This is a genomic window from Achromobacter sp. 01N37 (genome assembly GCF_056399725.1).
On record NZ_JBFTRX010000010.1, the window covers coordinates 113,361 to 170,819 of the forward strand.

General features: G+C 63.4%; 50 protein-coding genes and 1 pseudogene (2 of these 51 running past the window's edge). 24 read left to right on the plus strand and 27 right to left on the minus strand.

Going from position 1 to position 57,459, the window contains the following annotated elements; genetic code table 11:
- Together AC1DSJ_RS20625 and AC1DSJ_RS20630 are read left to right on the plus strand one after the other, a co-directional pair.
- A protein-coding gene (locus AC1DSJ_RS20625) for an efflux RND transporter permease subunit (protein WP_441372030.1) crosses the window boundary here: on the plus strand, positions 1-1,876 show its 3' portion. 1,232 nt of this gene lie to the left of the window's left edge; 1,876 of the gene's 3,108 nt are visible here — the last part of the coding sequence; its start codon lies beyond the left edge, outside the window; the stop codon is at positions 1,874-1,876.
- Positions 1,877-2,120: 244 nt separating this feature from the next.
- Entirely contained in the window at positions 2,121-5,261 is a 3,141-nt protein-coding gene (locus AC1DSJ_RS20630; RefSeq protein WP_441372031.1) for a CheR family methyltransferase, read from the plus strand.
- Here the strand turns inward: AC1DSJ_RS20630 and AC1DSJ_RS20635 are convergent.
- A complete protein-coding gene (locus tag AC1DSJ_RS20635; protein ID WP_342065682.1) occupies positions 5,246-6,178 on the minus strand; it encodes a LysR family transcriptional regulator in 933 nt (310 codons plus the stop codon). The genes AC1DSJ_RS20630 and AC1DSJ_RS20635 overlap by 16 nt on opposite strands.
- Positions 6,179-6,290: 112 nt before the next feature.
- On the opposite strand from AC1DSJ_RS20635, the gene AC1DSJ_RS20640 reads away from it, so the two are divergent.
- On the plus strand, positions 6,291-7,709 hold the full coding sequence (locus AC1DSJ_RS20640) for a M20 family metallopeptidase (protein WP_054427974.1): 1,419 nt from the start codon (positions 6,291-6,293) through the stop codon (positions 7,707-7,709).
- 42 nt (positions 7,710-7,751) lie between these two features.
- On the plus strand, positions 7,752-8,732 hold the full coding sequence (locus AC1DSJ_RS20645) for a Bug family tripartite tricarboxylate transporter substrate binding protein (RefSeq protein WP_175168548.1): 981 nt from the start codon (positions 7,752-7,754) through the stop codon (positions 8,730-8,732).
- Between the two features lie 52 nt (positions 8,733-8,784).
- On the opposite strand, the gene AC1DSJ_RS20650 is transcribed toward AC1DSJ_RS20645, so the two are convergent.
- From AC1DSJ_RS20650 to AC1DSJ_RS20670, 5 genes are all read right to left on the minus strand, one after another.
- Positions 8,785-11,241, minus strand: coding sequence for a TonB-dependent siderophore receptor (locus AC1DSJ_RS20650; RefSeq protein WP_441372032.1), 2,457 nt, complete (start codon positions 11,239-11,241; stop codon positions 8,785-8,787).
- Positions 11,242-11,340: 99 nt separating this feature from the next.
- Positions 11,341-12,306, minus strand: a complete 966-nt coding sequence (locus AC1DSJ_RS20655) for a FecR domain-containing protein (RefSeq protein WP_441372033.1) — start codon at positions 12,304-12,306, stop codon at positions 11,341-11,343.
- A 6-nt stretch (positions 12,307-12,312) separates the two neighbouring features.
- The gene (locus tag AC1DSJ_RS20660; protein WP_054428058.1) at positions 12,313-12,840 is read right to left on the minus strand and encodes a sigma-70 family RNA polymerase sigma factor; all 528 of its coding nucleotides are present in this window, start codon (positions 12,838-12,840) and stop codon (positions 12,313-12,315) included.
- Between the two features lie 202 nt (positions 12,841-13,042).
- Entirely contained in the window at positions 13,043-15,445 is a 2,403-nt protein-coding gene (locus AC1DSJ_RS20665) for a catalase (protein WP_054427978.1), read from the minus strand.
- 9 nt (positions 15,446-15,454) lie between these two features.
- Positions 15,455-16,069, minus strand: a complete 615-nt coding sequence (locus AC1DSJ_RS20670; protein ID WP_054427979.1) for a ferritin family protein — start codon at positions 16,067-16,069, stop codon at positions 15,455-15,457.
- A 261-nt stretch (positions 16,070-16,330) separates the two neighbouring features.
- Here AC1DSJ_RS20670 and AC1DSJ_RS20675 point away from each other — a divergent pair, with 261 nt between their 5' ends.
- The 5 genes and pseudogenes from AC1DSJ_RS20675 (at position 16,331) to AC1DSJ_RS20695 (ending at position 21,186) form a co-directional block, all read left to right on the plus strand.
- Entirely contained in the window at positions 16,331-17,941 is a 1,611-nt protein-coding gene (locus tag AC1DSJ_RS20675) for a PepSY-associated TM helix domain-containing protein (RefSeq protein WP_082387321.1), read from the plus strand.
- Positions 17,938-18,288, plus strand: coding sequence for a DUF3325 domain-containing protein (locus AC1DSJ_RS20680; protein ID WP_054427981.1), 351 nt, complete (start codon positions 17,938-17,940; stop codon positions 18,286-18,288). The genes AC1DSJ_RS20675 and AC1DSJ_RS20680 overlap by 4 nt, the downstream gene beginning before the upstream one ends.
- 179 nt (positions 18,289-18,467) lie before the next feature.
- Positions 18,468-20,186: pseudogene (locus AC1DSJ_RS20685) on the plus strand (ribonucleoside triphosphate reductase); the annotation flags it as partial.
- Positions 20,187-20,234: 48 nt separating this feature from the next.
- Entirely contained in the window at positions 20,235-20,420 is a 186-nt protein-coding gene (nrdD, locus tag AC1DSJ_RS20690; protein ID WP_054427983.1) for an anaerobic ribonucleoside-triphosphate reductase, read from the plus strand.
- A complete protein-coding gene (locus tag AC1DSJ_RS20695; protein ID WP_441372034.1) occupies positions 20,386-21,186 on the plus strand; it encodes an anaerobic ribonucleoside-triphosphate reductase activating protein in 801 nt (266 codons plus the stop codon). The genes nrdD and AC1DSJ_RS20695 overlap by 35 nt, the downstream gene beginning before the upstream one ends.
- A 68-nt stretch (positions 21,187-21,254) precedes the next feature.
- On the opposite strand, the gene AC1DSJ_RS20700 is transcribed toward AC1DSJ_RS20695, so the two are convergent.
- Positions 21,255-22,682, minus strand: coding sequence for an aminotransferase-like domain-containing protein (locus AC1DSJ_RS20700; RefSeq protein ID WP_441372035.1), 1,428 nt, complete (start codon positions 22,680-22,682; stop codon positions 21,255-21,257).
- A 154-nt stretch (positions 22,683-22,836) separates the two neighbouring features.
- On the opposite strand from AC1DSJ_RS20700, the gene AC1DSJ_RS20705 reads away from it, so the two are divergent.
- The 3 genes from AC1DSJ_RS20705 (at position 22,837) to AC1DSJ_RS20715 (ending at position 26,092) form a co-directional block, all read left to right on the plus strand.
- Positions 22,837-24,123, plus strand: coding sequence for a hydroxymethylglutaryl-CoA reductase, degradative (locus AC1DSJ_RS20705; protein WP_054428060.1), 1,287 nt, complete (start codon positions 22,837-22,839; stop codon positions 24,121-24,123).
- 92 nt (positions 24,124-24,215) lie between these two features.
- A complete protein-coding gene (locus tag AC1DSJ_RS20710; protein ID WP_441372036.1) occupies positions 24,216-24,707 on the plus strand; it encodes a hypothetical protein in 492 nt (163 codons plus the stop codon).
- A complete protein-coding gene (locus tag AC1DSJ_RS20715; protein WP_054427986.1) occupies positions 24,704-26,092 on the plus strand; it encodes a tripartite tricarboxylate transporter permease in 1,389 nt (462 codons plus the stop codon). The genes AC1DSJ_RS20710 and AC1DSJ_RS20715 overlap by 4 nt, the downstream gene beginning before the upstream one ends.
- A 151-nt stretch (positions 26,093-26,243) precedes the next feature.
- On the opposite strand, the gene AC1DSJ_RS20720 is transcribed toward AC1DSJ_RS20715, so the two are convergent.
- From AC1DSJ_RS20720 to AC1DSJ_RS20730, 3 genes are read right to left on the minus strand one after another with little or no spacing between them, the layout of a single operon-like run.
- Positions 26,244-27,230 carry a Bug family tripartite tricarboxylate transporter substrate binding protein gene (locus tag AC1DSJ_RS20720; RefSeq protein ID WP_054427987.1) on the minus strand — a complete coding sequence of 329 codons (987 nt, stop codon included), beginning with the start codon at positions 27,228-27,230 and terminating at the stop codon, positions 26,244-26,246.
- Entirely contained in the window at positions 27,227-28,432 is a 1,206-nt protein-coding gene (locus AC1DSJ_RS20725) for a CaiB/BaiF CoA transferase family protein (RefSeq protein ID WP_427946557.1), read from the minus strand. The genes AC1DSJ_RS20720 and AC1DSJ_RS20725 overlap by 4 nt, the downstream gene beginning before the upstream one ends.
- Positions 28,433-28,471: 39 nt before the next feature.
- Positions 28,472-29,410, minus strand: coding sequence for a hydroxymethylglutaryl-CoA lyase (locus tag AC1DSJ_RS20730; RefSeq protein ID WP_441372037.1), 939 nt, complete (start codon positions 29,408-29,410; stop codon positions 28,472-28,474).
- 178 nt (positions 29,411-29,588) lie between these two features.
- Between AC1DSJ_RS20730 and AC1DSJ_RS20735 the strand changes: the two genes are divergently transcribed.
- Together AC1DSJ_RS20735 and AC1DSJ_RS20740 are read left to right on the plus strand one after the other, a co-directional pair.
- Entirely contained in the window at positions 29,589-30,317 is a 729-nt protein-coding gene (locus AC1DSJ_RS20735; RefSeq protein WP_054427990.1) for an IclR family transcriptional regulator, read from the plus strand.
- 99 nt (positions 30,318-30,416) lie between these two features.
- Positions 30,417-31,574 carry an NAD(P)H-dependent flavin oxidoreductase gene (locus AC1DSJ_RS20740; protein WP_342065691.1) on the plus strand — a complete coding sequence of 386 codons (1,158 nt, stop codon included), beginning with the start codon at positions 30,417-30,419 and terminating at the stop codon, positions 31,572-31,574.
- Between the two features lie 64 nt (positions 31,575-31,638).
- On the opposite strand, the gene AC1DSJ_RS20745 is transcribed toward AC1DSJ_RS20740, so the two are convergent.
- Positions 31,639-33,111: a sensor histidine kinase gene (locus tag AC1DSJ_RS20745; protein WP_441372038.1), complete on the minus strand. Its 1,473-nt coding sequence runs from the start codon at positions 33,109-33,111 to the stop codon at positions 31,639-31,641.
- Positions 33,108-33,836: a response regulator transcription factor gene (locus AC1DSJ_RS20750; protein ID WP_054427993.1), complete on the minus strand. Its 729-nt coding sequence runs from the start codon at positions 33,834-33,836 to the stop codon at positions 33,108-33,110. The genes AC1DSJ_RS20745 and AC1DSJ_RS20750 overlap by 4 nt, the downstream gene beginning before the upstream one ends.
- A gap of 148 nt (positions 33,837-33,984) precedes the next feature.
- Between AC1DSJ_RS20750 and AC1DSJ_RS20755 the strand changes: the two genes are divergently transcribed.
- The 5 genes from AC1DSJ_RS20755 to msrA all read left to right on the plus strand — a co-directional run bounded on the left by AC1DSJ_RS20755 (position 33,985) and on the right by msrA (position 37,121).
- Positions 33,985-34,617 (plus strand): cytochrome b/b6 domain-containing protein, encoded by a 633-nt coding sequence (locus AC1DSJ_RS20755; RefSeq protein ID WP_476760382.1) that lies wholly within the window; start codon positions 33,985-33,987, stop codon positions 34,615-34,617.
- Positions 34,618-34,627: 10 nt separating this feature from the next.
- Positions 34,628-35,419, plus strand: a complete 792-nt coding sequence (locus AC1DSJ_RS20760) for a molybdopterin-binding protein (RefSeq protein WP_441372039.1) — start codon at positions 34,628-34,630, stop codon at positions 35,417-35,419.
- Between the two features lie 41 nt (positions 35,420-35,460).
- On the plus strand, positions 35,461-35,802 hold the full coding sequence (locus AC1DSJ_RS20765) for a pentapeptide MXKDX repeat protein (protein WP_441372040.1): 342 nt from the start codon (positions 35,461-35,463) through the stop codon (positions 35,800-35,802).
- Positions 35,803-35,898: 96 nt separating this feature from the next.
- Complete coding sequence (gene msrB, locus AC1DSJ_RS20770) at positions 35,899-36,399, plus strand: peptide-methionine (R)-S-oxide reductase MsrB (protein ID WP_441372041.1); 501 nt, start codon at positions 35,899-35,901, stop codon at positions 36,397-36,399.
- Between the two features lie 32 nt (positions 36,400-36,431).
- Complete coding sequence (gene msrA / locus AC1DSJ_RS20775) at positions 36,432-37,121, plus strand: peptide-methionine (S)-S-oxide reductase MsrA (RefSeq protein WP_441372042.1); 690 nt, start codon at positions 36,432-36,434, stop codon at positions 37,119-37,121.
- Between the two features lie 69 nt (positions 37,122-37,190).
- On the opposite strand, the gene AC1DSJ_RS20780 is transcribed toward msrA, so the two are convergent.
- Positions 37,191-38,402, minus strand: a complete 1,212-nt coding sequence (locus tag AC1DSJ_RS20780) for a diguanylate phosphodiesterase (RefSeq protein ID WP_441372043.1) — start codon at positions 38,400-38,402, stop codon at positions 37,191-37,193.
- Positions 38,403-38,617: 215 nt separating this feature from the next.
- Between AC1DSJ_RS20780 and AC1DSJ_RS20785 the strand changes: the two genes are divergently transcribed.
- On the plus strand, positions 38,618-39,076 hold the full coding sequence (locus AC1DSJ_RS20785; protein ID WP_441372083.1) for a DUF2165 family protein: 459 nt from the start codon (positions 38,618-38,620) through the stop codon (positions 39,074-39,076).
- 81 nt (positions 39,077-39,157) lie between these two features.
- The gene (locus AC1DSJ_RS20790) at positions 39,158-39,523 is read left to right on the plus strand and encodes a VOC family protein (RefSeq protein ID WP_054428000.1); all 366 of its coding nucleotides are present in this window, start codon (positions 39,158-39,160) and stop codon (positions 39,521-39,523) included.
- Between the two features lie 63 nt (positions 39,524-39,586).
- Here the strand turns inward: AC1DSJ_RS20790 and AC1DSJ_RS20795 are convergent, their stop codons facing one another.
- The 4 genes from AC1DSJ_RS20795 to AC1DSJ_RS20810 are packed head-to-tail and all read right to left on the minus strand — an operon-like array spanning position 39,587 to position 43,012.
- A complete protein-coding gene (locus tag AC1DSJ_RS20795; protein ID WP_441372044.1) occupies positions 39,587-40,195 on the minus strand; it encodes a PqiC family protein in 609 nt (202 codons plus the stop codon).
- Positions 40,192-41,856, minus strand: a complete 1,665-nt coding sequence (locus AC1DSJ_RS20800) for a PqiB family protein (protein ID WP_441372045.1) — start codon at positions 41,854-41,856, stop codon at positions 40,192-40,194. Before AC1DSJ_RS20800 ends, AC1DSJ_RS20795 begins: the two co-directional genes overlap by 4 nt.
- Positions 41,853-42,488 (minus strand): paraquat-inducible protein A, encoded by a 636-nt coding sequence (locus tag AC1DSJ_RS20805; protein ID WP_342065700.1) that lies wholly within the window; start codon positions 42,486-42,488, stop codon positions 41,853-41,855. Before AC1DSJ_RS20805 ends, AC1DSJ_RS20800 begins: the two co-directional genes overlap by 4 nt.
- Complete coding sequence (locus AC1DSJ_RS20810) at positions 42,485-43,012, minus strand: paraquat-inducible protein A (RefSeq protein WP_441372046.1); 528 nt, start codon at positions 43,010-43,012, stop codon at positions 42,485-42,487. Before AC1DSJ_RS20810 ends, AC1DSJ_RS20805 begins: the two co-directional genes overlap by 4 nt.
- A gap of 69 nt (positions 43,013-43,081) precedes the next feature.
- Here AC1DSJ_RS20810 and AC1DSJ_RS20815 point away from each other — a divergent pair, with 69 nt between their 5' ends.
- Complete coding sequence (locus AC1DSJ_RS20815; protein ID WP_441372047.1) at positions 43,082-43,237, plus strand: hypothetical protein; 156 nt, start codon at positions 43,082-43,084, stop codon at positions 43,235-43,237.
- Between the two features lie 15 nt (positions 43,238-43,252).
- Here the strand turns inward: AC1DSJ_RS20815 and AC1DSJ_RS20820 are convergent, their stop codons facing one another.
- The 7 genes from AC1DSJ_RS20820 to AC1DSJ_RS20850 all read right to left on the minus strand — a co-directional run bounded on the left by AC1DSJ_RS20820 (position 43,253) and on the right by AC1DSJ_RS20850 (position 49,795).
- A complete protein-coding gene (locus AC1DSJ_RS20820) occupies positions 43,253-43,774 on the minus strand; it encodes a lipid-binding SYLF domain-containing protein (RefSeq protein ID WP_175168528.1) in 522 nt (173 codons plus the stop codon).
- Between the two features lie 193 nt (positions 43,775-43,967).
- On the minus strand, positions 43,968-44,882 hold the full coding sequence (locus AC1DSJ_RS20825; protein ID WP_441372048.1) for an SMP-30/gluconolactonase/LRE family protein: 915 nt from the start codon (positions 44,880-44,882) through the stop codon (positions 43,968-43,970).
- A 57-nt stretch (positions 44,883-44,939) separates the two neighbouring features.
- The gene (locus AC1DSJ_RS20830; RefSeq protein ID WP_441372049.1) at positions 44,940-45,773 is read right to left on the minus strand and encodes an NAD-dependent epimerase/dehydratase family protein; all 834 of its coding nucleotides are present in this window, start codon (positions 45,771-45,773) and stop codon (positions 44,940-44,942) included.
- A 38-nt stretch (positions 45,774-45,811) separates the two neighbouring features.
- Positions 45,812-46,804 (minus strand): TRAP transporter substrate-binding protein, encoded by a 993-nt coding sequence (locus AC1DSJ_RS20835; protein WP_476760383.1) that lies wholly within the window; start codon positions 46,802-46,804, stop codon positions 45,812-45,814.
- Between the two features lie 72 nt (positions 46,805-46,876).
- A complete protein-coding gene (locus AC1DSJ_RS20840; protein ID WP_342065705.1) occupies positions 46,877-48,148 on the minus strand; it encodes a TRAP transporter large permease in 1,272 nt (423 codons plus the stop codon).
- Positions 48,145-48,735, minus strand: coding sequence for a TRAP transporter small permease (locus AC1DSJ_RS20845; RefSeq protein WP_054428010.1), 591 nt, complete (start codon positions 48,733-48,735; stop codon positions 48,145-48,147). The genes AC1DSJ_RS20840 and AC1DSJ_RS20845 overlap by 4 nt, the downstream gene beginning before the upstream one ends.
- 124 nt (positions 48,736-48,859) lie before the next feature.
- On the minus strand, positions 48,860-49,795 hold the full coding sequence (locus AC1DSJ_RS20850) for a 3-hydroxyacyl-CoA dehydrogenase family protein (RefSeq protein WP_441372050.1): 936 nt from the start codon (positions 49,793-49,795) through the stop codon (positions 48,860-48,862).
- A 143-nt stretch (positions 49,796-49,938) separates the two neighbouring features.
- Between AC1DSJ_RS20850 and AC1DSJ_RS20855 the strand changes: the two genes are divergently transcribed.
- Positions 49,939-50,832, plus strand: a complete 894-nt coding sequence (locus tag AC1DSJ_RS20855) for a LysR family transcriptional regulator (RefSeq protein WP_054428012.1) — start codon at positions 49,939-49,941, stop codon at positions 50,830-50,832.
- Positions 50,833-50,978: 146 nt separating this feature from the next.
- Here the strand turns inward: AC1DSJ_RS20855 and AC1DSJ_RS20860 are convergent, their stop codons facing one another.
- Positions 50,979-52,409 (minus strand): MltF family protein, encoded by a 1,431-nt coding sequence (locus tag AC1DSJ_RS20860; protein ID WP_175168522.1) that lies wholly within the window; start codon positions 52,407-52,409, stop codon positions 50,979-50,981.
- 298 nt (positions 52,410-52,707) lie between these two features.
- Complete coding sequence (locus tag AC1DSJ_RS20865) at positions 52,708-54,267, minus strand: sensor domain-containing diguanylate cyclase (RefSeq protein ID WP_441372051.1); 1,560 nt, start codon at positions 54,265-54,267, stop codon at positions 52,708-52,710.
- A gap of 420 nt (positions 54,268-54,687) precedes the next feature.
- Between AC1DSJ_RS20865 and AC1DSJ_RS20870 the strand changes: the two genes are divergently transcribed.
- Positions 54,688-55,080, plus strand: a complete 393-nt coding sequence (locus tag AC1DSJ_RS20870; RefSeq protein ID WP_054428017.1) for a PRC-barrel domain-containing protein — start codon at positions 54,688-54,690, stop codon at positions 55,078-55,080.
- 13 nt (positions 55,081-55,093) lie between these two features.
- Here AC1DSJ_RS20870 and AC1DSJ_RS20875 read toward each other — a convergent pair whose 3' ends face one another.
- Positions 55,094-57,459, minus strand: the 3' portion of a protein-coding gene (locus AC1DSJ_RS20875; RefSeq protein ID WP_441372052.1) for an efflux RND transporter permease subunit. It continues 688 nt past the right edge of the window; 2,366 of the gene's 3,054 nt are visible here — the last part of the coding sequence; the start codon falls outside the window, past its right edge; the stop codon is at positions 55,094-55,096.

Below are 57,459 nucleotides of genomic sequence, written 5' to 3' on the forward strand. Positions count from 1 at the left end.
CATCGAACGTGGCCTGTCTCCCCGCCAGGCAGCCCTGCGCGGCGTGCGCGAAGTGGGCTTCACGCTGGTCGCCATGACGCTGGCGCTAAGCGTCGTGTTCGTGTCCATCCTGTTCATGGGCGGCCTGGTCGAACGGCTGTTCCGCGAATTTTCGATCACGCTGGTGGCCGCCACGGTGATTTCGCTGGTGGTCTCGGTGGCGATCATTCCCGCGCTCTGCGCCCGCTGGCTCAAACCGGGGGGGCATCCGGCCACGCCTGCGACGGGCGCCGGCCCATCGCCTCACCTGCCCCGCCCTTCCCGCATGCAGGCCGCCTTCGGCCGCGCGCATGCTTGGTACGGCAAGTCCCTCACGCGCGTGCTGGGCCATGCGCGCCTGACCTTGTTGCTGCTGGCTGGCGTCGTTGGCTTGAACGTCTACCTATATATAGAAGCGCCCAAGGGCTTCCTGCCGGTGCAAGACACCGGGCAGCTGATGGGTTTCGTACGCGGCGATGACGGTTTCTCTTTCCAGGTCATGCAGCCCAAGATTGATCAATACCGCCAACTGGTGCTGAAACACCCGGCCGTGCAAGACGTCATCGGCTACAACGGAGGCGGCCTGGGGATCAGCAATTCACTGTTCCTGATCCGGCTCAAGCCCGTGGCCGAACGCGGTGAATCATCCACCGCCGTCATCAACTGGCTGCGCACGAATGCGCCCGCCGTGCCGGGCGGCATGTTCTTTTTGAACGTAGACCAGGACTTGCGCATGCCCGGCGGGTTCGGCAATTCCGGCGACCACGAACTGGCCATCATGGCCAGCGACGTGCCGGCGCTGCGGCAATGGTCGCGCAAGATTTCCAAGGCCATGCAAGACATTCCCGAACTGCGCGATGTGGACGCCGAAGGCGACGGCGCCACGCAGCAGGTCGTGATCAACATCGACCGCAGCGCGGCGCAACGGCTGGGGGTGGACATGAACACGATCAGCAGCGTGCTCAGCAACTCATTCAGCCAGCGCCAGGTCGCCACGTTGTACGACGCCATGAACCAGTACCGCGTGGTGCTGGAGCTGGACCCCCGCTACACGGAAGACCCCGAGGTGCTGGAACAGGTGTACGTCGTGGCTGCCGACGGCACACGCGTGCCGCTGACCGCATTCGCCACGTATGACAACGGGCTGGTCAATGACCGCGTCTTCCACGACGGGCTGTTCGCCGCCGTGGGGGTGGGTTTCTCGCTGGCGCCGGGCGTGTCGCTGGAGCAAGGGTTGGCCGCCATCGACGCCACCCTGGCCAAGCTGATGGTGCCCTCGACGATCCAGACGCGGCTGGGCGGCGACGCCCGCAACTTCCAGCAAAGCCTGCAAGACCAGCCCTGGCTGATCCTGGCGGTACTGGTCGCCATCTATCTGGTGCTGGGCATCTTGTATGAAAGCCCGCTGCATCCCCTGACGATTTTGTCGACATTGCCCTCGGCGGGCGTCGGCGCGCTGCTGGCGTTGCGCCTTGCCAACATCGAGTTCACCCTGATTGCGCTGCTAGGCCTGTTCCTGCTTGTCGGCATCGTCATGAAGAACGCCATTTTGATGATTGACTTTGCGCTCAGCCTGGAACGGCGTGAAGGGCTGACGCCCGAACAGGCGATTCACCGCGCCGCGATGCTGCGCCTGCGCCCCATTGTGATGACCAATTTGGCGGGACTTCTAGGCGCTTTGCCTCTGGTATTGGGCATGGGCGAAGGGTCCGAGCTGCGACGCCCGCTGGGCATCGCCATCGTCGGCGGATTAATGATCAGCCAGTTCCTGACGCTCTATACGACACCCATTGTTTATTTGGGGCTGGAGCGATTACGGCTGAAATGGCGCGGCGCACGCAACGGTGCAACCGCATAAACCGCGGCCCATTCCGATAGGCTGATCGCACTAGGTCAGCCGCACGCAACCTGCGCCCCAATTTACGGAGCAGCCATGGTAATGTCGCTGCGTGTATTCCGACATTGAACGCAATAAAAAGGAATATGCACGCGCCGCGCTGTCAGCCCTTTCTTTGAGACCATTGAACAGCGCGTTGTTTCACCGACCCAGATTCACCGATGCCTAATATGCTGTTTGCCTGGTCCACAAGGCCAAAGAGACCATGATTCTCCAGACGGAATTTCCCATTGTGGGTATTGGCGCATCCGCCGGCGGTATCGAAGCGCTTGAAGGGTTCTTCCGCGGCGTGCCTCCCGAGCCCGGGCTGGCTTTTGTGGTGCTGACCCACCTGAGTCCCACGCGCGAAAGCCATCTGCCGGAAGTCATTCAGCGATACACGGCAATGACCGTGCAAACCGCCGAGCAAGACATGCCGGTGATGGTCAATAACGTGTACGTGCTGCCCGCCGATGCCGTCATGTCGATTCATGAAGGCCGCCTGCGGCTGCGCAAACGCATGCCCGAGCAACGTGGCCCCCGCCCGATCGACCTGTTTTTTTCATCGCTGGCGCTGGACATCGGCGACTTCGCCGCAGGCGTCGTCCTCTCGGGCGGCGATTCGGACGGCACCCTTGGCATCAAGACGATCAAGGAACACGGCGGCTTGACGCTCGCGCAAGCGCCCGACGGCTTCGGCCCCAGCAGCCCGGAAATGCCGGGCAGCGCCATTGCATCGGGCATGGTGGACTTCATCGTTCCCGCCGATCAAATGGGCGCCAAGCTGATCACCTTCGCGGCAGGGTTGAGCCATCTTGATGACCTGAACGGCGATGACGCCCAAGGCCAGGAGCGCGTGCAGCTCGAAGCCGCCAAGAACGAAATCTATGGCTTGTTGCGCACGCGCATCGGCCACGATTTCAGCGGCTACAAGAGCAAGACGTTCATGCGCCGGGTGCAACGGCGCATGAACGTCAATCAGGTGCCGACGATCAGCGCGTATATCGATTTCCTGAAGCAAGAACCGCAAGAATCGGGCGCCCTGTTTCGCGACTTGCTGATCAGCGTGACCAACTTCTTTCGCGATGCCGACGCCTTCAATGCGTTGCAGAATCTGGTCATTCCTCAATTGCTGGATGGCCGGGGCGCCACGGAAACGGTGCGCGTCTGGGTGCCGGGTTGCGCGACGGGCGAAGAGGTCTATTCCCTGGCCATCTTGTTGCGCGAGCACATGGACACCCTGGCCGTCGTGCCACGCGTGCAACTCTTTGCCACCGATATTGACGACCGGGCGCTGGCCGTTGCCCGCGCCGCGCGCTACCCCGGGGCGCTGCTTGAAGACGTGTCGCCTGAACGGCGCCGCCGCTTTTTCATCGCCGACGGCGACTCATTCGTCGTCAGCAAGCAAATACGCGATCTCTGCATTTTTTCGCCGCATAACGTGCTGCGCGATCCGCCCTTTTCCCGCATCGACCTGGTGTCGTGCCGCAACCTGCTGATCTATTTCGGCGCGGGCATTCAAAAGCAGGTCATTCCGACATTCCATTATTCCCTGCGTCCGGGCGGTTATTTATTCCTGGGCATGTCGGAAAATGTCACGCAATTCAGCGACCTGTTCTCACCCGCAGACAAGAAGCACCGGATTTTTCAGCGCCGACCCGATATCGGCGCTCCGCCCCGACCTTTTATGGCGCTGCCCTCCATGCATAAATCGGACCCGCCTCCAGCTGGCCACCGCCGCACGTCGACGGCGGCATCCGCGTTGCGCCACTCGGTGGACAGCCAGGTGCTGGCGCGGCATGCCCCGCCGCATGTTCTGGTGGATAGCAGCGGTGACATCGTTTATTACTCAGGGCGCACCGGCAAATACCTTGAGGCGGCGGCCGGCGTGCCTACGCGCCAGGTGCTGACTTTGGCGCGCAAGGGGCTGCGTCTGGACCTGCGCACACTATTGACTGAAGCCGCCGACTCCGGCTTGACGGCCATTCGTGAAAACGTTTCCGTCGAGGGCGAAGACGGCCGCGTCCAGCAGGTGACGTTGACCGTGGAGCCGCTGGCCGACCACAAGGAAGGCGAATCGCTCTTCCTGATTCTGTTTACCGATCAAGGGCCGTCGCTGCCCCCCGACGCCGCCGCTGCGCAGACCCAATTCACGCAGGAAGGCGCGGCCAAGCAGATTGAGCTGGAACTGCGCGACACCCGCGAACGGTTGCAGTCCATGATCGAAGAGTACGAAACCGCGCTTGAGGAATTGAAGTCGTCCAACGAAGAGCTGGTGTCCGTGAACGAGGAATTCCAGTCCACCAATGAAGAACTGGAAGCCTCCAAGGAAGAACTGGTATCGCTCAATGAAGAGCTGCACACGGTCAACGCCGAGCTGCACGGCAAGGTCGACGAACTGGACCGCAGCAACAGCGACCTGCACAACCTGTTTGAAAGCACGGCCATCGCGACCCTGTTCCTGGACCGCGACCTGATCATCCGTAGTTTCACGCCGGCCATGGGCGATGTCTTCAACATCCTGCCCACCGACTGCGGCCGCCCGATCACCGACCTGGCCAGCCGCTTTGACCTGCCTTCGTTCGCCAACGATATCGCCCAGGTTTACACCCACTACAAGCCCATCGAACGCCGCATCGCCGGCACCCTGGACGGCAAACACTATCTGCTGCGCCTGGTGCCGTACCGCAGCAGCGACAGCCAGGTCGACGGCGTGGTCGTGACCTTTATCGACATCACCCTCATCACCCGGGCCGAACGACGCCACCGCGTACTGATCTCGGAACTTCAACACCGCACGCGCAATCTGCTGGCGCTGGTGCAAAGCGTGGCGCGGCGCACGCTGGGCGAAGGCGAACCCTTCCAGCGATTCGACACCCGGCTGGCGGCGCTTGGCCGCGTGCAGGGCCTGCTCAGCGAATCCAATGGCGAAAAGATCGAGTTCGGCGGTGTGTTGCGCCGCGAACTTGATGCGCTGGGCAACGAACGTCAGATCACGACGAGCGGGCCCGCGGTGCATATCAGCCCTGAACGTATCCAGACCCTGGCGCTGGCCGTGCACGAGCTGGCCACCAACGCCATCAAATACGGCGCGCTGCGCTATGAATCGGGCAAGCTGGACGTCAAATGGCGCACCGAGCACGGCGACAAGGATAAAGATCACCTGATTCTTGTGTGGACGGAATCCGGTTTGCCCGAGCCCCCCGACGCCACCCGCCGCGGATATGGCCGGGAGCTCATCGAACAGGCGCTGGCGTTTACGCTGCGCGCCAAAACATCAATGGAATTCCGGCAGGATGGCATCACTTGCCGGATCGACATGCCGCTGGAAGCCTGTGATGATGCCGCTGATCACGCCCAGCCTTGAGCGTCAGCCACCTCGGGCGAGCGGGGCGCCGCCGTCAGGCGCTCCGCCATGAAGGCCATGAACTCCCGCGCCAGCGTGGGCAGTGTTCTGCCCTGCAAGGTCAGCATCTGAATGCTACGCTGCCGCATCTCTGGGTTTGTGAACGGCACGCCTGCGAGCTTTTCTCCGCCGCCGTGACCCAGCAGCGTCAGGTAGCCCGATAGCGCCACGATCCGGCTGCCCGGCAACATCGGCAGAAACGCGGCCGAATGGTTCGACACATACGCGGGTTCGATATGCAGGCCCGCGTTCGCACAGGCCGAATCGAAAAGCTGCCGCACCGTCGTGCCGTGGTCGCCCACCGACAAAGGGTATTCCGACAGCTCGCGCATGTTGATGCTGCGCCGGCCCGCCAAGGGATGGTTGCGGCACATGACCGCGTAGACGGGTGCGCGCGTCAGCAGCTCGGTTTTCAGGCGGTCATCTTGCGCCGTGGTGTAGCGCAACGCGATCTGCGACAGGCCTTCCAGGATGTGCCGCGTCACCTCTTCCGGGCGGTCCACATGTAAATGAAAGCGCGCCTCGGGCCGCACGCGCTTGAATTCCGCCATGCTCAGCGGCAGAAAGCGATGGGCGAACCCTTCCGTGCAGGCCAGCCGGATGGTGACGTCGCCCAGATGTCCGCGCTGCCGGATCTGCGTGGTGACGCGGTCGGCCTCCAGCGCCGCCGCGTTCGCGTAAGCCGCCAGTTGCCGGCCGGCTTCGCTGAGTTCCATGCCGCGCGCCTGGCGTTCAAACAGCACGATGCCCAGGCTGTCTTCCAGCTTGGCGATCTGCCGGCTGACGGCGGACGCCGCCACGTGCTGCGCGCTGGCCGCGCCCGCGATGGAGCCGCAGCGCGCTACCTCCAGGAAGTACCTCAAGGCCAAAGAAATCATCACGCCTCCTAAAGATATGCCTTAAAGGCAATGCAAAGATGCTAATTATCTAATTGTGGCATGTCGTGAAGCGTAATAACTTTGTGCATCTTTTGCTATCCAGAGAGCCGCAGTGAATCGCGAACAAGCCGTCCTTCAAGCCGTACAAGCCTATGACAACGGCGCGCTGCTCGCCGCGCTGACGCGACGGGTGGCTTACGCCACGGAAAGCGAAGTGCCCGAACAGGCCCCGGCGCAGCATGCCTATCTGAATGAAGACCTGATCCCGCTGCTGACCGAACTGGGCTTTTCCTGTGAGGTGCATGCCAACCCTGCGGGCGTTGACTTGCCCATCCTGGTGGCGCGCCGCGTTGAGGCCGCCGGCCTGCCGACCGTGCTGATGTACGGCCACGGCGACGTCGTGCGCGGCAACGCCGCCAAATGGGAAGCCGGGCGCGACCCGTGGCGCTTGCAAGTCGAAGGCGACCGCTGGTACGGCCGCGGTACGGCCGACAACAAGGGCCAGCACACGATCAACCTGGAAGCCATGCGCCAAGTGATTGCGGCGCGCGACGGCAAGCTGGGCTTTAACACCACGTGGCTGATCGAAACCGGTGAAGAAGCCGGCTCGCCCGGCCTTGCCGCCTTTTGCGAGGCGCAGCGCGACGCCCTGGCCGCCGATGTGTTCATTGCCAGCGACGGCCCGCGCCTGAACGCCGAACGCCCCACCCTGTTCATGGGGTCACGCGGTGCGGTGAATTTTGAATTGAAGCTGCGTGCACGAGAACGCGGCTATCACTCCGGCAACTGGGGCGGCCTGCTGGCCAACCCGGCCATCATCCTGATGCACGCCATCGGCACCTTGGTGGACGCGAATGGCCGGATCACCGTTCCCGGCTTGCGCCCGCCCCCCATTCCCGGCGCCGTTGCCGGCGCGCTGGCCGACCTGGAAGTGGGCGGCGGCGCGGACGACCCCGAGATCAATGCGTGGTGGGGCGAGCCGGGCCTGTCCGCACCCGAAAAAGTTTTCGGCTGGAACAGCCTGGACGTGCTGACTTTCGGCGCGGGCGACCCCGCCAAACCCGTCAACGCCATTCCGCCCGAAGCCGTGGCCTGGTGCCAACTGCGCTTTGTGGTCGGCACCGACTGGCGCGCGCTGGAAACCCATGTGCGCGAACACCTGCGCCAAGGCGGCTTTGAAGACGTGCAAGTGCGCATCGGCATGCAGGCGGGCGCGACCCGCCTGTCGCCCGACAACGCCTGGGTGCGCTGGGCGGCCACGTCGCTGGAACGCACAACCGGCAAGCGGCCCGCGCTGCTGCCCAATCTGGGCGGCTCGCTGCCCAATGATATTTTTGCCGACCAACTGGGCTTGCCCACCTTGTGGGTGCCGCATTCGTACCCGGCCTGCGCACAGCATGCGCCCAACGAACATTTGCTGGGCAGCGTGGCGCGTGAAGGGCTGGCCATCATGGCCGGCTTGTTCTGGGACTTGGGCGAGCAGGGCTCCACCCTGTGCGCATCCGCCCAGCCTGCCCGCGCTGCCGCCTGAATTGCTTGATCCGATTTCCCCTGACTGACCGAGAGCGTTGCAATGACCGCTAGATTTTGTGCCGCCGTGATGGCGTTCAACCTTGCCGTTGCCGCGTATGCGGGCGATGCGCACGCCGCCTACCCTGAACAGCCGATCAAGATCGTTGTGCCGTTCACCCCGGGCGGCGCGACCGACGCCGTGGCTCGCTTGCTGGCCAACAAGCTGTCGGGCAGCCTGGGGCAATCGGTCATCGTCGAGAACCGCCCGGGCGCGTCTACCGTGATCGGCGCGGATGCCGTGGCGCGCGCCCAGCCTGATGGCTACACGCTGCTGCTGTCGGGCAGCACCACGTACACCGTGCTGCCGGCGCTGAAGGCGTCCCTGCCCTACGACCCGATGCACAGCTACGAACACATCGCCATCGTCGCCATGGCGCCCGTGGTGCTGCTGGCGCAGAACGGCCTGGCGGCCACCACCGTGCAGCAAGCCGCCACGCTGGCCAAACAGCAAAGTGACAAGGGCGGGCTGATGTACGGCACGTTCGGCCCGGGTTCCGCGCCGCACCTGGCCGGTGAAATGTTTGCCGAAGCCGTGGGCGCGAAGATGATGCCGGTGCCTTACAAGGGCAGCGCGCAGCTCATCACCGCGATGATCGGCGGCGAGGTGGCGCTGGGCGTCGACACCGTGTCGTCCGCCGCGCCGCAAGTGCGCGCCGGCAAGGTGCGCGCGCTGGCCGTTACCGGCGAGCATCGCGTGCCGCAACTGCCCGACGTGCCGACCTTTGCCGAAGCCGGCATTCCCGAAGTGTCTTTCGTGGGCTGGTACGCGCTGGCGGCACCTGCCCGCACGCCCGCGCCGGTCGTCGACACGCTGAACCGCGCGGTCGAAAAAATCATGCAAGACCCGCAAGTGCGCAAGGCGGTCACCGACCTGGCGCTGGAGCCCGTGTTCCTGCCGGGCCAGGCGTTCCAGGCGCAGATCGCAAAAGAACTGCGCACCTTCGGCGACGTGGCCAAGCGGGCCGACATCAAGCTGGATTGAAGCTAAGTTCGATTCAACCGCCGGGGCGGCGTCCGCCCCGGCGTTTTGCCGATCAATACTTGTAGCTCACGCCCAGCATGGCGGAGAACGGCGCGCCGTAGTAATTGCTGTAGACGTTCGTGCTGGCGTAGTACTTCTTGTCCAGCACGTTGTTCAGGTTCAGCGTGGCCGACCATTGGCGGTTGAACTGGTAGCGCGCCATCAGGTCCACCAGCGCATAGCTGCTTTGCGACGATTCATACATCACCCGGCCCGGCCCGCGCGCGGCATAGCTGCTGCCGCTTTCCCAGCGCACGCCGCCGCCCACGGTCAGCGCGCTCAGGTCGCCCGGCAGCCGGTACGTGGTGTAGAGCTTCACGCCATGGCGCGGCAAACCCACTTGCGTGATGAAGCCTTGGGGCAGGCGGCGGTCCACATACGCGTAGGACAGCTGCATCTGCCAGCCCGGCGTCAGCTCGCCGCTGAGCTCGGCTTCCACGCCGCGCATCTCGGCGCCGTCCGCCGCCACGTAGGCGTTGTCGCCATTGGGCGCCAGCATGTCGCCGTCCAGCATGGCGTAGTTGTCTTGACGCGTGCGGAACAAGGCCAACGAGCCATTCAAGCGGCCATCCATGAAGGCCGACTTCACCCCGACTTCCACCGTGTTGCCCTTGATGGGCGCCAGCACGCTGCCTGACACGGTCTGCGCCTGTTGCGGCTGGAAGATGCTGGTGTAGCTGGCGTAGACGGAGACGTCGCGGCTCAGGTCGTAAACCACGCCGGCGTACGGCGTATAGACGCCTTGTTCGCGCATGTCGTCCGGGTAAGACGAGCCGTCGTTATAGGCGTAGGACGCTTGCTGGTCCCACCAGGTGACGCGCGAGCCCAGCACCAGCGACAAGGCATCCGTCGGGCGCAGGCGCAGCGCGCCGTAAATCGACGACTGCTTCTCGGTGTAGTAGCGCTTGCCCGTGGTTTGCCAATCGGGTTCGGGCATGTCGCCGTTCCACTGGCGAATATCGGGAATGGCCGGGTTGTAGCCCGGCGCCGTCCACAAGGGGTACATGTCGTAGTCACCCCGGGTGCGCGACGCGTTCACGCCCACCACCAGATCGTGCTGACGGCCAAAGGCGTCGAATGCGCCCGTCAAACTCGCGTCCACGGCGTTCTGGGTTTTGGGGATGGGCCACTTGGCCACCCACACGGATGCGCCCTGCCCTGTTTCCGGGTTGGCCCAGCCGTTGCTGCTGAACCAGCCGTAGGTGCGGTCGTTGTCGTCGCTGGTGCGCGACACGGTCAGCGAGCCCTTCCACAGTGGCGCAAATTCATGGTCCAGCGTGGCGAACACGTTGTAGCGAGTGCGTTCCTGGCGGCTCCAGTTGGTGGCCGAATTGAAGCGCTGCGGGAAATCGGTTTCGGTGCCATCGGCGTAGACGCTGGGAAAGCCGAAGTACGAGCACGCCGTGCACTTCTTGCGCTGGTATTCCGCGCCCAGCGTCAGCATGGTGCGTTCGGCCAGATCCGCTTCGACCACGCCGTACAGCATTTGCGAGTCTTGCTTCACGCGGTCGATGAACGAACCGCCTTCCTGCCACGCGCCGACCAGCCGGCCGCGCAACTTGCCCGACTCGTCCAGCGGGCTGCCCAGATCGAACTCGGTGCGCTTGTAGTCCCAAGAGCCCACGGCAACGCCCACACCGGCCTCGAATTCCCGCGTGGGCCGCTTGCGCACCAGGTTGATCGACGCCGCCGGATTGCCCGCGCCGCTTAGCAGGCCGGTCGAGCCGCGCACGACTTCAATGCGGTCATACAGCGCGGTGTCCAGGCCCAGGGCATTGAAGTCCTTATGGGTAGGCACGCCGTCCACCTGCATGTTGGTGACTTCCATGCCGCGCGCGTACAAGCCCTTTTCGTTGTCGTCGGCCGAGCCTTTTTTCTTGAACGTCAGACCAGGCGTGTTGGCGATAACGTCTTCCAGCGTATTCAGCCCTTGGTCCGTAATGCGCTGGCGCGTCATCACCGATACCGATTGCGGCGTCTCGCGCAGCGTCATCGGCAGCTTGGTGGCCGTGGTCGACAAGCCCACCGTGTACGAGTCCGTGCCTTCGCTGGGGCCGGGTTCGCGCGAGCCCAGCACTTCAACCGGCGCCAGCGTCTGCGCGCCCGCAACGCGCAAGCCGTAATTGTTGCCGCCCTGGCTGACGGCTTCCAGGCCCGTGCCAGACAGCATCGCCGCCAGACCCGAGGCCACGCCGTAATCACCTAGCAGGCCGGGGCTTTGCTTGCCCTGCGTGAGTTGCGCGTCAAACGACAGCACCACGCCGGCCTGCGCCGCAAAGCGGCTAAGCGCCAGGCCCAGCGGGCCGGCCGGCACTTCAAAGCGGCGCGCGGCGTCTGCCGCGGGCGCGGGTTGCGCGGGTTGCGCAAGCGCCTGCGGCGCGGCGGACAGCGCCATCAGCGCAACGAACACGGCGCGCGCAATCGGCGCCAACGCGCCCGGAGGGCAATGGGAGTGTGGGGTGAAAGGCATAAGTGCTCAGGTTTTCCGTGAATCAAATCCGACGTATTCCCTGCTAAGTCGGACGAGATCGGAAAAAGGACAATGCCTGAAGAAAAAAATGAAAATCAATTAGCCACCGCGCGCCACGACCCGCGTGTAGTAGCGGGTGAAGCGCGATACGCGCACCGGCAGCGCGCGTTCCACGGCGGCCAGGGCATGGTCGGTGTCATCAATGGGAAAGGCGCCCGACACGCGCAGCGCCGCGACCGCGGCATCACAGCTCAAGCGGCCGGGGCGGTAGCGGTCAAGATGGCTGACGAAGTCGTCCAGGCGCCAGTTGTCGACGATGAGCAGGCCGCGCGTCCAGGCGTCGGGTTCGCCGGTGATGGCGCCCGCAAAGTGGGCACCTGCCGGTTCCAGCAGGCCTTGTTCGCCCGCGTTCAACGTCAGCGGCGCGCCGCCTGCGGCGGGTTCCAGCACCACGGCGTGTCGCAGCACCGCGACTTGCGTCGCGGCGTCCTGGCGGTTGACGGTGAAGCGGGTGCCCAACGGGCGTACCGTGCCGTGCAACGTAGTCACTCGCAGCGGCGGCAAGCCGCGCGCGGCGTGTTCGGTATCGATCAAAATTTCGCCCGCGTGAACGGTAATGTGACGGCCGCGCGCGTCGATGGCCACGTCCACCGCGCTGGCGCTGTCCAGCCACAGCTGCGTGCCATCGGCCAGCAACAGTTCGCGGCGCTCGCCTGCGCCCATGCGGTAGTCGGCCAAGTAGTTGGCCCATAGCCGCTCGACGGGCATCGTGCGCCACGCCAGCACGCCGCCCGCGCCCAGCAGCGCCACCGCGCCCAAGCCCTTGCGCAATGCCGCGCGGCGGTGGGCAAAGTGACGGTCAGCGCGGCTAAGCGTGTCGGCCGCCAGCCGCGCAGGCGCCGCGCCCAGCGTGCCGCGCAGATGTTCAACCTGACGCCAGACGCGCGCGTGTTCGGGGTCGGCGGCCAGCCAACGGCGGTGCGCCGCCACATCGGCCGCGCTGACGTCGTCTGCGCACAGGCGCGCATACCATTGCGCGGCGGCGGAGATAGCCGGGTTCGCCATGGCCGCCTAGTGCCTTTCCAACGCGTAGACGAGGCAATGCTCCGTCGCGCGCGCCATGTATTTTTTAACGGAGCTGACCGTCACGCCCAGTTGGGCGGCGATATCGGCATAGCTTGCCCCTTCCAACTGAGACATCAGGAACGCGCGCCGCACCTTGTCGCCCAGCCCATGCAGCATGGCGTCTATTTCGCGGATGGTTTCCAGCAGAATGGCCTGCGTCTCGGGAGACATGGCGGTGGCTTCAGGCTGCTGGGCCAGCGTTTCCAGCCACGCGCGCTCAAGCACCTGACGGCGGATGTGATCCACCAGCGTGCGTTGCGCCACCGTCGCCAGAAAACTGCGCGGCTGGCGCACGCCTTGCAGCTGCGCCAGCGACGCAGGCGATGCCAGCAGGCGCAGAAATGTGTCTTGCGCCAGGTCAGCCGCTTCGGCCGGCACGCTCAGGCGACGCAGCAGCCAGCCGCGCAGCCAGCCATGATGGTCGCGATAGAGCAAACCGAGCTCCCGGTGCTCCAGGGATTCCGATGACGACATGGACGTAGCGCGACCGCTTTCTGAATTTTGGAAATGGGAATTGTAATCATTATTGATGATGGCGGGCAATGGAGAATCACCTCCGCCCGCCATCTCCCTTTCCCGCCGGTACGCCTGGCGTACCGGCTCATACCGAGCGCTTGCCGTGGCAGCCGATACCGCGCGTGCCGTGGCGCCCGCCACGGCACGCCGGCGTTGCGCCCTATACCGCGGGCGGCGTCGTCTCGCGTTCAGGATGCCGGTGCTTGGCCAGCGCCTCGATGAACGCCGCCGCGCTCTTTGCCGGCGCGCCGCCTCCCATCAACAGGCCGCCATCGCCTTCGTCCGGGGCAATGCCTGCCGCCCCGAACACCTGCGCGCCCTGCCCCAGGCCCAACAAGGTCTTGCCATGGCGGAAGGCGTCGCGCAGGAACTCCAGCGCACGGCCGTCGGCCTGCAAACGCTTCGCTGCCGCGTCGCCCCCCGGCACCACCGCGCCGTCGAACAGGCCCGACGGGTGATTGTCCAGCGAAGCATCGGCGTCCAGCGCGCTGCCGTCTTCGGCTTGCAGCGGCCCGATACGCTGCCCCACCAGCCGCACCACCACGCCTGCCTTGATCAGCGTTTGCGCCACGGCCGACACCGCCTGGCCATCTACGCCTTCGGCCACCAGGATGGCGACCTTGCGCGTGGCCACGCCGCCGTCCCCCGGCCTGGCCGTCAGCGATAACGTCGGGGACGTTTCCACTTCGGGCTTGGGCGGCTTTGGCATCGCACGGGGCAAGGGCTCGGGCAAAGGCATGCCCAACTGGTCGGCCACGGCCTGCGCCAAGTCGTCCGACACGTTGCGCAGCGACGCCACCATGCGCTGCCGGATGGCCGGCACCGTCAGCTTGCTCAATTCAAAAGCAAACGCGTTGATGATGTGGCGCTGTTCCCAGTCCGTCTGGCTGTTGAAGAACAGCGTGGCCTGGTTGTAATGCTCGGCGAATTTCTCGGGATGGCCGCGCAGCTCGTCGCCGGTTTCAGGTTCGGGGAACGAGACAAAGCCGTCCATGCCCGCCTGGAACGGGCAGCCGCCCCCCAGCGAATTGGGCTCATATGACACGCGGCCACGGTGGATGGCCTGGCGATGCATGCCGTCGCGCTGGTTGTTGTGCACCGGCGCCAGCGGCGCGTTGATGGGAATCTCGTGAAAATTCGGGCCGCCCAGCCGCGAAATCTGCGTGTCCACATACGAATGGATGCGCCCGGCCAGCAGCGGGTCGTTCGTGAAGTCCAGGCCCGGCACGACGTGCGCGGTACAGAACGCCACCTGCTCGGTCTCGGCGAAGAAATTGTCGGGGTTGCGGTCCAGCACCATGCGGCCGATGGGCCGCACCGGCACCAGCTCTTCAGGCACGATCTTGGTGGCGTCCAGCACGTCGAAGCTGAATTTCGCCGCCTCTTCCTCGGTGAAGACCTGCACGCCCAGCTCCCATTCGGGGCCGTTGCCGCCGTCGATGGCTTCCCAGAGGTCGCGGCGGTGGAAGTCGGGGTCGGCCCCCGACACCTTGACGGCCTCGTCCCACACTTGCGAATGCGTGCCCAGCACCGGGTTCCAATGGAACTTCACCAGCCGCGATTCGCCCTGCGCGTTGACGAAGCGGAAGGTATGGACCCCAAAGCCCTGCATCATGCGGTAGCTGCGCGGAATGCCGCGATCAGACATCACCCACATCAGCATGTGCGTGGATTCCGGCATCAGCGACACGAAGTCCCAGAACGTATCGTGCGCCGACGCCGCCTGCGGCATGCCATGGTGCGGCTCGGCCTTCACCGCGTGCACCAGGTCGGGAAACTTCATCGCGTCCTGGATGAAGAAGACGGGGATGTTGTTGCCCACCAGATCCCAGTTGCCCTCGTCGGTGTAGAACTTCACGGCAAAGCCGCGCACGTCGCGCGCCGTGTCCTTCGACCCGCGTTCGCCTGCCACCGTTGAGAAGCGGACGAAAACCGGCGTGCGCTTGCCCTTCTCGGCAAAGAGCGAGGCGGCGGTCAGGTCGGTCAGCGGTTCATAACATTCGAAATAGCCATGCGCGGCAGAACCCCGCGCGTGCACGATGCGCTCGGGAATGCGCTCGTGGTCGAAGTGCGTAATCTTTTCCCGCAGGATGAAATCTTTCAGCAGCGCCGGCCCGCGCAAGCCCGCTTTGAGCGAATGCTGGTTATCGCTGATGGGTACGCCCTGGTTGGTAGTCAGCCGTTGGTCGCTGGCGTCCGACCGCACGCGCGACAAGCGGCCGTCTACGGCGTTGACACCGGGCGCCGCCGCATCAACGGTTTTGCCGGACGCCTCGCTTTCCGACAAGGAACTGGCGCCCACGGAAGCGTCAGCAGCCGGCACGTGCGTACCGGTGTAGGGGCAACGCGCGGCCTCGTCGCCGTATTCGGCGGCCTTGTTGGCGTTGTGCGGGATGGCGCCTGCGGTGGCGCCCACGGCGGCCGCGCGTTTCAACGCGGGGTGGCTGGGCTTGCCAGCCGGGCCGGCAGCGGGGCCGCTGTCGCTATTCATATAGGCGGTGTCCAGCGCGCCAGATGCGCCTTTTCCTGCCGCGCCTTTGTTCTCGGGTTTCTTGCTTGCCATGGAGATCTCCTAGTGGTTCAACATTTTTTCGCGCGATTGCTCGGCTCGCGATGCACCGATGGCGCTCTCCACCTGCTTCACCTCTTCGGGCGGTGGCAGCACGGCGGGCAGGCCCAGCGACTCAATCCATAGTTCCCGCGACCAGCCCTGCGTGTGATACAGGTGGTGGTCTTCATCGACGGCAACGGCGTCATAGGCCTGCTTCAAAATCTTGGCTTCACGGCCCGTTTGCTGATCGGCAATCAGCCCGATCAGCGCCCAGTTGGCGTGGTCCTTGGTTTCGGCCAGCACCACGCATTCGGTCGCGACCAGCTGCGCGGCGTCGGCGTCGCCTGCGTGTATCGCCATCTTCATGGCCTTGACCAGCGAATCGCCCAGGTGACGCACCACGTCCCTGCCCGGCGACGCCGCCGCGGGGTCAAGTCCCAGTTGTTCAAATACGGTCAAAAGCACACGGTGGTGCGTGCGCGTTTCTTCCAGGTATTCCTTCCACTCTTGCTTCAAGTCTGCGTTGACCGCACAGGACAACGCGGTTTCGTAGATCGACAGGCCACCGATCTCGGTCTCGATCGCCTGATAGAGCAGTTCGTGGATCTGCTTGGATTTTCCGGCTTTGGATTTCATGGGGGCTCCTCGTTCTATCGCGTGCTCCACTGCCGCCGCGCTGCGTGGGCAGCCGCTCGGTAGAACCCGCCACCCCAGCAATCGCCATGCCCAGCCGCGCCACGGGCCGCCGGATTTACGCCGCACGACGATGCTTAGCATCGCAACGCTGACCCCATTTCGACTAGAATCGGAACCATTCTCAATAAAAACTCAACGCTGACCGGCTCGCGGCGGCGCCAACAAAAGAGGCCTTTTCTGAAATCCGGTTTCCGCCTATCCATGGCCTGGTTGCACACCTGGGCCGGCCTGTGGTTTTCCTGGCTGCTGTACACGGTGTTCCTCACGGGGTCGCTGGCGATCTTCGCTGAACCCATCACCCACTGGATGACGCCCGAGCACCACGCGGCCGAAGCCTTGGCCGCGCAACAGGAAAGCGCGCCCGTGGACCGCGCGCGCCGCCTGGACCTTGCCGTCGATTACATGCAGCGCCACCACGCGGGCGCCGGCATGTGGGAGGTCTGGCCCGTCAATCGTGGGCACGACAACGGCTTGTCGGTGTATTGGTTCGACAAAAATGGCATGTACGCCGACGCCGAGCTGGACCCCGTCACGGGCGCGGAGCTTGACGATCATCACGACGACGAAGCCCGCGCCACGATGGGCGGCACGCACTTCGTGAACTTCCACTACATGCTGCACGAAAGCCGTTATGGCTTGTGGATCGTGGCGTTCGCCACGATGGCGATGCTGGTGGCGCTGATCTCGGGCATCGTCACCCACAAGCGCATCTTCAAGGACTTCTTCACCTTTCGCGCGAAGAAGGGCCAGCGGTCTTGGCTGGACGCGCACAATGCGGTGGCCGTGTTGACGCTGCCCTTTCAGTTCATGATTGCGTACACCGGCATCGTGATCTCCAGCGCCCAGCTAATGCCCGCCCCTGTGGTGGCGAACTACGGCGGCGGCATGGAGGCCACCCGCCTGTACCTGGCCGAAATGCAGGGCGAGGAAAAGCCCGCCCGCACCGGCCAGCCGCTGGCGGTGCCTGCGCTGGAACCCCTCGTGGCCCAGGCTGAAAAAATGATCGGCCAAACCGCGCGCGCCATCGTCATCAACAACCCCGAAGACGCCGCCATGCGCATCGCCGTCTATGGCTGGAACGAAGACCAAGACACCTTCCACAACATCAGCGCCACAACTGGCATGGCCGAATTTTCGGCCGCCACGGGCGAGCTGATTCGCATGCGCCCGCCGGGCGGCGTCAATGGCGGCGCAGCCACCTTGACGCGCCAGGTGATGGGCGACCTGCACATGGCGCAGTTCGGCGGCTTCGGCGTCAAGTGGCTGTACTTCCTGTGCGGGCTGGCGGGCGCGGCGATGATGGGCACAGGCGCAGTGCTGTTCATGGTGAAGCGGCGCGCCAAGCTGGGCCATGAATTCGGCGCGGCCACGGCGCGCATGTACCGCCTGTTCGAAGGCTTGAACGTGGCGGGGCTGGCCGGTCTGGCGGTGGCCTGTATCGGTTTCTTCTGGGCCAACCGGCTGCTGCCGGTAGCGTTGGAAAACCGCGCGCTCTGGGAATTGCGTTGCTTCTTTGGCTTGTGGGCGTTGATGCTGGCGCACGCCTGGCTGTGCCGCCCGCGCGTGGCCTGGATCACGCAACTGGGCCTGTTGGCCGCGCTGTGCCTGCTGCTGCCGGTGCTGTCCTTGGTGACGCTGGGCGATCACCCCTTTGCGCAGATCGCGCGTGGCGATTGGGAAAGCGCGGGCGTCGAATTGACCGCTGTCGCCTTTGGCGTACTATCCGCCTGGGCGGCGATCCGTTTGTGGAAGAAGCCTCAGTCCGCGCCCGCCCAGCGCACCCCCCGCGCGAACCAAGAGGCAGCGGCATGACCATGAACGACGTATTCGCCATTGTGATGGCATTGCTGCTGACCTACTCCGGCATGGCCTGCCTGAGCCTGGCCATGCCGCGCCATTACGACCAGGTCTGGGGCCGCGACCCCTCCGCCGGCCACACGCGCGTGCTGCGCGGGGCCGGCGTGCTGCTGCTGGCGCTGGCGCTTCTGCCTTGCGTGGGCCTGTGGGGCAACACGGTAGGCGTTGTGGCGTGGCTGGGCTGGCTGTCGGCCGGCGCGCTGATGTGGGTGGGCATGTTGTCGTGGGCGCCCCGCCCCGCCGCCGGCACCGCCGCCTTGGCGGTGGCGATCTCGCTGGCAGGCGTCACCATCGGATTTTGATCGGGCGGGGCGACGCGCCCTGAACCCGGTTTTGCGCAGGCCGGCTCAGCCGGTTTGACCCGCATCAAACTCGGCTGATATCGCGTGCCACCGGCACGCTGACAGCACCATATGTGGTGGTAGAGTTTTCACACCCCACAACATATGGTGTCGAAATGCCTATCCCACACATCCTCAACCGCTCACTGCCCCACACACTGGTGGACGTGGAAAGCGCCATGGAGGAATACCTGGACCAGCGCGACTGGCGCGTCAACGCCAACGCGAATCAGGGCTACAGCCTGGGCGGCCTGATCCTGAACGTGGCGGGCAAAGTCACTGCGAACTACTGGCTGTCGAACGTCTTTACGCCCGAAGCGGGCCAGGCGCACCGCGACGGCGACATCCATATCCATGACCTGGACATGCTCAGCGGCTACTGCGCCGGCTGGTCGTTGCGCCAGTTGCTCACCGAAGGCTTCAACGGCATTCCCGGCAAGGTGGAATCCACGCCGCCCAAACACATGTCGTCGGCCATTGGCCAGATCGTCAACTTCCTGGGCACGCTGCAAAACGAATGGGCGGGCGCGCAAGCCTTCAGCTCGTTCGACACCTACATGGCGCCCTTCATCCGCCGCGACGCCATGACGTACGCGGACGTGAAGCAGGCCATGCAGGAACTGATCTTCAACCTGAACGTGCCCAGCCGCTGGGGCACGCAAACGCCCTTCACCAACCTGACGTTCGACTGGACCTGCCCGGCTGACTTGAAGGAACAGGTGCCTTATGTGGGCGGCGAAGAAATGCCGTTTGCCTACGGCGACCTGCAAGCCGAAATGGACATGATCAACCGGGCCTACATTGAAGTGATGATGGCCGGCGACGCCAAAGGGCGTGTGTTCACCTTCCCCATTCCCACCTACAACATCACGCCGGATTTCAATTGGGACCATCCCAACACCGACCGCCTGTTCGAGATGACGGCGCGCTACGGCCTGCCCTACTTTCAGAACTTCCTGAATTCGGATCTGGAACCGCACATGGTGCGTTCCATGTGCTGCCGCCTGCAACTGGACCTGCGCGAACTGCTCAAGCGCGGCAACGGCCTGTTCGGGTCGGCCGAGCAGACCGGGTCGGTCGGCGTGGTCACGGTGAACTGCGCGCGGCTGGGCTACACGTGCCAAGGGGATGAAGCCCGGCTGATGGCGCGTCTTGACACGCTGTTGGGGCTGGGCCGCGACGTGCTGGAAACCAAACGCCAGGTGGTGCAGCGCTACATCGACCAGGGCCTCTACCCCTACACGCGCCGCTATCTGGGCACGCTGCGCAATCACTTCAGCACGCTGGGCGTGAACGGCATCAACGAGATGATCCGCAACTTTACCCACGATGCCGACGACGTCACCACGCCCGCCGGCCATGCGCTGGCCGTGCGGCTGCTGGACCGCGTGCGCGACCGCATGACGGAATTCCAGGAGCAGACGGGCCACCTCTACAACCTGGAAGCCACGCCCGCCGAAGGCACCACGTACCGTTTCGCGCGCGAAGACCGAAAGCGCTTTCCCGGCATTCTGCAAGCGGGCAGCGACGCGCAGCCCTACTACACGAATTCCAGCCAGTTGCCGGTGGGCCATACCGACGACCCCTTCCATGCGCTGGCATTGCAGGAAACGCTGCAAAGCAAGTACACGGGCGGCACCGTGCTGCATCTGTACATGAACGAAGCCGTGTCATCAGCCGACGCGTGCAAGCAGCTGGTGCGGCGCGCCCTGACTAACTTCCGGCTGCCCTACATCACGGTCACGCCCACGTTTTCGATCTGCCCGAACCACGGCTATCTGGCCGGGCACCACGAGTTCTGCCCCAAATGCGACGCCGAACTTTTGGCCAAGCAAACCGCGTGCTGCGCCCCGGCCTAGCGCGCGCCCACCGCCGGGCACAAGCCCGGCCTTTTCAGGAGCCACTCCATGCAAACCTTGACGGACCCCGTCGCGGCCATCGCCGCCCCCGCCCCGCAACTAGACGACAGCCAGCGCGTGCGCTGCGAAGTCTGGACCCGCGTGATGGGTTACCACCGCCCCGTTTCTTCCTTCAACACCGGCAAACAAGGCGAATTCAATGAACGCCGCTTCTTCGTCGAGCAGCGCGCCTGAAGGCGCACCCCTGCACGCAAATGCTGAAGCCGGGACGCGCAGGCTGGCCGCAAGGCCGGCCTACGCCGCGCCGCCCCAGCCTGTTGCCCAGCCCCTGCCCCGGCATTCGCCGGCCATCGGCGGGCTGGTTCCTTTTTCCACGGTGGACTGGCCTGGCCAGTTAGCCGCCGTCGTCTTCATCTCTGGCTGCCCGTGGCGATGCCACTACTGCCACAACACCGAACTGCAAACGCGCACCGCCCGTTACGACTGGCGCGAGACCCGGGCCTTTCTGGAGACACGGCGCGGCTTATTGGATGCCGTGGTGTTCTCGGGCGGTGAGCCGCTGAGCGAGCCGCGCCTGCCGTCACTGATCCGTGATGTGCGGTGCATGGGGTATCGGGTCGGGCTGCACACGGCGGGCATTTATCCGCTGCGGCTGGCCGACGTGCTGCGCCATCTGGATTGGGTGGGGCTGGACATCAAGGCCGATGCAGAAGGCTATGACGACATCACGGGGCGCCGGGATTCCCAACGCCCCGCGCTCGCCTGCCTGACGCAGCTGCTGTCGGCCGGTACGGATTTCGAATGCCGCATCACCTGGCATCCAGACTGGTTGAGCGAAACGCGGCTGCTGGGCTTGGCCCGCGAACTCGCGCGCCGTGGCGTCAAGCGCTTTGCCGTGCAAGGCGCGCGCAGCTCACCCGGCACGCCGCCGGGCCGCGCGCTGGGCACCCAGGCGCAAGCGCAGATGGCGCAGTGGTTCAAGGAGTTTGCGTATCGCTAGCGCGCCCTGATGGTTACTTCAACGCCGCTTCACTGTGCCGCTTCAATGTGCCGCTTCAATGTGCCGCTTCATCGGCGTGCCAGGGCCGCTTCCAGCGTCTCTTTGAAACGCGGCGACCCGATCGCCCCCACGTTGCAGCGCGACCAGGGCGACACGGCGGTCGGGTCCACGCTGAACACGCGCCCCGGCGCCATGATGACCTTCTTCGGCATCAGCTCGGCCGCCAGCGTCAGCGAATCTGGCACGCCCGGAAACGCCGTCCACAGGTACATCGAACTGGTTGGCCGCGCAAACACCTCGGCGCCCAGCGAGTCCAGCACCTGCAAGGCGTGGCCCGTGGCGGCTTCCAGGCGTTGGCGCAGCCGCGCCAGATGACGCTCGTAATGGCCGTCGCGCAGCATCACGTCCACCATGCGTTCGCAATATTCCGAACTGCTGACGTGCACCAACGCCTTCAAGTCGGCCAGGTCACTGGCCAACGCGGCGTTGCACGCAATGAACCCCACGCGCAGCGCGGCTGAAAACGATTTTGAAAAACTGCCGATATAGATCGTGCGTTCCAGCTGGTCCAACGCCGACAGCCGCACGGCAGACGTCGGTTTGAAATCCGCCAGCGCATCGTTTTCCACGATCATCAGGTTGTAGCGTTCGGACAGCTGCAAGACCTTGTACGCCTTCGCCAGCGAGATATCCGACCCCGTCGGGTTGTGCGCCAACGACTGCGTGAAAAACAAGCGCGGTTTCTCGCGCTGCAACAAGGCTTCCAGCGCGGCTACGTCAGGGCCATCTGATAAGCGCGGCACGCCCAGCATGCGCACGCCCGCCAGCTTCAGCTTGCCAAACAGCGGGTAGTAGCCGGGGTTGTCGACCAGCACGGTTGCGCCCGGCGGCACGAAATAGCGAATCACCAAGTCCATGGCTTCGTTCGCGCCATGCGTCAGCACCAGTTGGCGCGGCGCCACGTTCACGCCCACATCGCCCAGCTTGCGCACCAGGCTTTCGCGCAGCGGCGCGTAGCCAAAACGGCTGCCGTAGCGGAACAAGGCGCCCAACCCGGTACGCACCACCTTCTGGTGATAGCGGTCCATGCGCATGTCGGCCAGCCATTCCACGGGCGGAAAGCCATCGCCCGCCTGCACGGCGTCGGGCTGCGTCTTGAGCTGTTCGCGCATCAGCCAGACGATGTCCATGGCGCGGCTCAGTTGGCCGGGCTCTTCGTCGGCCGCCTTGCGCGCAAAGTCGCCATCCAGCACGAAGAAGCCGGAACCCCGGCGGGGTTCCACCAGCCCGCGCGCCACCAGCATTTCAAACGCCACCACCACCGTGTTCTTGGCGTAGCGATGCAACTGGGACAGTTCGCGCAACGAAGGCAGCTTGTCGCCCGGCCGGTAAACGCCGTCGGCGATTTGCTGGCCAATCAGCTTGGCCAGGCTTTCCGCGATGGGGGCCGCACGCGGCCGTGGGCCCGAATTGCCGGGGTGTTTAAGGTCGTCCATGCCGAGTGTTCTGCGTGATGGGCCGTCGTCGCGCATGACGGCCAGGGCGTAAAAATTGGTGCAGTGCGATGGTACTGTTTGCCAAAACTGTACCTCTCAATGGCGGTACAGTTTACCTAGAATCTGGCCACACATTCTTATACGGAGACCTGCCATCGTGGCCGATTCACGCCTGCCCAATTTCCGCGCGCTGACCCCTGCGCAACGCCTGGCCGCCATTGCGGACGCCGCCTCGCTCACCCCCGAAGAACGGCAACTGCTGGCCCACCCCGGCGCGCTGGGCCTGGACCGCGCCGATGGCATGATCGAAAACGTCATCGGCGCATTCGAGCTGCCGCTGGGCGTGGCCGGCAACTTCCAGGTCAATGGCCGCGATGTGCTGGTGCCGATGGCGGTGGAAGAACCGTCGGTCGTGGCCGCGGCGTCGTACATGGCCAAGCTGGCGCGCGAATGCGGCGGCTTTGAAACGTCGAGCACCCGGCCGCTGATGCGCGCCCAGGTGCAAGTGCTGGGCCTGACCGACCCGCAAGGCGCACGGCTGGCGYTGCTGCGCGAACGCGAGCGCATCGTGACGCTGGCCAACAGCCGCGACAAAGTGCTGATTGAACTGGGCGGTGGCTGCCAGGACATCGAGGTCCACGTGTTCCCCGACACGCCGCGCGGCCCGATGATCGTGATGCACCTGATCGTGGACGTGCGCGACGCCATGGGCGCCAACACCGTCAACACCATGGCCGAGGCCGTGGCGCCGCTGGTCGAAACCATTACGGGCGGCTCGGTGCGCCTGCGCATCCTGTCCAACCTGGCCGACCTGCGGCTGGCGCGCGCCCGCGTGCGCCTGACCCCGCAAGTGCTGGACACCAAGGAGCGCAGCGGCGCCGAGATCATCGAAGGCGTGCTGGACGCCTACACCTTCGCCGCCGTCGACCCCTACCGCGCCGCGACGCACAACAAAGGCATCATGAACGGCATCGACCCGGTCATCGTCGCCACCGGCAATGACTGGCGCGCGGTGGAAGCCGGCGCGCACGCCTACGCCGCCCGCTCGGGCCGCTACACGTCGCTGACGCAATGGGAAAAGGACACGTCGGGCGCGCTGGTTGGCACCATCGAAATGCCCATGCCCGTGGGCCTGGTGGGCGGCGCCACCAAAACGCATCCGCTGGCGCGCGTGGCCTTGAAGATCATGGACGTGCGCTCCGCCCAAGAGCTGGGCGAAGTGGCGGTGGCGGTCGGCTTGGCGCAGAATCTGGGCGCGCTGCGCGCCCTGGCCACCGAAGGCATCCAACGCGGCCACATGGCGCTGCACGCCCGCAACATTGCGCTGGTGGCAGGCGCCGTGGGCGCCGAGATTGATGCCGTCGCCAAACGCATGGCCGAAGAAAAGGACGTGCGCACCGACCGCGCGCTGGCCTTGCTGGAGGAATTGCGCAAGCGATAACGCCCGGCCAGCACAGGCCACCCAGCATGCCCCCATAAGAACAGAGGCGGCGCACGGTAACGCCGGCGCCGCCCAACCCAACGGAGAGAGACATGGAACCAAAATCCCCGGCGCCGTCCTGGCGCCTGGCCGAGGTATGGAGCGACACCGTAGACCTGCGCCAGCTGGCCTGGGCCATCGGCATCGGCATCACCATCAGCGTGGCGGGCTTCTACGCCGCCAGCCGCTGGTTGCGCGGCATGGTGGCGTCGCCGGAACTGGCGCACGCCTACGCGATGCTGGCCGGGCTGGCAGGCTGCGTGATTGCAGGCGTGATCTGCGCGCGCCTGTTCCCGCCCAAACGCGAAGTCATCGAACACACGTCCACGCATGACCCGGCCTGGCGCGCCGAAGTGCTGGCTGAATTGGCCGAGCAACCTGGCGGTTTGGGCACCTTGGCGGACCTGCCGGAAGCCGTGGTGCGTGAACTGAAGGAACTGGATCTGTACGACCTGTTCACCGAGCCTGCGGCAAAAGCGGCTGACTCGGCCACCGCCACCGCCAACACTCTGCCGAAAGGCGCATCCAAGGAGGCGCTGGCATGAGCGACCCGATCCTGCTTGAACAAATCATGGTGGCCGCCGCCATGGGCCTGCTGGGCGCCGTGGTGTTCGCCGCCATTGGCCTGGTGTCCGGCACCGATGAAACCACCACGCTTGCGCCGCTGACCTTGCTGGTCGTGCTGCTGGGCGTGCCGCCCGCCGGCGTATTCACGTTCTTCTTGGCGGGCGCCGTCGCCAAACACATGACGCACGCGGTGCCAACGGCCTTGCTCGGCATTCCCGGCGACACGCTGGCCACCCCCTTGCTGCAAGACGCGAATATGTTGCGCAAGCTGGGCGTGCCGCACATCGCGCTGCGCAAGATGGTGTCGGGCGCCATCGTCGCCGCCTTTGTCGCGGTGCCGCTGGCCGTGCTGTTCGCCGTGCTGCTGGCGCCGTTTGGCGCGGCCATCACCAAGTCTGCGCCGTGGATTTTCCTGGCCGCCGCCGTGTTGATCGCCTACTTTTCCGCAGGACGCTGGGCCGCCGTGGCGCTGCTGGTGCCGTTCGTGGTGGTGATCATCGCGCTGCAAAGCCTGACCGCCAAGTACGGCGTCAAGCTCAGCATCAGCTACTTCCTGGGCATCGCCATCGGGCCGCTGATTGCCGATCTGTTCACCGTGATCTCGCCCATGGGCCGCGCGAAGATGATGCGCGAAAAGGTCCGCACGTTCTCGCTGGCGCCCGACGTCAAGGGCTGGTCGGGCTATTTCCCGAACCCGCTGAAGGTCATGGACCGCACGCAGACCCGCTGGACGCTGGCCACCGCCGCCATCTCCAGCGCCACCTTCGTGTTCAGTCCCGTCGCCATGACGGTAGTGCTGGGCGAGCTGGTGGGCTCGCGCATCAAGCACGCGTATCACCGGCTGACGACGGTGCTGTCGGCGCGCAATGGCGTCACCGAAGCCACGTACATCGCCGAAGCGCTCATCCCGTTGATCGCATTCGGCCTGCCGCTCAGCCCCGTGGCCGCCGGCCCCGCCGCACCGCTGTTCAACGCGCCGCCGCGCTTTACGGTTGATGCCGCCACCGGCGAAACCCACAACCTGCACAACCTGCTGAACCACTGGGAATTCCTGGGTTACGGCATGTTGGCGGTGCTGCTGGCCGCGGTGGTTTCCTACCCCTTCGCCATGAACTTCGCACGCCGCGCCGCGTTGTTCGTGTCGCGCAAGGTCAGCCACGAAGCCATCATCGCCACGTTCGTCGGCCTGATCATCGTGATCAGCATCTGGGAAGGCCAGTTCCTGGGCCTGCTCGTGATCCTGACGATGGGTCTGTTCGGCGGCTTGTTGTCGCGCTTGTTCGGCTTCAACACGGGCGTGCAGTTCATGGGCTACTACACGGCGGTGCTGTCGGTGCCGGCCATTGTGAAGCTGATGGCCTGACGGTTTGCGCCCGCTTGGCATGCAAGGGCCGCCCGCGAATCGGGCGGCCCATTTTTTTGCCGGGGCGGCCCTTTTTGCCGGGGCTGCCCTTGTGCCGGGGCGGCCCTTTTTTCGCCGGGGCGCCCCTTTTTGCCGGGGCCCCGTCCGTCATCTACGCCGCCGTCTGGATATTGGCTTCGCGGATCAGCCGTGCCCACTTCTGTTGTTCGTCCCGGATGTATTGCTGCGCGGCCTGGGGCGATCCGCCCATCGGCTTGCTGCCTTCCGCCGTGAACATGGCGATGGTGGCCGGGTCCGCCAGCACTTTTTCAACGACGCCGTTGACCGTATCAATGATCTCGGGCGGCGTGCCGGCCGGGGCCACCAGCGCCTTCCAGTCCACGGCCTCGAAGCCATCGAACCCGGATTCCGCCACGGTCGGCACGTCGGGCAGGATCGACAGGCGTTCGCGGGAAGTGACGGCCAAGGGGCGCAGCACCTTGCCTTTCAGCATTTCCTGCGCGGCCTGCGGCGTGGCGAACATGTAGTCGGTGTTCTCGCCCAACAGGTCGTTCAACGCGGGCGCCGCGCCCCGGTACGGCACGTTCAGCACCTGAAACTTGGCTTGATACGCCAACAGCTCGCCCGCCAGATGGCCCACGGTGCCGGACCCGGCCAGCGCCTGCTTGATGGCGCCGGGCTGCGCGCGCGCTTCCTTGACCAGATCGGCCAGCGTGTTCCAGCGCGCGTTGGCCTTGACGACCAGCACCACGGGCAGCGACGCCACCATGGCGACGGCCGCGAAATCCTTGGTGGCATCAAACGGCATCTTGGGCATCAGCGCCGGGTTGATCGCCAGGTTGGCGGTTTGGCCCAGGCCCAGCATGAAGCCGTCCGGGCGCGTCTTGGCCACGGTATCCAGGCCGATGTTTCCGCCCGCGCCGGGGCGGTTTTCCACCACCACAGACCACCCGGCGGCCCCGGTGATCTTGGCCGCAATCGCGCGCGCCACCGAATCGGTGCCGCCGCCCGGCGTGTACGGAACAATCAGCCGGATGGGCCGGCCGTCCGGATAGGCGGACGCGGCATGCAGCCGCAACGGCAACGCGGCCGCGCAAAGCGTGGCGCCCAAAAACGAGCGTCGGGTCAGCGTGATCATGATGGTTGGTCTCCTTCTGTTATGCGCCTTGCCTTCAAGGCCGCGATCTCGTCGTCGCGATAGCCGACCGCCCGCAAGAGCGCGTCGGTGTGTTCGCCCACAGCCGGCGGCTGCAAGCGGATGGGGGGTTGCTGCCCGTCCAGCGTCAAGGGGGCCAGCGGCACGAAGCTCTCGCGCCCGTCGGGCAGCGTGATCGGGGCCAGCCCACCGGTGGCTTTCAGATGCGGGTCGTCAAACAGCTGTTCGGGACGGGTGATGGGCGCAAAGGGCAAGCCTTCTTCTTCGAACCGCGCGGCAAGCGCCGCCGCGGGGTAATCCGCCAGATGGGAACGCAGCAGCGGCATCAGCCACTCGCGCGCCTGCACCCGGTCGTTGTTGGTCTTCAGCCGCGTATCCGCCAGCCATTCCTGCAAGCCGAAAGCGCGGCAGAAGATGTCCCACTGCTTGTCGCTGACAACAGCCAGGAAGATCTGCTCGCCATCCTTCACGGTGAACACGTCGTACACCGCCCAAGCCGATATGCGGCTGGGCATCGGCGCGGGCGCCTTGCCCGTCATCGCGTACTGCATCATGTGCTGGCCGACCAGGAACACGTTGTTCTCGAACAGCGAGGCCTGCACTTCCGTGCCGACGCCCGTGTGTTCGCGTTGCGCCAGCGCCGCCATCGCGCCCATCGCCCCGAACATGCCGCCCATGATGTCGTTCACGCTGGAACCCGCGCGCAGCGGGTCGCCTGACCGGCCCGTCATATAGGCCAGCCCGCCCATCATCTGCACGACTTCGTCCAGCGCGGTGCGGTTGTCATACGGGCCGGGCAAAAAACCCTTGTGGCTGACGTAGATCAGCCGGGGGTTGCGGGCTTTCAGCGCCGCATAGCCCAAGCCCAGCTTGTCCATGACGCCCGACTTGAAATTCTCACTGACGACGTCGGCGGTATCGATCAGCCGCCGCGCGGCTTCAACGCCTTCGGGCTGCTTCAGGTCCAGCGCGATGCTCTTCTTGTTGCGGTTGAACATGGGGAAAAACCCCGCGCCCGACCCCAGCAGGCGGCGCGTGGTGTCGCCGCCTATCGGTTCCACCTTGATCACTTCCGCGCCCAGGTCCGCAAGCAGCATGCCGCACGTGGGCCCCATCACCATGTGGGTGAACTCGACGACGCGGATGCCTTCATACGGAAGGCGGGACGTTGCACGGCTAGTCATGGGTAATGCACCTTGATTGCGAGGGGTAAGCGGATGCCGCTAGCGCGCCTGAACAAAGCCCAGAGGCAAGCCGGCGTCGGGCGTCATGCCGTACAGCGGCTCGCCGGGCAAGCCGGCGACCAGCGGCTGACGCGCCGCGATGATTTTTTCCAGGTCGATGCCGGTGCGCACGCCCATGGCCTCGAACATGAAGACGAGGTCTTCGGTGACGACATTGCCGGACGCGCCTGGCGCGTAGGGGCAGCCGCCCAAACCACCCAGCGAACTGTCGAACGTGCGCACCCCTTCGTCCCAGGCGGCCAGGCAATTGGCCAGGCCCAGCCCGCGCGTGTTGTGCATGTGCGCGGCGCCCGCCTTCGACCCGATTTCAGTGCGCAAGCGCCGGAACAGCCGGCGCACCTGCGCCGGGTTGGCATGGCCGACGGTGTCCGACAAGCCTGATTCATCGGCCCCCGCTTCCACGCACATCACCGCCAGCCGAATCACCTCGTCTTCCGGCACCAAACCTTGCAGCGTGCAGCCGAAGGCGGTGGAAATGCCGGCCTCAAGCTTTACGCCGGGCGCGATGTCGTCACGCAGTGCGGCAATGGCGCGCACGGTGTCCACCATGTCTTCCGGGGTTTTCCTCACGTTGGCCAGCGAATGCGCGCGGCTGGCGGAGACGGGCATCGTCAGCTTGTGCACGCCGGCCCGCAGCGCGGCCTCGGCGCCACGAAGATTGGGCACCAGCGCCATCACCGTCACACCCGGAATGCGCGCGGCATAGGCCACAACTTCAGCCGCGTCGGCCATTTGGGGCAGCAAGCGCGCCGGCACAAACGACGCCACTTCAATTTCGCGCACGCCGGCGGCGGCCAGCGCATCGATCCAGCGGAACTTGTCAGCGGTGGGCATCGTGGCCTTCACCGATTGCAGCCCGTCGCGCGGGCCGACTTCACTGATCAGGACGTCGGTGTCGCTTGCGGCGGAATTCGCCATGGCGTGAGTCTCCGTTAAATTCTATCTTATAGAACGATGTTCTTTCTAATAGAATTAAACGCCAAACCAAAAATTGCTGTCAAGCGCGATTTAGCGGGAGTGATGGCGCCGCCTTTGCCTACAATGGCGCGCAGCCGTTCTGAAGGATGGAACCTGCCGCCACAATTCAAGGAACCCTATGCCGCGTAAAGCCGCCACCGAATCCGTTGCCGATGCCGATGCCGCCCAAGGCGGCGTGGCGGCCGTTGACCGCGCCTTGAGCCTGATGGCCGTCTTCACCCCCACCGACCGCACGTTGTCCTTGGGTGAACTGGCCGAACGCACGCGGCTGTACAAAAGCACCGTGTTGCGTCTGCTGGCATCGCTGGAACACGCGCAATGGATTCAGCGCCTGGACGACGGCCGCTATGCGCTCGGCCCCGAAGTCGCCCGCCTGCACGGCATCTACTCGGCGTCGTTTTCGTTGGAGCACATCGTCGTGCCGGTGCTGCGCGAATTGGTCGCGGCCACTGGCGAAAGCGCGGCGTATCACGTGCGCCAGGGCGACGCGCGCCTGTGCCTGTACCGCGTCGATTCCCCGCACCCGGTGCGCGACCACATCCGCGCGGGCGACCTGCTGCCCTTGGAACGCGGCAGCGGCGGACGCGTGCTGACGGCCTATGACGACATCCTGGGCAATGCGCCCGGCCCCGAGCAAGCGCTTTACGCGCGCATCCGCCAGGATGGCTACTTTGCCGCCATGGGAGACCGGCTGAACGAAGTGGCGGGCATCTCAGCGCCCGTGTTCCTGCTGTCGGGCGGCATCGCGGCGGCCGTGACGCTGACCGCGCCCGCGCACCGCTACAACCCCGACCACCTGAGCCACGTGCTGAACGCCGCGCGGCGCCTGACCGGCCGGGTGGGCTGAACACTACGCCGAGCCTTTGCCCCCCGCTTGATCCTGCGCAAGGCGACCCGTCACCCCTTGCTCTAGCCTCTGTCCACTTGACCAGAGGAAAGACTCATCATGACGTGGTTCAAATCACTCAAACTCGCCGGACGCGACTTGCTGCCCATTGTTCAGGGCGGCATGGGCGTTGGCGTTTCCGCTCATCGTCTGGCCGGCGCGGTCGCCAGCCAGAACGCGGTGGGCACCATCGCCAGCATCGATTTGCGCCATCACCACCCCGATTTGCTTGAGCAAACCGACAAATGCAATGACCGCGACCTGATCGACCGCGTCAACCTGGAAGCCCTGGACCGCGAAGTCCGCGCCGCGCTGGACACGGCGCAAGGCCGGGGTCTAGTCGCCGTGAACGTCATGAAGGCCGTGCGCGGGCACCCCGCGCTGGTGCGCCAGGCCTGCGAAAGCGGCGCGCAGGCCATCGTGATGGGTGCGGGCTTGCCGATGGATCTGCCCGAAATGACGGCGGATTTTCCGAAGGTGGCGCTGGTGCCGATTCTGTCGGAAGCCCGCGGCGTGGCCGTCGTGCTGAAGAAATGGATGAAAAAAGGCCGGTTGGCCGATGCCGTGGTCATTGAGCACCCCGGCTATGCGGGCGGCCATCTGGGCGCGGCGCGGCTGGATGACATCCACGACGAACGCTTCGATTTCCAGCGCGTGCTGGCCGAATGCCATGCCTTGTTCAACGAGCTGCAACTGGGCCAGGACGCGCCTCGCCTGATCGTGGCGGGTGGTGTCGGCAGCCATGATCAAGTGCGCCATTGGCTGGCCAACGGCGCCGACGGCGTGCAAGTGGGCACCGCCTTTGCCGTCACGCATGAAGGCGATGCGCACGAGAATTTCAAGCGCGTCTTGATCGATGCCGACCCGGCCGAGCTGGCGGAATTCACCAGCGTGGCAGGACTGCCGGCACGCGCCGTGGCCACGCCGTGGCTCACGCGCTATCTGCGCCAGGAAAAGACCCTGCAAGCCGGCACGCGCTGCGATCCCCGGCGTTGCAGCCAGCGCATGGACTGCCTGACGCAATGCGGGTTGCGCGATGGCCTGTCACGCTTCGGCCAATTCTGCATCGACTTGAAGCTGGCCGCCGCCCTGCGTGGCGAAGTCAGCCGTGGTCTGTTCTTCCGCGGCGCATCGAAGCTGCCGTTTGGCAACGCGATGCGTTCGGTGCGTGAACTGATGGACTATCTGCTGCACGGGCAGATGCCCGCCACGGCGTGATGGCCGATTAGCAACAGCGCCGAAACAACCACCGGAAGGCACCGCAAGACTTGACCGCCCCGCCCTACCGCGCCGCCGACAGATCAAACTGGAACACGGCGCCGGGTTCGGGGCGTTCCACCAGCCGGATCTCGCTTTGATGCAGCTGCAAAATACGCTGCACAATCACCAGCCCCAAGCCGCCGCCATCGCGCGGCCCCCGGTTCAGCGCCGACGCACGCGTGAACAGGCCACTACGCAATTCCGGCGGAATACCCGTGCCGGAATCACTGACCTGCACCTGCACGCGGTTCTGCGCCACGCCCAGCTGCAATTCGATCCGGCCGCCCGGCGGACTATGCCGGATGGCGTTGTCCAACAGATTCGTCAGCACCCGTTCGATCAGCCCTAAGTCCGCGCGCACCAGCGGCAGGGCCTGCGGGATATCGGTGGTTAGATGCTGCTGACGCGCTTCGGCCGCCAGCTCGAATTTTTGAAACACGTCCTGCACCAATTCCGGCAATGAAAACGTCTCGGGCTCCAGCCGCACCAGCCCCGATTCCAGCCGCGCCAGCTCAAACAATTCCTGCGCCAGCCGGCCCACCTTGCGGCTTTGCGCCAGCGCGATGTCCAGATACCGGCGGCGTTCGCCTGCGTCCAGCGTTTCGTCTTTCAGCCGCAGCGTTTCCAGATAGCCGTGCAAAGACGTCAGCGGTGTGCGCAGGTCATGCGAGATATTGGCCACCAGATCGCGCCGCTGCTGATCTTGCCGCGTCAGTTCGCGCCATTGATCTGAAATGCGCCGGCCCATCTGAACGAAGCTACGCCGCAGCAACGATATTTCATCGCCGCTATTATCTTGCGCATCACCCGGTTGCTCCAACGCCGCCAGCGCCTGGCCGTCATCGCCATCAAACGCCTTGACCGCCCGCGTCAGCCCGCGCAACGGCCGCGTGATCAGCGCAAACGCGGTCAAGCCCGCCACCAACCCCAACAAGGCCACCAGCGCAATCGACCACAGCGTGGTGCGCAACACGGAACTGCGCGATACCGCCATCGCCAACGCGTCGTGCGCCTGGCCTTGCAGCACCACATAGACATAGCCCTTGTCTTGCCCGCCCACGCGGACCGGTGCGGCGCTGAAGACCTTTTGCGCGTCCACGTTGCGCGGGTCATCGCCCACAATCGGCAGCATGCCGCCTGACAACAGCTGTTTGATGGGCGCCAGATCGACACGATCACGTTTGATCTGGCCGGCCGGCGCGGCATCACCCACGATTCGGCCATCGTTGGACAACAGATACACCTCAACCGCCGGGTTCACCGCCATCAGCATGTCGAACAGCGAGCGCACGGCATCCGGTTTCCAGCCGTTGGCGTCCATCAATTCGGTGGTGCCGGCAATGTGCTGCGCCAACCCGATAGACAAGCGCTGCGCCACCTCTTGTTCGTAGCGCGAATTGGCGGCGATCTGCAACCATGCCGACGCGCCGCAGCACGCCAGCAACAGCAGCGCGAACACCGCCGACAAGCGCTGGGTCAATGTTGTGCGTTTCATGTTGCGGCTCCCGCGCCGCCCGGGTCCGCCGCAAACTTGTAGCCCCTGCCCCAGACGGTCAGGATGCGCTGCGGGTTGGACGGGTCGGCTTCGATCTTCGTGCGCAGCCGATTGATGTGGGTGTTGACGGTGTGCTCATAGCCTTCATGTTGATAGCCCCACACATGATTCAGCAAATCCATGCGCGAGAACACCTTGTCGGGATGGCGCGCAAAGAAATGCAGCAGATCAAACTCGCGCGGCGTCAGGTCGAGCCGGCGGTCGTCGATGTCGACCGTGCGCGCGATGGGGTCAATGGACACGCCATGCACCGCCAGGCTGCCGGCGTCGATGCGCGCGTTGCGCTCCACGGCGTCGCTGCGGCGCAGCAGCGCCCGTACACGCGCCACCAGCTCCAGCATGGAAAACGGCTTGGCCAGGTAATCATCCGCGCCCAGCTCCAGCCCCAGTATGCGATGCACCTCGCTGGACCGGGCGCTGGTGATGATGATGGGCGTGTAACGCGCCATGGCGCGGGCGCGTTTGCAGATTTCCAGGCCATCGATGCCGGGCAGCATCAGGTCGAGCACCAGCGCGTCCCAGCTGCCCTCTTCCAGCCGCCGCATGCCTTCGTTGCCATCGGCGGCGTGTTCCACCGCATAGCCTTCGTCGCGCAAGTGCAAGCGCAGCAATTCGGCAATGTGGGCATCGTCTTCAACAATCAGCACGCGTCGGGGCGTATCCATGGGGGGAGCTCGGGCCAGTTCAGTACTGCCATTGTCGCCAATACGGGGCGGCGGAGTTATCACAATTATTTTAAGTTTGCGTGAGGACTTGGATATCGGCCCCGGGGAAGAATGGCTCCAACAAGCAAACGCCCCCCGGAGACCCGCCATGATGGCAAGCCCCRCAACCCCCAATACCCCGGCCGCCCCGCGCGCCGCCGGCGTCATTCACCCCGGCTGGTTGCGGGTGATGCATTGGATCAACGCGCTGGCCGTCGTGATCATGGTGATGAGCGGCTGGCGTATTTATAACGCCGCCCCCTTCTTCAACTTCGTGTTTCCCAAAGACATCACGCTGGGCGGCTGGCTGGGCGGCGCGCTGCAATGGCACTTTGCCGGCATGTGGCTGCTGTTCGCCAACGGCCTGCTCTACTTGGCCTTGAACGTAGGCACCGGCCGGCTGTTCCGCAAGTTCTTCCCCGTCAGCCCCCGTGGCGTCGCCGCCGACCTGGGCGCGGCGCTGCACGGCAAGCTCTCGCACAACGACCTGCGCCATTACAACCAGGTGCAGAAACTGGCCTACCTGTTTGTCATCGTCGACATCGTGGTGCTGGTGCTGTCCGGCCTGGTGCTGTGGAAGTCGGTGCAATTCGACCTGCTGCGCGAGCTCTTGGGCGGCTATGAATTTGCACGCCGCATCCACTTCTTTGCGATGGCGCTGCTGGTGGCTTTCGTGGCCGTGCACCTGGTGATGGTGGCGCTGGTGCCGCGCAGCCTGATCGCAATGATCCGCGGCAAATAAGGAGCCTGACGTGAGCCAGAAAAGACGTTTGTCGCTGTTGGGCCTGGATGGCGGCGCCATCCTGAAAGAAGCCAAGAACCTGTTGACCAAGCGGGTTGAACAACCCTCGCGCCGCACCTTCCTGCGCAACAGCCTGACCTTGGGCGGGCTGGCGATGCTGTCCGGGTGTTCGCTGTCGGATGACGAAAACGTCGAAAAAGCGCTATCCACCGTGTCGCGCTTTAACGACCGCGTGCAGGGCTGGCTGTTCGACCCCAACAAGCTTGCACCGACGTATCCCGAATCCATGATCACGCGGCCGTTTCCATTCAACGCCTATTACGGCATTGACGAGGTTCGCCACGTCGACGAGGAATCGTTCAGGCTGGAAGTGACCGGCATGGTCGCCGACAAGCGCCAATGGCGCCTGGAGGAACTGCGCGCCATGGCCCAGATCGACCAGGTCACCCGCCACATCTGCGTGGAAGGCTGGAGCGCCATCGGCAAATGGGGCGGCGTGCCCTTCTCCACGTTCCTGAAACGCGTGGGCGCCGACCTGACCGCCAAGTACGTGGGCTTCAAGTGCGCTGACGACTACTACACCAGCATCGACATGCCGACCGCGCTGCACCCGCAGACGATCCTGGCGCTGACCTATGACGGCAAGACCTTGCCCCCCGAGTACGGCTTCCCCATGAAGCTGCGCATGCCTACCAAGCTTGGCTACAAAAACCCCAAGCACATACAGGCGATCTTTGTCACCAACACCTACCCAGGCGGTTACTGGGAGGACCAGGGCTACAACTGGTTCGGCGGAAGCTAGGTGGAAATTCCAATAGTCCCTCTCCCTCAAAGGAACGCATCATGAAGACTCTTACCACTGCCGCTTTTTCCCTGTGCCTGGCCTTTGGCGCCGTGACCGCTCATGCCGCCGACACCATGGGCAAAGACAATATGGCCAAGGATTCCATGTCCAAAGACAGCATGTCGAAAGACGGCATGTCCAAGGGGGGAATGACGAAGGACGGGATGGCCAAGGATGGCATGGCGAAAGATGGCATGGCCAAGGACGGTATGTCGAAAGATGGAATGTCGAAAGATGGAATGTCCAAGAGCGGCATGTCCAAGGATGGCATGTCGCACGACGGGATGAAGAAGGATTCCATGTCGAAGGACGGCATGGGCAAGGACGACATGAAGAAGTAAGGCTGCGCTTTTCAGCCCGAACAATCGCCGGCACGCGGGGCGACAGCATTCGCCCGCCCCGCCGCCCGCCTCCGCCACGTTTAACGGAGCCCCGCCATGACATTGAATCGCAGACACTTCCTGAGCCTGGGCGGCGTTGCGGCCCTGGCCGCCGGCATGGCCCCCTTGCTTGCCGCACGCAGCGCGCCGCCCAAAGCGGCCGCCTCGTTTCCCTACACGCTGACCGACGCCGAATGGCGCACCCGCCTGACGCCCGCGCAATTCGATGTGCTGCGCCGCGAAGGCACCGAACGCCCCTACACCAGCCCGCTGAACGACGAGCACCGCACAGGCACGTTCTCGTGCGCGGGTTGCGAACAGCGCCTGTTTGCATCCAACACCAAATTCGACAGCGGCACCGGCTGGCCCAGCTTCTGGCAGCCGCTGGCCGCCGCCGTGGGTGAAACCCGCGACAGCAGCTTTGGCATGGTCCGCACCGCCGTCCACTGCGCCAACTGCGGCGGCCACTTGGGCCACGTCTTCGACGACGGCCCCCGCCCGACCGGCCTGCGCTACTGCATGAACGGCGTGGCCATGACGTTCGCCCCGCAAGCCTGATCCTAAACGCCTATTTTCAGGACCGACTCATCATGACATTCAGCATCCGCAACCTCTGCGCCAGCCTGGCCGCCGCCACAGGCCTGCTGGGCGCAGCCGCCACGCAAGCCGCCGAGTCCGCCTTCATCATCCCGCCGCCCGCGGTCGATCAAGCGAATGACGCCACCGCCCAGCAAAAAGCCGTGATCGCAGGCGGGTGCTTCTGGGGCGTGCAAGCCGTGTTCCAACACGTCAAGGGCGTATCCGGCGCCGTGTCCGGCTACGCAGGCGGCAAAGCAAACACCGCCAACTACGACACCGTCAGCAGCGGCCGCAGCGGCCACGCCGAAGCCGTCGAAATCACCTACGACCCCAAGCAGATCAGCTACGGTCAACTGCTGCAAATCTATTTTTCCGTGGCGCATGACCCCACCCAGCTGAACCGCCAAGGCCCCGACAGCGGCACGCAATACCGCTCAACGGTGTTCCCCGCCAACGACGACCAGCGCAAAGTGGCCGAAGCGTATATCGCGCAGTTGAACAAAACCGGTGTGTACCCCAAGGCGCTGGCCACCACGGTGGAACCGCTGCAAGCGTTCTATCCCGCCGAGGGCTATCACCAGGACTATCTGGTGCGCCATCCCAACAGCATGTACATCGTGGTGAACGACATTCCCAAGGTGGAGAACCTGGCGAAAACGTTTCCCGACAAGTGGCGGGACAAGCCGGTGCTGGTGAACTGACAACGCGGAATTAATCCACTCCTTGTGCGCCGGCTGAGCCGGCGCTTTCCCTTTCTTGACCCGAGGCCGTCACCGGCGCTCCGGCCACCAGATATCGGGTACGCGATTCAAGGCGGGCCTAGCGAACAGATACCCCTGAAACCGCTCTACGCCAGCGGCTTGCAGCCAGCACCACTCCTCCACTGACTCAACGCCTTCCGCTACCGGCGTAATGCCCATTGCCTTGCATGCCTGGATGATGGCAAGCACGATGGCTTGCCGTGGCCCATCGGTATGGATGTCTTGGATGATCTTGCGGTCGATCTTGAGCTTGTCCGGCTGAAACTCCGCCAGAAGCGACAGCCCCGCGTATCCCGCGCCGAAATCATCAATCGCCACGCCGATGCCCGCAATGCGCAATTGCTTGATGGCGCCTCTGAACGAGCCTAAGCACGAAATGGCCTCCTGCTCGGTCACCTCTACGAACACCTGGCTGGGCGATAGGCCGCTCGCCAATATTTGATCAACCAGCAGGTCCACGGCATTGGGGATGGCAATCAACGACATCGGGAACAGGTTGACCGAAATCTTGATGTGTTGCTGACCGAGCCGATGCGCCAGTTGAAAGGCGCGTGCTTTGGACTCAAGGTCGGTCTGATAAAGCAGCTCAGTGGGAAGCGATGAAAAAAGCTGCTCAGGCGATCCGCCGGACGGGCCGCGGATAAGAAATTCGAATGAGGTGATGTTGCGCCGCATCGGATCGACAATCGGCTGAAGCGCAAATTGATAGTGGTTTCCGTGCGCCGGTTCCTCACCATCGCGATGACTGGGGTAAGCGACTGGCGCGAAGGTCCATTCTGATGCGGGATCGCCTTCGACGATGTGCGCAATCCCGCGGGCGTTCACGTACATCAAGAGGATCTTGATCACCCGATCGTCACTACTGGCAAGATGCGCCCTGACTTTCATCTTGGCAAGAATCGCCTTCCGGGGCTCCTCCGAAGCGTCTCGCAGGTCGATCAACGCCATCGCATCGCCATCGAATCGACGATCTGGTGCATCGTCTCGCAAAAGATGGACCACGTTGATGTGCCTGGGATCGCGTTTTATGACTTCAAACAGTGCATCGACGGCATCGTGAGGGCCTTCCAGCAGTTGCACGAAATGCACGCCATCGAAAAGCAAAATTCCCGTAATCGAAGCCGCGGCGTTCCGTTCTTGAGCGTTCTGCATTAACCGGCTGAGGTCATTCGCTTGAAGCGGCGTCGCGACGCGGCTGCGATAGATCAAGGTTGAGAGCATGGGCGTCCTCCCTTACATCGATTGAGACGGTTTTATGCCAAAAGCCTATCACGGCCGGATAAGCCCGCTCTTGCACGACCTTGCCGTCGCATCGGGAGCCAAATGCCCCCAGCCCGCACGGGGGCTTTACCGCATGAAAAAAGCCGCGCTCATATTATGCAAGCCAGATCTTGTTTAATAGAGGCGCCCTGTTGATTCCGTTTACCGCCATTTGGTTGTTCCTGGCCGTTCAGGCTGTCGGCTTGGCGCTGTGGCTCACGCTTGCCGCACTGAACAATAGTCGTGATTTTGTAGGGTCCGCCGCAGCCGTCGGCGCAACGATGGCCATGCTGCCGTTGAAAGAGCCGCCCCGCATTCCCACGCCCTTGCTCAGCCGCGCCGTTTCCGCGCCCTATGCGCATCGGGCGGCCCTCGGTGTGTTGCTGTTGATCCAAACCATAGGCGCCGCACTGGCCTGGGCGGGTTGCTACCTGTTGTTGATTCAGGGGGACCTAGACTCCGCACGGCCTTGGCTGAATGGCGCGCTCGCCGCCATGTCTGCCTGCCTCTTCGCCATGCATCTTGCCGGCTTGTGGTTTGGATACTGGATTCGCCAAGACACGCTGCAACTGACCCATGTCGCCCTGCTGCTCTGGACCGGAATTGCGTTCCTGAGCTTGAATCTGATTCAGTGAAGCGCCCGTGCCTGAAAACGCGAAATAATGGCGATCTAGGTTTATGGACGGCAAGCCCGCCGTCCCCAACGGAGAGGCGTCATGTTTGATCACCTTGGTTTCGGCGTGAGCGATATGGATGAAAGCCGCAAGTTCTTTCTTCAGGCGCTGGCCCCGCTGGGCGTGGGCCTGGCCATGGAAGGCCCCAACAGCGTCGGCTTGGGCCGGCAAGGCAAGCCATCAATGTGGCTGTACGCCACATCCGCCGTGACGCCGCCCTTGCATATCGCCATTGCCGCCCACGCCCGAGCTGACGTAGACGCGTTCTACCAAGCCGCTATCGCCGCGGGCGGAAAGGACAACGGCCCCCCAGGCTTGCGCCCGCACTACCACCCCCACTACTACGCCGCGTTCGTCCTCGGCCCCGATGGCCACAACGTGGAAGCCGTGTGCCATCAGCCAGAGTGAATCAGGAAGGCGCAGAGGTCGATGTTAAAGACGTTGACGTGTCGTTGAGCGTTGCGGCCAGTGTCAACATTTCGACTGCCGCGAAGCCATCCACGCCTTCGCGTCCTGGCCGATCTGATGGGCCAACGCAGCAATCAAGCGCTGCTGCGCCTGCACTAACGCGGGATAACCGGCGGCGGCAGGTTGCTCAAAACGTCCTTGGCAAACCAGCGTGGCGCCGCCCGCGTCACGCGCATCCCGCAAGGTCCAGCCCGCTTCAAGCTGCACGCGTTTTCCTGGCCATGCATCAAAGCGGCGGACCTGAAGTTTCACTTTGATCACCTGCGCATCGCTTGGCCACGACAAGCCGGCGACGTCCTGGGTGCCCAAGCCATCGGCCAGCTGCGCGGACAGCGCATTGCGTATCTCTTCGTCCAGCGGCCCCAGCCAGCGTTCGTCATCCAGGACGGCGAGCATGCCGCTGTCGTCTTGTCTGACGACGAGTGTGGGTTGGTTCAGATACTCCGGCACCGTCACAGGCAACACGTCGACCAGGAAGCGCGCGGGCGCCGCCTCGCGCCGGACATCGACCTGTGCGCTTAGCAAGGTGTAATAGCGTACCGGCGCAGAAGTGGTGCAAGCCGCCAGGCCCAGGGTCAGAACAAACAGGCTGAATCGAATAGACCGAGTCATCGCGGAAGCGTCTCCATCGTGCTTGCGGGCGGCGTGCTGGACGCCTCGAACGTGGCGTTCTTGGGGCGGCCTCGCACCAGCGCCTCGGGGTTTCGGCTCAACAGGTCGGTCAATGTCCGCACTGAACGAGCGGCGCGCTGAATTTCCTGAAGGGTTTGTCCCAGGCTTTGTCGCAACGTCGCGTCCTCGGCCAGCATGCCGTGGGCGGCGCCAATGGTTTGTTGCGCTTGGCGCAGGGTCTGTGTGGCCTGTGGCAGAACCAGGCCGTTCACTTGCAGCAGCGCTTTGTTCAGGTTGGCAAACGACGCATCAAGATTGCGCGCGATGCTGTCCAGGGGCATTTTGTCAATCTTGCCCACGATGTTGGCGACGCGCTCTTGCAATTGATCGAACGTGCCACTGACCGTGGGCAGCGTGATCGGACGCCGTTGCGAATCGAATACCACCTTTGGCGTGTTGGGTATGAAGTCCAAGGCGATATAAAGCTGGCCGGTCAGCAAGTTTCCCGTCCTGGCCTGCGCCCGCAAACCGTGGGCCACCATTTCTTGCAGCAGGCGTACCAGCCTGTCTTCCTCGGTCCCGTCGGACGGCGGCATTTTTTCCATGATTTCATTGAGCCGCTGCGGATACACCACGATGCCGACTTTGGATTGGAAGCGCCGCCTGTCGGGATCGTAATCCGGCTTGATCGAGATGACCTTGCCCAGGTCCATGCCATCGAACTGCACGGGCGCCCCAATGGCCAGCCCCCGCAGGGATTGCTCGAAGACCAGATAAGCGGTTTGCGATGGCCCGTCAGGCGGCGCCAGCGCCGCCTGCTGATCCTTGGCCAGTTCGTACGTGGCATCCGCCTGGGCGGGTTCACCGGTCAGCCCCAAGGCCGTGCCGAAAGACACGCCCCCGGCCAGGATGGTGGCAATAGACTGGGTTTGCAGCTTGAACCCGTCTGCGCCAAGCGAAACATCCACGCCGCTGGCGTTCCAGAAGCGCGTCGCCGTGGTGACAAAGCGGTCATAAGGCGCATTGACGAAGAGCCGCAGGGCGACCGCCTTGCCATCGTCGCCCAACTGATAGGACGCAACACGACCAACCTGAATGCGTCGGTAATAGACAGGAGACCCCACATCCAGCGAGCCGAGATCTTCGGTATGCAGAATGAACGATCGGCCAGGCGTGTCGCCTATCACAGTGGGCGGACTTTCCAGGCCAGTGAACTCTTTTGCAGGCTCCGTTGATTGCCCGCGATCCACGCCGATGTATGCCCCCGACAGCAACGTATCCACGCCGGAAACCCCATCAATGCCGATGCGCGGGCGCACCACCCAGAACCGCGAGCCTTCGCGCGCCAGGCTGGCCGCATCCTTGTCCAGCGCCACCGTTGCCACCACACGGGAACCGTCTTCGCTAAGGCTGATTGCCGTCACCGTGCCCACATTCACGTCCTTGTATTTCACAAGGGTCTTGCCCTCTTCCAAACCGGCGGCAGTACGAAACGTAATCGTGATGACCGGGCCTTCAGTGACCCAGGTTTGCACCAGCATGGAAAGGCCGACCAACGCGGCGATCAGGGGGACCAGCCAGACAAGCGAGATCCGCCACGTTCTGCGGGGGATCACCGTGGGCGCATCCAGCCCGTGAAGATCCTTGGAAGATTCAATCATTCAACACCACCATTGATTTCACCATCCCAGATATGCCTGGGGTCGAACGACATGGCTGCGAGCATGGTGAAAATCACGACCATGCCGAAGAAAAGGATGCCGACACGCGGCGATATATCGGTAAGGCCTTGGAATTGCACCAAGGCAGCCACCACCGCCACCACCAGCACATCCAACATGGACCAGTACCCCACAAACTCAACCAAGCGGTACAACTTGGCGCGCTCACGTGTCGCCCATCGGCTACGCCGCTGTGAGGTGACGAGCAACAGCCCAAGAATCAGGAATTTCGCGCAAGGCACCGCCACGCTCGCAATGAAAATAACGAACGCGATGCCATAGGAGCCCGATGTCCAGAACTCCACGGCCCCCTCCATGATGGTGCTGCTGCTGCCCCTGCCCAGCAGACTGGAATGCATGACCGGCAGCACATTGGCGGGGATGTAGCAGATGATGGCGGCCACAAGCAGCGCCCACGCGCGAGCAAACCCGTTGGGACGCCGTTGATGCAGCGTTGCGCCGCAGCGAGGGCATTGAACGTCTCGCCCGGGCGTGTCCACGCGTTCGCAAACCAGCCCGCATGTGTGGCAGCCCACTACCGACAAATCGCTTGCAAATGGCGTCCTGCTCACGCCGCGCCGCCACGTCGCAATGCCGATTCATCTTCGGTCTGATCCCACAGCGCAGACAGGTCTCGGTGAGCAATCACCGTCAGCAATACCATCAGGGCGGCAGTCGCCCAGACGCCTGCGCCAAGCGTCACGTCCACAAGACTCACCAGCTTGATGATCGCCACCAGAATCCCAAAAATGGCCACCTCGACCATGCTCCAGGGACGCAAGATCGCCAGCGCCCTCAACGCCCGGGAAAAGCCCGGCGCGCGACGGCCAACCCGCGCATAGCTCAGCACCCATGTCAGCAAGGCGATCTGGGCAAGCGGCACCAAGATCATCACTAAGCCTGCAACGATGGCAAGGGGCGCCACGCTTCCTTGGGCCAAGGCCCATGCGAATTCCCACAACGTTGCCTGCCGGTGCGTGCCATTCAGGCTGATGCGGACGATGGGGCAAATGTTTGCGATCAGAAATACGACAGCTGTCGCCATGGTCAATGCCAGCCATCGGTCCGCATCCAGCGGGTTGGCGCGCTCAAGCACGGCGTCGCATCGACGGCAACGCGCGACCTCGCCTGCCGCCAGCGTGCAACGCCGGTACACGCTGTCGCAATGCTCGCAGGCCACCAGGTGTGGATAAATGTTCATATCGTTGGCGGCATAACGCTGCGCCGGCTGCTGCTGCTGCTGCGGCTGCTGCTGCTGCTGCGGCTGCGGCAGCGGTTGCTGCGATTGCCTTGCGCAGGCCTGCCCATGAAAGCCGTCTGACGCAGACGCCGGGCCTCAGGGGCGGATATGGGTAATCTTCGAGCCCTCAAGCCCCATACCCGCCATCAACCCTTGTGCGCCGAAGGGCACGGCAAACACTTCCTGAGACAAGGTTGTCGTCGACAAGGTGGAAGCGATGGATTTATCCCAAGCCACCAGGCTGGGGCCACTGCCCAACGCCCAGCCGTCACTCTTCTCCAGATAGTTCAGCGACTTCTGGTTCATGAAGAAAAGCGCATAGCCAAAGGTCTGGGCGCCGGCTTGAAGCCCCAAGGACACCGCAGAGATTTCGTAGTAACCGATAGGCTCCTTGCCCTTGAACAAGGCGCCTTGCCCATGCTCGCCGCCCACCACGAAGCCCGCTTTATAGATCTTGGGAAAAACCAAGACGGCCACCGCTTTGTCGCCCAGTTCTTTCGTGCTGGGTTCGACTGCGTAAAGGTGCTTCAGCGCATTGGCGGATTCATTGCGAATCGCGAGTGCAGAATCGGCGAAGGCCACGCCTGGTGGCAGCAGCAAGGCGGCGAACGCTAGCAAGGCCGACCGCAGGCAACGCGCAAACGGGCGTCGAAAAGATTTCAGCTTTTTATGACTTGCCATGAACTTGGAAAACCCTGATTTGGTTGTACGCGCGCTCCGCCAACGATGTGTGTGCGTGGCTGGCCGTAGCGCGACGTACTCTATACGTACGTCTCAGGGCAAGCTTGCCATTTGATGCCAACCAAGGGCTTCAAACACCCGAATACATGACCCGGCCCGCGGTGGGCATCGGGGCGCGCAGGATGGACCCTGACTCGGACTCGGTGATGTATAGCGTTTTGCGGTCCGGGCCGCCGAAGGCAACATTGGTCGTCAATGCCCCGAGCGGCGAATTGATGCGCAACATGGGCTCGCCCCGGTTGCTGAACAACCAGACCGCGCCCAGCCCCACATGCGCCACGGCCAGATTGCCGTCTTCATCGATGGCCAGGCCGTCCGGCCCGCCGCCGCCAGACATCTGGATGAAGGTTCCGACTTTGGTCACCTGCCCCTCGCGAGTGAGCGGGACGCGCCAGATGGCATTTGCCCGCGTTACCGCCACATAGAGCACCGACTCGCTGGGGTCCAGCACCAGACCGTTGGGGCTGGGGATATTGTCCAACAGGCAATCGACACGGCCGTCGGCCCGACGCCGGAATACCCGGCCGGTCTGGTCGTGCCAGCCGGTCAGCCCTTGATCGGTGAAATACAGATCGCCGTTAGACGCGAACACCAGGTCGTTCACCGCCTTCAGACGCTCAAGGTGCACCCGTTCAAGCACGGGCGTTGCCTTGCCCGTTTCGGGATCAAGCTGCATGATGCCGCGCGCATAGTCCGCAATGAAGATGCGCCCGTCCCGGTGGATCTTCAGGCCATTGGGTTCGCCGTCGTATTCGGCGATCAATTCGAACCCGCCCTGCGCGTCCACCCGGAACACGCGGCCCCAAGGCACATCCACGCAATACAGACGCCCTTGTGCGTCAAAAGACGGACCCTCCAGCAGGGAATGAGGCGGCTGGTTTCCCGGCTGGTAGCGATGCCACTCGGACGTGCCTTCCGGCTTGCGGAAGGCGTCGGGCAGGCGGGCAAAGACTTCGGCTTGAATGGCAGGCGGTGCGGCGTACATGGTTTCCCGGCAACTGGTTGATGACTGGTGGACGGCAACGATTTCTACGCGGGCCGCTCAAGAAATGCGGTCGGTCGTGCCAACGAACTCCAGGGGGCAATAGAAGCCGCCATGGAACTGGGCGGCGATGGGGTCCTCGGGTACGTTCTGGGCGAGTATTTCCGCGGCGAAAACTTCGGAGTCGTCTTGCGGCTCGTACCCCAGGAATTTGACGTTGGAGTTGTCCCACCGGTTGCGCAGGTTGTTCGATGCGCCATAGACCACAACGAAGTGATAGGACTCGTGCTCGATGCAGCGGCGCGCCAACTGCGCCATGTCCCGGTGGCTGAGCCAGGTCAGGAGCTGGCGTGCTTCGCTTGGGCGGTCGGGCGTGCGGAATGTGCCGATGCGCAGGCAGGCAATCGACATGCCGTACTTGTCGGCATACATCCTGCCCAGGGCCTCGCCAAACACTTTCGAGACGCCGTACAGCGAGTCCGGCCGGGGTTCCACAGTGTTGTCCAGAAATTTTTCCCTGCGGTGGTACCCCACGGCATGGTTCGAACTGGCGAAAATGACGCGCGGCACGTGTTGGCGGCGAGCCGCCTCGAACACGTTGTAGCAGCCGTCGATGTTCATCGGCAGAATCTTGTCCCAGGTGTCCACGCCGGGAATCCCGGCCAGGTGGACGACGCAATCGATGCCCTCCATGCAGCGCGCAACCGAATCCATGTCGCGCACATCGATCGTGCAGATTTCCTCGCCCGCTTGCGCGGGTTCCTGTTCGGCAATATCGGCCAGGCGCAGCAAGGCATAGCGGCCGCGCAGATGTGCGCGCAGGCATTTGCCTATGTTCCCTGCCGCGCCCGTGATCAGCACCCGCAGGTTTTCAGGTTGGTTGAAATGAGTCATCGGCTTTCCTGTTTTTTCCGGCGGGGCGGAGTCATGGATCATTTTTTGGTGTTGGCTTTGGCTTCGATCACGGCGTCATAGAGCGCCTGGCCGCCTGGCGCATCGCCGACCAGCTTTTTCACCACGGGCCGGGTTGCCTGCACCAAGGAGTCAATGTCGCTCGGATGAACCACCGTGACGCCCTTTGCCGCCATGGTCTTCATCCCGTCGTCGTAGACCTTCTTGTAATAGTCGCGGGCATAGGCCATGGCTTCATCGGCAGACTCCTTCACGATTTTCCGGTCGTTCTCGGAAAGGGAATCCCAACGCGTCTTCGACATGACCAGCAGCGCCGGATGGATATTGATGTGCGTCATGTTGAAGTACTTGGACACCTCGATGAACTTGTCCGACACGAATTGATCCGGGGTGGTCTCGCCGYCGTCGATCACCTTCTGCTGCAGCGCCAGGTACAGCTCGGAATACGCCATCGGGGTGGCCTGTGCGCCCAGGGTCTTGTAGCTTTCGACGTATCCCGGCGACTGGATAACGCGGATTTTCATGCCTTTCAAGTCGCCAGCGGAATTGATGGCACGGTTGCCAAAGACGTTGCGTTCAATGGCGGAAAACCAGCCCAGGCCGACAAGGCCATACTTGGGAAGGATGGCCATGAACTTGTCGCCAACGGGTCCGGCCAGGATCTCATTGGCCTGCTGGACGTTGTCGAACAGAAACGGTGTGTCAAAAACCAGGAACTCTTTCACCACATTGTTCAGGGCAGGTTGCCCGGTAACAAACAGGTCCGTCGCGCCGGCCACGGCGCCTTGAATCATCGTGAGTTCCCCGCCCAACTGTGAGTGCGGGAACACCGTGACGTTGATCTTGCCGTTCGATTTCTCTTTGAGGATATCGGCAAATTTCTGCGTGCCGACGTGGAACGGGCTGTCCGTGGTCAGTGTGTGCCCCACATCCATGTTCAATGCATGAGTGGGCGCCGACAGCAGCAACAGGCTGATGGCTCCCGTACCAATGATCTTCTTGAGCATGCTCATTTTTGTCTCCTGGGTGACTTCCAGATTTATGATTTTTTTAGTTCGCACCGGGCGGCGGCCCGGTGCTGCTGCCTACAGAAACGCGGTACTGAGGATTGGCACGTACGAAATGATCATGATGTCCACGACCAACACCGCCAGGAAGAGGACCAGGTAGCGGGCCAACTGATGCATCTTCAGCTGGGCAACCTCGCACACCACGAACAGATTCACGCCCACTGGCGGCGTCACCATTCCAACTGCCAGGTTGGTGATCACGATCATGCCGAAATGAATCGGGTCGATGCCGAAGGCCACGCTGATGGGCGCCAGGATCGGCACAATGATCAGGATTGCCGCCAGCGCTTCGATGAACATGCCAACGACGAACAACATGACGTTCACCAGCAGCAGGAAAACGATGGGGTTGGTGGTCATCGAACCCAGCATGGCGGCAACGCGCTGCGGCACCTGGTTGATGGTCAGCAGGTAGGCAAACACCGCGGCAAAAGCGACGATCAGCAAGATGATCGCGGACATCACCGCGGCCCGGCCGAAGATGGTGGGCAAATTCTTGAGGGTGATTTCCTTGTAGACGAACATCCCCAGCGCCAGGCCGTAGAGCACCGCAACGCAGGATGCCTCGGTAGGCGTGAACAAGCCGCCATAGATGCCGCCGAGAATAATGACGGGCATCATCAGCGCCAACATCGCGTCCCGCAAGGCCGTCAGCACGCCAGTTGTCCAGTCCTTCAGGCTCATCACACGCACGGCGTCAAAGCCTTTGATGCTGGCGATCACGCAAACCGTCAGGATCAGCGACAAGGCAATCAAGAGCCCCGGCAGAATGCCCGCGATAAACAGCGCACCGACCGAGACATTTGCCGTCAGCGCATAGACGACCATGGGAATGGAAGGCGGGATGATGGCCCCCAGTTCCCCGGACGACGCCGCAATCGATGCGGCGAAGGCTCGTGGATAGCCCTTTTTCTCCATTTCGGGGATCAGCACCGAGCCAATTGCCGCAGTGGTTGCGGACGACGACCCGGACACGGTGGCAAACAGCAAGGACGTGAGCACGGCGACGGCGCCCAAGCCGCCTCGAATCCAGCCGACGAACGCATTGGCCAACTGAACCAGCCTTCGCGCCACGCCGCCCGACTGCATGAGATGGCCCGCAAGAATGAAGAATGGCACGGCCATCAGGCTGAATGAATCCAGCGCCTGGAAGGCCATCTGCACCACCATCAGTAGCGACCGGTCACCCGATTGCAATGCCATCGCCGCAGATAGCCCCAGCGCGGTCATGATCGGCGCGCCGATCAGCATGATCAGAAAAAACGACAAGCCAAGCACGAGAATCATATTGCCCCCTCGACACTGTTCTTGATTTCCATGGCCTCTTCCATTTCCGCTGATTCACGTTGTGGCGATTCCACATTCAGCAGCTCTTTGGCCGCATTGGTGAGGGTGTTCGCACACATGAGCAGGCAGCCGATCGCCATACATGCATAGACATAGGCCATGGGCATTTCCATCGCGGGCGACCATTGCTTCATGCCCAGTTCAATCAGCCGTGTGGATTTCCATACCAGCAGCACCGCCAGCGCCAGGGTCAGCAGATGGGACACAAACCGCAGCCAGCGGGCAAGCCGCTCGGGGACCAGGCTGGCAAAGACGTCGACCCCGATCAGGCGCAGGTGGTAGGCGGCCACCGCGCCGCCAATGAAGACGCTTCCGACCATCAGGAAGCGCGCGAGCTCTTCGGCCCATGGCGTGGACACCGAGATGCCGGTGTAGGTGTAAAGCAGCCGGGCTAAAACAGAAATGGAAACGGCAACGATCATGCCGAAGAGAAAAAGCCCGGCGACTTTTTCTGCGGCGTTGTTGATGGACTCCATGGTTCGTTGCACCGCCCGGAACGTGCTGTGGGATGCAGAGTGTTCGTTCATCGTGCCTCCCCGTGTTGCTTGTCTTGTCTCATCACCTCTCCCCTTTGTTTTTGGCAGGGAACTGCATTGCAGATTTTTATTGTTGGCGTCGTTTATGAATTCCGCGCTTGCTGGATATGGGGTGTCAGTGGGCCACCTCTTCATCCGCCAGAATTCGCGCGGCTTTCAGCAGTGCCGTTTCGTAACGTTTCTGTTCGACCGCCACTTGCTCGGGCGTCCATTGGTAGAAGCCGCGCAACGAGGGCGATTTCACGCCGATGTCGCCGTTGGCGACCAGTTTGCGCATGTAGGCGCTGGGCTCCTGGTCGGTACGCAAGTACGGATACATCGTCGTCGCCGCCGCGCAATGGATGTCGATACCCGCCAGATCTTTTTGCAGCAGCGGGCCGGCCGCGATGTACCGAAAGCCGAACCCATAGCGCACGGCAGCGTCTACGTCTTGCGCCGAGGCGAAGCCCTCTTCGACGAGAGCGATTGCCTCGCGCATCAGCGCATGCTGAATACGGTTGGCCAGAAAACCCGGGATATCGCGCTTGACGCGGATCGGCTTTTTGCCGACCGCCAGCATGATGGCGCTGACGTCATCGGCGGTCGAYGCATCGGACGCCTCGCTGCAAACCACCTCCACCGCCGGCACAAGATGGGCGGGCATGAAAAAGTGCAGCCCGAGCATCCGGCTCTGGGTCGCCAGGCCTTTCGCGATCTGGCTGATGGGAAAGCTCGATGAATTGCTGGTCAGTGGAATCGGGGCTGGGCACAGCGTTTCAAGTTCGGCAAAGACTGCCTGCTTGAGTGCGAGATCCTCGAATACGCATTCAATGACGATATCGACATCGGCCCAGTCCACATGGATCAGCGCACTATGAATGGATGGCGGTGATTGACGCCCATCGGCGCCAAGCGCCTGCGCGGCAGCTTCCACTTTTCCGGGCAAGGCAAGCCGCGCCGCCGCATCCGACTCGACAACATGGACGCGCCACCCCGCCACATTGAACATGGCGGCCACCGCGCAACCCATGGTTCCACCGCCCACCACCACCACTTTTTTGATGCTGCTCATCGCTTGTTCCTGGTTAGGTGCCTGGTCAACTGCTGCACCACAATTTACAGAGGCGGTAGCGATTGGTAAAATTCAAAGAAACGAATAGAGTTTTCAAAAATATCAATAGTTCGTCAGTTGGCGTGCCAACACGGAGACTGGTAATGCTGGGTGATCTCAAGCAGTTGCGCGCCTTCCTCGCGATCGCCCGCCTGGGAAACTTCACCCGGGCCGCCTACGAACTGCACATCTCCCAGTCGGCGCTGACCATCCAGATCCAGCAGCTTGAAAAGCACTTGCGCACGGAACTGTTCGACCGCAATCGCAGAAGCGTGACGCTGACGCCGCATGGCCAGGAACTGTTCCCGCGAATCGAACGCTTAGTCGCTGAAATTGAAGACCTGGTCACCCATGCCCGAGAGGCAACCGATCCCGACCGTGGCACCGTGACGGTGGCGGCCCTGCCGTCGGTGGCTGCGGGCCTATTGCCCCGTGCGATTCATCGGCTGAATCGCGACTACCCCCGCATTACCGTCCGTATCCGAGACACCGTGGCCGCTCGCCTGACCTACATGATCCGAAACGGAGAGGTCGATTTTGGTGTTGGCAGCCCGGTTAAACGCGATCCGGAGCTGGTCTGGGAGAAGTTGATGACCGACCGCTTCTGCGCCTTTGTGGCGCCGGATTACCCGTGGACGAAGCGGAACTCGGTGAAATTCAAGGACCTGGCCGGCCCGCCGCTTATTCTGCCGGTCAGGGAAAGCAGCATCCGCATGCACATTGAGGCCGCGGCCGACAAGAACAAGATTTCGCTGCCCGCGGCATACGAGGCCGTCTATAACTCGACCATCACGGCGATGGCGGCGCAGGGGCTCGGGGTGGCCATCCTTTCAGAGCTGGTGGTGCGAGGAGACGACACCACGCGCCTGCGGCGCATTGCGATCGAAGATCCTCCGCTGTATCGATACATCGGCATCTTGCGGCGGGCGGGCCGCTCGCTGTCCAGACCGGCCGAGTTGCTCATCGGCGCGTTGCGGGAAGCGGCAAGTGCGGACTGATTCGCCGCATTGAACATCGCGTTTCAAGGGCGACTTGCTGTCGTGCTGTCGTCGCAATCATGCCCGCACCGTCTGCCGTCGTCGACATCCAGGGCAACCCGCTGAGTGATATTGCAGTCTGACTGCTTAATTTTCAGTCAGACACCTTAGTTCGCAGCGCCCTGCGCCCGCACGAGCGAATAGGCGATGTAGTACTTGTAGATGTTGCTGACATACTGAACGGTTTCCCGGCCGATGCGCTGGGCGGCGACGCGTTCCACGTTGTCGAACCACACGTTCGGGTCCAGTCCTTTTTCGGCAGCTTCCTTGCGCAGCTGACTGATCCGTCCGGGTCCGGCGTTATAGGCAGCAAACGCGAACAGGCCCTTGTTCAGTTCCGTCATGGGCTCTTTGGCGTAGTACTGGTCAATCATGAAACGGATGTATTTCACGCCGCCGTGAATGTTCTCTTCTTCTCGGCGGATGTCTCCCACGTCCAGGTCTTTGCCCGTGGCGGGCATGATCTGCATGACACCCACCGCGCCCACCGAACTCTTGGCCTGTTGATCCAGCCGCGACTCCTGATAGCCCTGCGCCATCATCAACAGCCAGTCAATGCTGTACTGATCGCTGTACTTGCGGAAGAACTCTGCCAACCGGTGGAATTTATCGATTTCCTTCGGGTCCGTCGCGCCCTCCACCCACTGAACGGACTTCAAGTACTTGGTCAGTTGCTGGTTGCCGAAAGACGTGCCAACGCGGTTCTTCTCCATGAAGGGATTCAGCGTGGCGGCCAGCTTGGGCGAACCCTTCCGGAAGGCGAAGGCGATGTCATTGCCCGTAGCCACTTCCAGGTTTTCATACACCCGTATCTGCGGAAATATCTGCTTCCAGAAATTCGCCAGATAGCGGTCCGACACGGTGTACTTCACCAAGTCAGCACTGACCATTTCCAGAATGTCGTCGGTTTCGAACACGCCAGGCGCATCGCGGACGATGGCGGGCTTCAAGCCCCTGGCTTCCAAATCCGTGTTCAGCTTTTTGACGCTGCCGTAATAGCTGCTGGCGGGGTTAATGAAGAGTTCCTGCCCGGCAAGGTCGTCCAGCGATGTCAACGCCGGCGCACCGGGCGCAGCGACGATGATTTCGGGCACGCCCTTTGCCAGGGGCGTACTGAAGTCCACTTGCTTCTGACGTTCTTCAGTCACCGTTAGATTGGCGGCGATGATGTCGCCTTTTCCTGCCAGCAAATCCGGGATCAGACGTTCTCGGGACGTGGGCAGAAAGACAACGTGAACCCGGACGTTCTTGTTCTTCAGTTGTCGGTTCAAGTCGTTATCGAACGCCGTCATCATTTCAGCAATGATGCCGCGCTGGGTGCCGCCCTGGTCCAGAAAATAAAGGGTTCTGTTGTAGGGCACCAGCACGCGGATCTGCCGGCGCTGAATCATCCCGTCCAGGTCGCCCGTCCAAGGCTTGATGTTATAGGCCAGCGTCAGGGGATCGGTCTTGGATGGCGGATCGGCCGCGTGGGACACGCCTGCGGATACGAAAGGCAAACATGCGGACAGCGCCAGCGCAATTAGACGGAACGACATGGCGCCTCCGAAGCGTGGGAACGATGAAGCTATCTCGTCAAGCAAACCCCAGGAATAACGTGTCAGACTGCAATTTGGAATTGCCCGCCGCATAGCGTGTCAGACTGCAATTTCAAAATGATATTGCAGTCTGACACCGCGATTCACATTTATTGTGGCGACCTCGCTGAAGCATCCTGCTAGCGCACGCCGTCACGGTGGGCGCGGCTTAGGGCTTTCACCATGAATGCGTGGGAGCAACGTTGTCCAGTCTTCGAAAAGCCGCCCTTGCCCCATAACCAGGCCCCGCCGGGTCGTGCTATCGATAAGACACCGATTCAATCCGATTGCGTCCCCGTTGCTTGGCGTAATACAGCGCGCGGTCACTGCGGCTGAGCGCCAGCTCTGCATCCTCGTCCTTCGTATGCAGCGCGGAAATGCCGATGCTGACCGTCAGCGGTATGTGCCGCCCGCCCGATGAGTACGGCGTATCGGCGATCTGGCGCTGTACGTTTCGGGCGAACAGGTGTGCGTGTTCGATGTCGGTATCGGGCAGCACGACGGCGAACTCCTCGCCGCCGATGCGCCCCACCAGATCGGTGTCGCGCAACTGGGCGCGCAGCATATTCGCAAAATGCTGGAGCACCCCATCGCCGATGGCGTGGCCCCAGGTGTCGTTGATGTGCTTGAAGTGGTCCAGGTCGCACATCAGCACCGCCGACCCCAGGCCGCCGTGGCCCTTGATACGCGTGAGTTCTGCGGCGATGCGCGACATGAAATGGCGCCGGTTGGGCAAGGTCGTCAGCGCGTCCGTGGCGGCGAGCTCGCGCAGTTCGAGTTCAGCGCGCTTGCGGTCGGTGATATCCGTGACGAACCCGTGCCACACCACGCCACTGTCGGCGTCCCGCCGCGGGCTGGCGTCGCCCTGCCGCCACCGCACGCCCTGCACCGGCAGGCAAACGCGAAACTCCATGTGCCAGGGCGTCAGCGCAGCGGCTGCTTTCTGCAACGACGCGCGATAGGCGGCCAGGTCTTCGGGGTGGATGCGCTGTTCGATCGCGGTGGTGCTGGCGCGCACATCGTCGGCGGTGAGTTCGAACATGTCCCAGATGCCAGCGCTGACATACGAAAACAACGAGCCGCCCTCGGGCGCCGACCAACACTGGAAGACCAGGCCAGGTACGGCGTCGGTGAGGTTGACGACAAGGTCGGCCGTCTGTTTAAGCCGCTCGGACATGGCGCGCACCGCGCTGATGTCGGTGGTGGTGCCCATCATCCGCAGCGCCTTGCCCGCGTTGTCCCGGCTGATCACCTTGCCGCGGCTGCAAATCCACTTGTAGCTGCCGTCTTTGCAACGGATACGGTGCTCAACTTCGTAGCTGTCGGTCTTGCCGTCGAAATGGTCCTGCATGACGGCGCGCACGTAGTTCAGGTCGTCAGGGTGCAGGCGGGTGTAGGCGTCTTCGATGCGCGTCGTCAGCTCCGATTCAGAATAGCCAAGCAAGGCCTTCCAGCCGGGCGAATAGGTGATTTCACCTGTCACCACATTGCGATCCCAGACGCCCGTGCCGCTGCCCGCGATGGCCAGCGACAGCTTTCGGGCCTCTTCGCGCCAGGGGTCTTCGCCCTCGCGCTCGCCCGACAGCGCATGGCGCTGTTCGATCGCCGTGGCCGCCAAGCCAGCCAGGTCTTTCAAGGCCTGGCTGTCTTCATCCGTAACGTCGCGCGCTTGCCCGTGCAGCAGTCGCAAACCGCCAAGCAGGCGCCCATCGGCGGCGCGCACCGGGCATTCGATGGACCAGGGTTGGGAGTCCGCGGGTGGCGTGCCGTCCACCGCCTGCCATGCAGCATCTGCATCGGTGCACGCAAGGATGGCCATGTCTACACTAAACAGCCGCCGGGCCAAGCGCGCCAACCGGGCTAGCGAGCCGTCAGGTTCACATTGCGCGCCGTCCGCGCGATCGCCAGGGGGTGGGGTTACATACGGATCACCGGTAACGGGCATTTCAGGGCCTGATCAATACGGCATTCACCGGTACCGCCGGGTTGCACGTGCCTGACATTTTGTCACGATCCGCACGGAAACAGCATCGTTTTGGAAGGTGTGGCCGCCACGCCGCACTTACGAGCGGAATGCGCTGCCCTTAGGCATAAGGCTTGCTGAGCAGAGCCTCAGCCACGGCCCCCGCGGGGGGACCCCATCTGGCCCACTCTGCAGTCATCGTCCTTCCGTTACGCGGAGGACCACTGCCGCGCGCAATACAACGTGCCGAAGGCAACATTCCAAAGGAGATCCGCGATGAGCGAAAAAACTGCATTGTTAGGCTTGGCCGTCCTGCTGGGCGTCTTTTCAAACGTGCCGGCCGCGTTGGCGCAGGGCGCGCCGCAGTCGGTAACTGAAGTCCGCGTGGATGTTGCGAAGGTGGACGCGGGATACCGCGCATCGAAGATGAGCGGCTCCACCGTCTACAACAGCAAGAAGGAAAAGATCGGCACCGTCGACGACCTGATCCTGGGGCCTCCGGATTGGGTGCCGTACGCCGTCCTGTCGGTCGGCGGCATACTCGGCGTGGGTAATCACCTGGTCACGGTGCCCTTGGCACAAATGCAGGTCGCCGACGATCAGTTGGTGCTGCCGGAGGCAACCAAGGACACGCTGAAGGCGCTGCCCGAGTTCAAGTACATGAAATAGGGCCAGCGGGCGGCTAGCGTTGGATCTTGAACCAGATGGAGTACATGGCTGGCAGGAATACCAACGTCAGAACGGTTCCCGCCAGCGTGCCGCCAATCAGCGTGTAAGCCAGCGTTCCCCAGAAGACGGAATGGGTCAGCGGAATAAACGCCAGAATGGCCGCCAGCGCCGTCAAGACAACCGGGCGCGCTCGCTGCACCGTCGCTTCGACGACCGCATGGAACGGGTCCAGGCCCTCTTGCTCGTTGTGGTGGATCTGTCCAATCAGGATCAAGGTGTTGCGCATCAGAATGCCTGACAGTGCCACCAAGCCGACCAGCGCGTTGATGCCGAAGGGCTGCTGAAAGAGAATCAACGTTGGCACCACGCCAATCAAGCCAAGCGGGCTGGTCAGAAACACCATGACCATTGCCGAGATCGACCGCACCTGAAAGATGATGATGATCAGGGTGATCGCAAGCATGATGGGAAATAGCGGCAGCATGGCTTTGGTCGCTTTGCCTGACTCTTCAATCGACCCGGCCTGATCAATGCGGTAGCCGCTTGGCAGTTTGTCCATGATGGGCTGTAGCTGCTGGGTGATGGCGGCGGACACATCCGGCGGTTGCAGGCCATCGGCAATATCGCCGCGCACGGTAATCGTAGGCGTGCGATCGCGGCGGCGCATGATCGGTTCTTCCATGCGCACATCCACCACGCCCACTTGCGACAGCGGGATGCGCTGCCCATTGGCGCCCGCCAAGGTGAAGTCCGCAATCTTGGCCGGTTCAAGCCGGATGCCGCCGGCAGCGCGAGCCACCACCTGCACCGAGCGGATGTCCTCACGGACTGCGGTGACCGTCACCCCGCTTAGCAAGAATTGCAGCTGCTGCGCCACCGCGCTGGACGTCAGGCCCAACGCCTGCAAACGATCTTGCTGCAAGGTGAAATGCATGGTCGGGGTGCGCGTGCCCCAATCAGCGTTCACGGTACGCATCATCGGGCTGGCCGCCAACACCTGCTGCACGTCAGCCGCAATGCCACGCAGCGTATTGACGTCATGACCGGTAACCCGATAGGCCACCGGGAATGGCGAATATGGACCGAATACGAGTTGAGTGACACGCACTCGGGCCTCGGATGCGAGCCCCCCCGCTATGGCCTGGCGCAAGCGCATCTTCAATGCGTCCCGCGCGTCTTGGCTATCTGTACGGATCACGATCTTGGCGAACGAGGGATCCGGCAGCTCCGGCCCCATGGCCAGATAGAAACGCGGCGCCCCCTGGCCGACGTAGGCGGTGACGATTTTCGATTCTTCCTGTTGGGCCAGCCACGCTTCCACCTTGGCGGTCGCGGCACTGGTCTGAGCGATGGATGTGCCATAGGGCATCTGCACTTCGACCAGCACTTCGGGGCGGTCAGAAATCGGGAAGAACTGCTTCTTCACCACGCCCATGCCAAGCACCGATAAAACGAAAAGGCCAACCACCGCCCCGGCGACCAGCCACTTGCGGGCGATGACGCGCGCAAGCACCCGACGAAAGCGGTTGTATCGCGGCGTGTTGTAGAGCGCATCGTGACCGCCCTGCACCTTTTTCATCTCGGGCAGCAGCTTGACCCCCAAGTACGGCGTGAACACCACCGCGACCACCCAGGATGCGATCAGCGCAATGCCGACGATCCAGAACATATTGCTGGTGTATTCCCCGGCGGTAGACGGCGCAAAACCATTGGGCATGAAGCCCACGGCAGTGACCAGCGTGCCAGACAGCATGGGCGCCGCGGTATGGCTCCACGCATAGGCCGAGGCCGCCAGTCGGCTGAAGCCCTCTTCCATTTTCACGACCATCATTTCAATGGCGATGATGGCGTCGTCCACGAGCAACCCAAGCGCCAGGATCAGTGAGCCCAACGTAATGCGGTCAAAATTCTTGCCCGTTGCCGCCATCACAATGAAGACGACCGCCAGCGTCAGCGGCACGGCGGCCGCAACGACGATCCCCACGCGCCACCCCATGCTGACAAAGCACACCAGCATCACCACGAGCAGCGCGGCGAAGAACTTGATCATGAATTCGTCGACCGCCGAACTGATGTTCACGGCTTGGTCTGTCACCTTCGAGAGGCTCATTCCCAACGGCATTTCGGCATTGATGGCGCCTACCTCACGGTCAAGCGCCTTGCCCAGATCCAATCCGTTCCAACCGTCGCGCATCACAATGCCCAACAGCAAGGCGGGTTCACCGCCGTTGCGAATCATGAACGTCGACGGGTCTTCATATCCGCGTTCGACGTTAGCGATATCCGACAGTTTCAGCGTGCGGCCATTGGCCATCACCGGCGTATCGCGGATCTTCTGCAGCTCGTCGAAGGCGCCATCAAGCCGAATGAATATCTGCG

Bases quoted from the DNA above. Each gene is read 5' to 3' on its own strand.
- AC1DSJ_RS20735 (WP_054427990.1), top strand. From the start codon at position 29,589: ATGCCGCGTAAAGCCGCCACCGAATCCGTTGCCGATGCCGATGCCGCC.
- AC1DSJ_RS20870 (WP_054428017.1), top strand. From the start codon at position 54,688: ATGAGCGAAAAAACTGCATTGTTAGGCTTGGCCGTCCTGCTGGGCGTC.
- AC1DSJ_RS20830 (WP_441372049.1), bottom strand. From the start codon at position 45,773: ATGACTCATTTCAACCAACCTGAAAACCTGCGGGTGCTGATCACGGGC.
- AC1DSJ_RS20780 (WP_441372043.1), bottom strand. From the start codon at position 38,402: ATGCTCTCAACCTTGATCTATCGCAGCCGCGTCGCGACGCCGCTTCAA.
- AC1DSJ_RS20800 (WP_441372045.1), bottom strand. From the start codon at position 41,856: ATGATTGAATCTTCCAAGGATCTTCACGGGCTGGATGCGCCCACGGTG.
- AC1DSJ_RS20670 (WP_054427979.1), bottom strand. From the start codon at position 16,069: ATGAAATCCAAAGCCGGAAAATCCAAGCAGATCCACGAACTGCTCTAT.
- AC1DSJ_RS20680 (WP_054427981.1), top strand. From the start codon at position 17,938: ATGACCATGAACGACGTATTCGCCATTGTGATGGCATTGCTGCTGACC.
- AC1DSJ_RS20725 (WP_427946557.1), bottom strand. From the start codon at position 28,432: ATGACTAGCCGTGCAACGTCCCGCCTTCCGTATGAAGGCATCCGCGTC.
- AC1DSJ_RS20840 (WP_342065705.1), bottom strand. From the start codon at position 48,148: ATGATTCTCGTGCTTGGCTTGTCGTTTTTTCTGATCATGCTGATCGGC.
- msrB (WP_441372041.1), top strand. From the start codon at position 35,899: ATGACATTGAATCGCAGACACTTCCTGAGCCTGGGCGGCGTTGCGGCC.
- AC1DSJ_RS20845 (WP_054428010.1), bottom strand. From the start codon at position 48,735: ATGAACGAACACTCTGCATCCCACAGCACGTTCCGGGCGGTGCAACGA.
- AC1DSJ_RS20655 (WP_441372033.1), bottom strand. From the start codon at position 12,306: ATGGCGAACCCGGCTATCTCCGCCGCCGCGCAATGGTATGCGCGCCTG.
- AC1DSJ_RS20795 (WP_441372044.1), bottom strand. From the start codon at position 40,195: ATGACTCGGTCTATTCGATTCAGCCTGTTTGTTCTGACCCTGGGCCTG.
- AC1DSJ_RS20695 (WP_441372034.1), top strand. From the start codon at position 20,386: ATGAACGCCGCTTCTTCGTCGAGCAGCGCGCCTGAAGGCGCACCCCTG.
- AC1DSJ_RS20700 (WP_441372035.1), bottom strand. From the start codon at position 22,682: ATGGACGACCTTAAACACCCCGGCAATTCGGGCCCACGGCCGCGTGCG.
- AC1DSJ_RS20825 (WP_441372048.1), bottom strand. From the start codon at position 44,882: ATGTACGCCGCACCGCCTGCCATTCAAGCCGAAGTCTTTGCCCGCCTG.
- AC1DSJ_RS20765 (WP_441372040.1), top strand. From the start codon at position 35,461: ATGAAGACTCTTACCACTGCCGCTTTTTCCCTGTGCCTGGCCTTTGGC.
- AC1DSJ_RS20860 (WP_175168522.1), bottom strand. From the start codon at position 52,409: ATGTCGTTCCGTCTAATTGCGCTGGCGCTGTCCGCATGTTTGCCTTTC.
- AC1DSJ_RS20715 (WP_054427986.1), top strand. From the start codon at position 24,704: ATGAGCGACCCGATCCTGCTTGAACAAATCATGGTGGCCGCCGCCATG.
- AC1DSJ_RS20650 (WP_441372032.1), bottom strand. From the start codon at position 11,241: ATGCCTTTCACCCCACACTCCCATTGCCCTCCGGGCGCGTTGGCGCCG.
- AC1DSJ_RS20745 (WP_441372038.1), bottom strand. From the start codon at position 33,111: ATGAAACGCACAACATTGACCCAGCGCTTGTCGGCGGTGTTCGCGCTG.
- AC1DSJ_RS20865 (WP_441372051.1), bottom strand. From the start codon at position 54,267: ATGGCCATCCTTGCGTGCACCGATGCAGATGCTGCATGGCAGGCGGTG.
- nrdD (WP_054427983.1), top strand. From the start codon at position 20,235: ATGCAAACCTTGACGGACCCCGTCGCGGCCATCGCCGCCCCCGCCCCG.
- AC1DSJ_RS20675 (WP_082387321.1), top strand. From the start codon at position 16,331: ATGGCCTGGTTGCACACCTGGGCCGGCCTGTGGTTTTCCTGGCTGCTG.
- AC1DSJ_RS20710 (WP_441372036.1), top strand. From the start codon at position 24,216: ATGGAACCAAAATCCCCGGCGCCGTCCTGGCGCCTGGCCGAGGTATGG.
- AC1DSJ_RS20645 (WP_175168548.1), top strand. From the start codon at position 7,752: ATGACCGCTAGATTTTGTGCCGCCGTGATGGCGTTCAACCTTGCCGTT.
- AC1DSJ_RS20665 (WP_054427978.1), bottom strand. From the start codon at position 15,445: ATGGCAAGCAAGAAACCCGAGAACAAAGGCGCGGCAGGAAAAGGCGCA.
- AC1DSJ_RS20635 (WP_342065682.1), bottom strand. From the start codon at position 6,178: ATGATTTCTTTGGCCTTGAGGTACTTCCTGGAGGTAGCGCGCTGCGGC.
- AC1DSJ_RS20750 (WP_054427993.1), bottom strand. From the start codon at position 33,836: ATGGATACGCCCCGACGCGTGCTGATTGTTGAAGACGATGCCCACATT.
- AC1DSJ_RS20720 (WP_054427987.1), bottom strand. From the start codon at position 27,230: ATGATCACGCTGACCCGACGCTCGTTTTTGGGCGCCACGCTTTGCGCG.
- AC1DSJ_RS20790 (WP_054428000.1), top strand. From the start codon at position 39,158: ATGTTTGATCACCTTGGTTTCGGCGTGAGCGATATGGATGAAAGCCGC.
- msrA (WP_441372042.1), top strand. From the start codon at position 36,432: ATGACATTCAGCATCCGCAACCTCTGCGCCAGCCTGGCCGCCGCCACA.
- AC1DSJ_RS20730 (WP_441372037.1), bottom strand. From the start codon at position 29,410: ATGGCGAATTCCGCCGCAAGCGACACCGACGTCCTGATCAGTGAAGTC.
- AC1DSJ_RS20660 (WP_054428058.1), bottom strand. From the start codon at position 12,840: ATGTCGTCATCGGAATCCCTGGAGCACCGGGAGCTCGGTTTGCTCTAT.
- AC1DSJ_RS20740 (WP_342065691.1), top strand. From the start codon at position 30,417: ATGACGTGGTTCAAATCACTCAAACTCGCCGGACGCGACTTGCTGCCC.
- AC1DSJ_RS20815 (WP_441372047.1), top strand. From the start codon at position 43,082: ATGCTCGCAGGCCACCAGGTGTGGATAAATGTTCATATCGTTGGCGGC.
- AC1DSJ_RS20630 (WP_441372031.1), top strand. From the start codon at position 2,121: ATGATTCTCCAGACGGAATTTCCCATTGTGGGTATTGGCGCATCCGCC.
- AC1DSJ_RS20855 (WP_054428012.1), top strand. From the start codon at position 49,939: ATGCTGGGTGATCTCAAGCAGTTGCGCGCCTTCCTCGCGATCGCCCGC.